The sequence below is a fragment of the Exiguobacterium sp. LL15 genome (assembly GCF_024436095.1).
Taxonomy (GTDB): domain Bacteria; phylum Bacillota; class Bacilli; order Exiguobacteriales; family Exiguobacteriaceae; genus Exiguobacterium_A; species Exiguobacterium_A indicum.
In genome coordinates this window covers 1,345,335-1,401,201 of record NZ_JANFNX010000001.1, presented here as the reverse complement: position 1 = coordinate 1,401,201, position 55,867 = coordinate 1,345,335, and the positions used below count along the sequence as shown (strand labels likewise).

Here is a 55,867-nt window from a genome sequence, read left to right as displayed (position 1 = left end):
TTTTTGAATAAAGCTAGTATCAATGATTAATATGTAATATATTACTCGTATGAAACCTACAGATGATTTAGCCATTGCACGACTTCCTCTCAGTGAGGAAGTATATCGACGTTTACAGCATCACATCATCACTTTACGCCTCGCCCCAGGCGAGAAGGTGAACGATCAAGCGCTCGCGGAAATGTTCGGAGTCAGCCGGACACCGGTCCGCGAAGCCTTGAAACGACTCGAGGAGGAGGGATTGATTTTTGCGAAACGGGGCTCGCGGACGATCGTGACGGAGCTTGATGCTGAACAAGCACAGCAAACCTATCCAATCATCGCGACGCTGCACGGGCTGGCAGCGCGTCTAGCCGGACCGCAATTGACGGAAGACGACTTGATGGAACTTCAGACGATCCATCAACAGTTCACGACGGCAATCGATCAACAGGAGACGGAGACAGCACTGACGTTAGACGATGCCTTTCACGATGTCTTCGTGTTGCGCAGTCAGAACGCTCAGCTACGAGAAACGATTCGCCGATTAACACCGCTGATCCGCCGGCTTGAATACGCCCAGTTCGATCGACTCGGACGCCAATCGATTGCCGATCATGCGGCGATTTTGATCGCGTGCCAACAACGGGATATCGAACAGCTCGTCCAAGCGACGGAACACAACTGGAACGGGCTCGGTCGTCTACTCGTCTCGACCCTAAAGGAGGAGCGCTGATGCGACCTATCATGTATGGCATCCTAGCGGCGATGTTCTTTGCCGTCACCTTCATCTTGAATCAATCGATGCAAGGAGCAGGGGGGCACTGGATCTACAGTGCGTCGCTTCGCTTCTTCTTGATGTTGCCGTTCTTTATCGTCATCGTCTTGATGCGCCGAGGCATCGGGCGCGTCATACAAGCACTGCGAGCAGATATCGGCTTTTGGTTACTGTACGGAACGATTGGTTTCGGACTGTTTTACGGTAGCATCTGTCTTGCTGCCGATCATGCGCCAGGCTGGTTGATTGCCGGAACGTGGCAATTGACGATCCTAGCCGGACCGCTGCTTGCTCCCTTGTTCAAGCAACGGATTCCGTGGTCGGCCCTTAAGTATTCCGTCTTGATCGTCCTTGGGGTCGTCGTCATGCAGTTATCCGTCGCAGGAAGTCTATCGCTACAATCCTTCCTGTTCGGTGCCTTGCCGGTGCTCGTCGCTGCGATTGCCTATCCGCTCGGTAACCGGAAGATGATGGAACGGTATGGGGATGAGCTCGACGTCTTTGAACGGATCCTCGGGATGACGATCGCGAGTTTACCGTTTTGGATCGTGCTCTCCGTAATTGCTTACATACAAGTCGGATTACCAAGTGTCAGTCAAGTGACTCAGTCCGGCTTCGTCGCCTTATTCTCGGGCGTCATCGCGACATCGCTCTTCTTCTACGCGACGTCGCTCGTCCGGACGGAACCGGTCCGGTTAGCTGCGATCGAAGCGACGCAGTCGTTTGAGATCGTCTTCACCGTTCTCGGCGAGATTCTGTTTCTCCATGCGGGACTGCCGACGGGACTCGCGACATTCGGGATCATCCTCGTCATGCTCGGGATGACGTTGCATAGCTTGAATCAGGCGGAGCGGACGGTCGTCCGTCCTGCGAAACGAAAAATCAATTGAGAAAGTAGGCTGTCAGATGGTTTTAACAGGTACACTCGTCAATACCGTCCTGATCATCATCGGGACGTTGCTCGGATTGATGTTCCACCGGATTCCGGAACGGATGAAGGAGACGGTCTTGCAAGCGATTGGTCTAGCCGTCGTCGTGCTCGGGATCCAGATGGGGATGAAGAGCACGAACTTTTTGATCGTCATCGGTAGTCTCGTTCTCGGAGGTGCGATCGGGGAATGGTTCCGCCTCGATGAGAAGCTCGACCGGATGGGGGCGTGGCTCGAACGTAAGATCAGTCGCGGTCGTCCATCAAATATCGCGGAAGGCTTCGTCACCGCGACGTTGATTTTCGTCATCGGAGCGATGGGTGTCCTCGGTGCGCTCGACGGTGGACTGCGTCAGGATCACGACGTCCTCTATACGAAGGGGTTGATTGACGGTTTCACGGCGCTCGTCCTCAGTTCAACGCTCGGGATCGGCGTCATGTTCTCAGCGATTCCCGTCTTCCTCTATCAAGGGGCGATTGCACTGAGTGCCGTTGCGATCACGAAGTTCATTCCTGACGCCGCGCTGCAAGAATTCATCTTGGAGATGACGGCGACCGGTGGAGTGATGATTGCAGCAATCGGTCTCAATCTCGCTGGAATCACGAAAATCCGTGTCGCGAACTTGTTACCGGGCATCGTCATCGTCGCTGTCATCGTGACGGGCTTACATCTATTCTAACGAGACATCCCCGCCTGTCCGAAAGGACGAGCGGGGATGTTGTGTTATGACTCGATCAATTCATGTGTCTCGTATGCCGTGATTGTATGTCCATCGTAATGGAAGTCATGCAGTAATGGATGCTCGGTCGACAGAACAATCGGTAGGTAGTGCCGGAGGTTGCTGATGATGCCAATGTTATCGTCGTCTAGAATCCAGTCGAGTGATTTCCAATCGAGGATTCCTTCAACTGTCATGACCGGTGTTGGAAACGGACGCTCTTCTATATCAGCTAGGTAGAGGTACATACCAGATGTCTCTTCCCCGTGTAAGCGGACGATGCCTTTTGATGTCACTTTATTGAGCATGATACCCGTCTCTTCGAACGTCTCGCGGATGACGGCGGCTTCCGGTGTTTCGCCCGGTTCGATCTTACCACCGACACCGTTCCACATGCCCATCGCTGGACGTTTTTGCCGATTGACGAGTAAAAAGTGGTCTACGTGGCGGATTAAACAAAGCGTATAACGATCCATGATTTACGACTCCCGTCCTAAAAAGTGTGTATTGTACAGCATGTCGAATTGGGCGGGACCTGCGACCGGTAACTCGGTCGTCGTCGTTTCTTCAATCCGTAACGTCCGCTCAGTCAACGTCTTTTGTCCGCGCGGCGTCCGCATCGCGACGAGGTGACCTTTATTGAACGGCGAAGCGTCGCTCTGCTGGATGATCTGTTCCATCTTCGATAAGTCATCTGTTGTAATGGATGTCTCGCGGTCGAACCGGTAGCCAGTCACAAACTCCGCTTGTCCCGTTCGCTTCATCACAAGTGTGTCATTATTGATGATCCGGTAACTGCCGCTAGCGGAATGAACGGTCTCCCCATTCAACGGAACAGGAACGAGCGGTAAATTGACGCCGAAGCCGGTATCGAGCAAGTGCGTTTCATTCCAAATGATCGCAACATGGGTCGGTCCGGTCGCTGACCAGGCGTCCGACTTCGTATCGTAAACAGTCGCTTGAACGAGTCGAACGGGACAATTCAGTTCCTGCAGGACCCGGTGCAGCAGTCCGTTCAGGTCGTAACAGACACCACCGCGTCGCTCTGTCAGAAATGTCTCGATGAAGCGCTCGTCGCTAAACGGCCGGATTCGCTTCTCAAGGACGGTCGTATTCTCGAACGGTAACTGGTAGGCGAAGGCTTCGAGTAAGTCAGGTAATTGATCAAACGTGATTGCATCGAGCGGAAACTCAATTCGCTGTCCTAAGTCTTTCATCCAATCCATCTCTGATCCCTCCTTTATTCACTACCTGATTATCCCATATTGCTTCAGAAAATGTGGATTTCAGTCTATATTATCTGAAAATAAGGATTTCCCTTTTGTTCGATGGAAATCTTTGATATGCTGAGACAGGATTAATTAAGAATGATTCTCAATGTCGAATCACGAATCAAAGGAGGTCTCACCATGAGACGGAAAACTTGGATGACAGCGTTGACGCTCCTCGTGTTGAGCAGTTTGATGCTTGCGGCTTGTTCTAGTCAAGCAGAGCAATCGAACGAAAAGACGCGGACGATCACGCACGAAGCAGGAAAAACGAAAGTACCGGAAAAGCCGAAGAAGGTCGTCGCGCTCGAATTCTCGTTCGTTGATGCGTTAGATGAACTCGGCATCACACCAGTCGGGATTGCACAAGAAAACAAGACCGATGTCTCCGGATTACTCGGAAAAGACATCTCGTTCACGGAAGTCGGTACACGCCAACAACCGAATCTTGAAGTGATCAGTTCCTTGCAACCGGACTTGATCATCGGCGACTTCAATCGTCATAAAGGGATTTACAAGCAATTACAAGAAATTGCACCGACGATCATCTTGAAGAGTCGCAATGCAACGTATGAAGAGAACATCGATTCGTTCAAGACGATTGCGGAAGCGGTCGGCAAAACGAAACAGATGGACGATCGCCTTGCGCTTCATGAAGAGCGCTTGCAGGCAGCGAAGAAGAAGGTTGATCCAAAAGATGACCGGAAAGTCATGGTCGGTGTCTTCCGCGCCGATTCACTGACAGCACACGGTGAGACGTCGTTTGACGGTGAGTTGCTCGAGAAGATTGGTATCGAGAATGCCGTTACGAAAACAGCGGAACCGACCGTGACGATCACGTTAGAGCAGATGGTCAAGTGGGATCCGGATGTCATCTTCATGGCGGAAGCCGATCCGAAGTTACTGAAAGAGTGGAAGGATAATCCGCTCTGGAATCAGATCACAGCGGTCAAAAACGGAGAAGTCTATGAAGTCAATCGTGACCTCTGGACACGTTACCGTGGTCTGGACGCTGCTGAACAAATCGTTGACGAAGCAATTCAATTGCTCAAACAGAAATAACGAACGACAAAAAGCCGGAGCAATCTGGCTTTTCGTCTTGATGAAAGGGGAAAGATCCGGTGCAGCGGAAACGTCTGATTTTCGTACTTATCTTACTCAGTGGCTTGGCCGTTTATAGTAGCTTGTTCTTTGGTATCACACAGATGAATCCGGTCCACTTAGTGCAGGAGTGGATCAGTGGCACGACCTCTAAAGCGGGACTCGTCCTGACGAATCTGCGCCTGCCGCGTCTCTTACTCGGGTTGTTGCTCGGAGCAAACCTTGCTGTCGCTGGAGCGATCATGCAAGCTGTGACACGGAATCCGCTCGCTTCACCACAAGTCTTTGGGGTCAATGCTGGTGCGTCGTTTCTCGTCGTCTTAAGCCTACTCATCTTTCCGTCACTCGGAACGGCGAACTTGCTTTACTTCGCTTTTGCCGGTGCCTTACTCGGTGGCGTGCTCGTCTTTTCATTCGCTTCGATTCGCGGAATGACGGCGTTAAAACTTGCCCTCGTTGGGATGGCGATCCATCTCTTATTGACGTCGCTAACGAAAGGCTTGATCTTGTTCAACGATCGAATTACGAACGTGTTGTATTGGTTGTCCGGTTCGCTCAGTGACGCAAGCTGGCTCGAACTCCGGATCGTCTTACCGTGGTCGCTCGCCGGTTTGATTCTTGCGGCAAGTCTTGCGAAGTCGCTCGCCGTTTTCCAACTCGGGCAAGACGTCGCGGTCGGACTCGGACAAAAAGTGACGCGGATCCGTCTGCTTGCCGGCATCAGTGTCGTGTTACTCGCAGGGGTGACGGTTGCCGTCGCCGGAGCAATCGGCTTCATCGGTTTGATGGTGCCGCATATTACGCGTCGCCTCGTTGGTGAGGACTACCGGATCGTCTTACCCGTCTCTGCCGTCATCGGTGGTCTGTTGTTGACGTACGCCGATGTCCTCGCGCGCTTCATTGCCTATCCGTATGAATCACCGGTCGGCATCGTGACGTCATTACTCGGAGCACCCTTCTTCCTTCTGCTGGCACGCCGTCAGATGAAAGGGGGATTACGATGAGAGAGATGCGTCGGATTCTACTTGTCGCAGTAATCGTTTTCGTCACAAGCTTCGCCTTACTGTCGGTCGGTTCGATTCAGTTGTCGGTAACGGAACTCTGGCAGTCGTTCTTCGGTGGAAAGGATGCCTTCATCGTCCAAAATTACCGCTTGCCGCGAACGGTCCTTGCCTTTTTAGCAGGTGCGAGTTTCGCTCTTGCTGGAGTCATCTTACAAAGTGTCATCCGCAATCCATTGATCTCACCGGACGTGATTGGGGTGACGAATGGAGCGTCTCTGTTCGCTGTTTTGACGATTGCCCTCGTGCCGGACGGTCCGCTCTTGTTGACACCGCTCGCCGCCTTTATCGGAGCAGCACTCGTCATGTTAGCGTTGATGATGCTTGAGCGGGGTGGAAACGTCTCACGCAGTTCGTTTGCGTTACTTGGTATCGCCGTTAGTGCGATCTGTGCTTCAGGAACAGAATACCTGTTGATTAAATTTCCACTCCAGACGAACGATTCACTCGTCTGGCTTGCTGGAAGTCTGTTCGGGAAAGGGTGGCAGGAAGTGTTGATCTTAGCGCCGGTGCTCGTCGTGATTGGTGCGATCCTCTTCTATCGCCATCGTCAACTCGATGTCTTATCACTTAGTGAGGAAGTCAGCATTGGTCTCGGGTTACCGATTCAGCGGACGCGGCACGTCTTCTTAGCGCTCGCTGTTGTTCTAGCGGGTGTTGCCGTCGCGACGGTCGGTGCAATCGGCTTCATCGGTCTGATTGCTCCACATATGGCACGGCGTCTCGTCGGACATAAACATCTCGCCGTTTTACCGATGGCGCTGTTACTCGGCGGTGGGCTGCTCGTCGTCGCCGATGCGCTCGGTCGCGGGATTCATCCGCCGCTTGAAGTACCAGCCGGATTGATCACAGCAATCATCGGTGTACCGTACTTCCTGTATCTCTTACGAAGAGAGCGGGCGGCATGATATTCGATATACTAAAAATGGAGTCTTTGACGCAAAAAGTTAGGCGAGGCAATCTTAAGTTTTCGACACAATATAAAAGCATCTTCGTATTGTATACTTTTAAAAAATACTAGCTTCAATGGTATTTTTGTCTGTGTAAAAATGAATAACTAAGCGAATTAAAGCAGACACTAATAAATAATAAGATGAGTGGCGAATTAACAACAAAGAAAGAAATCATCTAACCAGTAGCCGTTTCTTATAGGAAACTGTTTGGAAGGTATAGTGATTGAATCTTTATACTCCGATTTGCTCGGATTTGACATTTGATGAGTTTTATTGCATCAGACTCCTTCTTTTAAGAGACCATGATGTATATTAAAGCACCCCAAAATATTTAAATTACTATAGAGAAGAAGAGATAAACCAAAAATTATGCTACCAGTACACCCTATACTTTCGGTGTACTGGTAGCATAATCAAAGTGTTTTATATGTGTCTCATACTGAAAAGTCAGTCTAGTCTAATACGAGGTCTTTTCTGTAGAAGTGTTACGCTTAATTTGGCAAATTGTCCAATTAAAAAGTTATTTGAAGATTATTGTAGTTCATAATATATTTCTCCTAATATTATAAAAATATTATTTACTTTTTTAATTAATTTATAAAAATTTATTTTTTGAAATAAATGCAAAAAACGTAATAAAATTTTAATACAAATATATACATTTGTGATAAAGTGTTTTTTGTACTCAAAAGAAAGGAGTGGAAACTATTTATATTGAGTATATTTTTTGAAATGAATTAAAATTTATTCTAAAGGGAGAGTATAATATAATGAATCAATTATTAAAATCTTCTGTAATAGCATCTATGGTATTTAGTCTCGCTATTGGTATTGCAGCTCCTGTAGGTGCAAATGCAGGTGTAAGAAACGAGTTAGAAAAAAACGTGTCCGAGTCTATTGAGATACTGGATACACTTGAAAAAGAAGGAACTATTGAAACTGCGCTTGGTAGTAATCCTACTGTGGCTACAGGGGAAGGCAATTCAGAGCTTCAAAATGGAACTGTGGGATTAAAAACCGATTCTGGGAATGCTTCGATAATTGCAGGGAAAATTGCAACTATTGCTGACAATCACAGCATTGTGTATGAATCTTTAGAAAGTGGAGATGCACGAGCGGTCATTAAAATTGATTCCCCTGAATCTCCGAAGGAATACTCTTTTGAAATGACAGGAGAGTACGACTCACTAGTCAAACGAGAAGATGGGGGCATCGATGCTCTTGATGATCGTAAGAATATCGTTGCTTCTATTGATTCTCCATGGGCTTATGATGCTAAAGGTGAAGCTGTTCCGACACACTTCACTATCTCGGGTAAAACGATTACTCAAGTCGTTGAGCATAATGAAAGTTTTGAATACGGAATTGTAGCTGACCCAACTTTACGAAAACATATTAAAAAAGTTATTGCTGGTTGCTTAGGTGTCCAAGCAGATACTTTTACTGTATGGGGAGTTTTAGAGTCTACTTTTACAAGTTGGAATAAAGCAATTAAATTTTTAGTTCGGCGGATTGGATTACTAGGTGCAGTAAGTTGCTTGGGTGGTATTGTTTACGAATATCTATAAATGACGGGGGTGCTTAGAGTGTTATCATGGCTAGGTATAAGTAAAGTCGAGAAAAAAGAAGGTCAATTTTTTGGTAATATCAAAAAGAGAGCTATAGCTATAGTGTTACTCTCATCTTTGTTAGTATTATATGGAGTAAAAATTTTGTTTACTTACTTAATTCCTAATGTGTATCTGAATGATTCAATCATTTCTGTTATGCCAGGTACACTAGGGGTGCTGGTTGCATTAGTATACATCTTGGTTTTAGAAAGAATACTTCAAGATAAAATTCGTAAAAGATAAGTCAGATGAATCTAACGTAAAGTCGGTTATGAACTGCTCCCTGTTAAGTAGACAGGACAAATAATAAAAAAAATTTAAACGGCTTGCGCTCTGTATTCTAACGGACCAAGCCGTTTTAAGCGTTGTTGCTATCGTTCTTCATTATTGAAGTGAATATATTGCTGAATCGCGAGTAGAGTTAGTCGAACTCCGCAAACTTATGTAGATAATAACTTTCGCACTTCAACGCTCTCTAAAAGGACTCAATATGGGACTGTTATCAACACATCTTCAAACGCGAGACCTGCTTTGTGTGATGCATGACACGCGTGTCATGTGACGAACCGTTTTCGAAAGATAGCGGAAAATCGAGTCAAAGTAAAGTTCGCATCGACGTTCGATTTCTCAAAGAAAGAATCCACATCTAAATCAAAAACGATTCATGCGAAGGGGACAACATTTGCCATTTCGATCACTGGTACATTTGATACCGCACTTCGTGATGAGGCAGAAAGGCAAGTCTTTAAAACTATTACGTCTATGTCGTCAACCGCTTCATCGAGTAAGGGGACATGGAGACAGCTTGGATATACCACTACTTTGATGGATGGCGGAAGAACATACGATGTGACAGTCGGTGGAGAATTCATTCAACATGGTATTTCATCCACACACAACATTCCTCTGGAGTTTTATTGTAGTGCAGAAGGTGTGATCAATTAGTTCAAAGTAGCAGGGGAAGAGACATTGATCTGTATCCTATAAAGCAGTAAAACAGAAGCTTACATGATGTGTAAATGTCTTTTTTACTGCTTTTGTACATGGAGGAGGAGATTTAATCGACACGTGACTTCGACATTTTTTCACAAAAATCATACGTATGATATACTAATTTATGTAAAATTGTAAAAGAGGTGAATGACATGGATGATAAAACACAAAAGATCTTACGTATCTGGCTGAGTATTCCTAGATGGATGCGTACTTTCGTTCCGGTTCTCCTATCTTTACTTGTTGTACTCGGTGCCATTTTTAAAGGGATAGAGATGCTGATTCATCCTACTTCACTCTCGATCTCACTCTCGGATCTACTGATTTGTTTCATCCCATCCCTTGTTTTAACTGTAGTGATTATTAAAAATACGAAGTAATCGACAGAACACTCATATGTATAAAGGAGATGAGACGATGGATCCACGTAAGAAAAAAGTATATTTTGTTGGACATATTCTCTTTTTAATCGTGCTATTGATAGATTATTTGTTCGTTCCGAATACAGCATTTTATTCTGTCTTGTGGGTCCTGCTTGGTCTTTTTTTGGTATTTAACATTTTTCTGTTCTTCCTTAAACCCAAAACGGATTGAGAACGAGCTGAAGTCATTTTTAGCAATTCGCTGCTCTAAAAAATAGCTATATTCGAATAGATAGGATGTATACAAAGAGGGTGATCCATTTCAATAACGGAATGGATCACCCTCTTTGCTTTGATTAAATAAGGTAAGTGATGTGTTGCTTACTCTACTTCATCTAGAGCAGCAGCTCCGATGACGCCTGCCTGTCCTTTCAATTCGGCAAGACGGATATCGACCTTTGAACGAAGGGACGGATATACGAGTTCGCGAACACGTTCCTGTAACGCTTCCCAGTATAAATCAGCAGATCCCGTAACACCTCCTCCAACGACGATAATTTCTGGATCAATCGTGTGAATGATGTTTGCAAGTCCAGTTGCTAAATGATTAGTAAAACGATCCCTCTCTTGCGGATGGGCGAGTAATCGCTCGATGGACGAGGCGTGTCGTTCGTTAGCTCGTGACTGTAGTGCTGTACCACTGGCATATCCTTCGAGAGAACCTTTGTTCAACACAGGATGCAGTGGACCCGAGGAGTCGATAATCGTATTGCCAATCTCACCAGCGTATCCATTTGCTCCACGGATTAGTTGTTTCATATAGACATAACCTCCACCGATTCCTGTACTGACGGTCACATAGTAGACAGATGATGAGTGACGTCCCGCGCCGTATAACGCTTCACCGAGAGCCGCGGCATTGGCATCGTTCTCGAGAAAGACGGGTAAGTCGAATGCGGAGGAAAGTGGGGTAACCAAGTCGACTTCATCCCATCCTGGTAAATTTGGTGGAGATAACAGAAGTCCAGTCTTCGTATCGAGTGGACCAGGCGCGGCAATTCCGATGTTCGACAGGTGAAATTCCTCTGAAAAAACTTGAATGGCGTACTCGATATTTGAAAGCGTCTGGGATGGACCTGCTTTAGGATTGGTCGGAAACGACAATTGTTTAACGATTTTATGTTGATCGATCACAGCGACACGTGTTTGCGTTCCACCGAGGTCGATACCGATTCGATGAGGCGTTGTCATTTTAAGAGAAGGACCAGTGATCAAGACGAGACCGTTTCCTTTGATGAGAAAGGTGCTATTTGCCGGAAGAATCGCAGTCGCTCCGACAGACAGGAGGACGTGGTCCAATTCAATCGTACCTTCGATGACCGTGATGACGCGAAACAGACGGCTTACCTCTAAGATATGTGTCTGCCTGATCGACCACTCTTCGACAAAGAAGTCGGGTGTTTGTGTCAATCTTTTACGAAAAGGAGTGAGCATGACGGCAGGTTCCGTGTACTGGAAATGAGGAAAACGAATGATACGACGGGCTTGTTCAAGATGAAGCGGGCGTACCTTTCCCGTCACCGGATCAGACCGGTCGTAATCAAATAGTCGATAGGTCGTATCTGAATTTTGTTGAATTTCAAGGACGACACATCCTTTTGTTAACGCGTGCACTGTGCCAGCAGGTACATAGATAAAATCACCTTTAGCGATTGGCACATGCTGAAGAGACTGCAATAAAGTACCCTGATGAATGGTCTCATCAAAGTTGTTTAAGGAGGTTAACGAATGACCATAGATAAGGACGGCGTCTTCTGGACAATCTAAGATGTACCAGCATTCATTTTTACCAAATGGCTGCTTTTCAAAACGATTGGCATCCTTGTCGTTTGGATGGACTTGAACGGATAAATCCTCCGAGGCATCGATCCATTTTACCAATAGTGGAAAATCAGAGTCGGTCTCCATACCAAAAATTTCAGGGTGATTTGACCATAGTTTTTCTAAGGTGAGTCCCGTCATTGGTCCAGTCTGGACGCGTGACATGCCGTTTGGATGACTTGCTACTGTCCAGACTTCTCCCGTCCGTTGTTCTTTAGGTATCGAAAATCCATACTCTTGAAGCTTCTGTCCGCCCCAAATTCGTTCTTTTGAAAGGGGAGTAAGATAAATCGGTTTTGTCATACAAATTCCTCCTTCATCTTATTTTCAATAACAACTCTACACTTTTATAAAATAAAAATAAACAAATTAATTATCAAGTATAGACATGAATGAATTAATCCGTATAATCAAATGTGTAAGCGATTACAAATGAGGAGGGAATTGTAGATGAGAAAAATCATGTTGGCGTGTAGTTCAGGAATGTCGACGAGCATTTTGGTGTCGAAGATGCAAGAACATGCGAAGGGACTCGGAGAAGAAGCTAAAATTTGGGCAGTCGGACAAGATCAGGCGATGAAGGAGATGTCTGGTGCAGATGTCATCTTGATTGGACCACAAATGCGATTTCTATTATCAAAATTTCAGCAAGCGACAGACAAACCGGTCGAAGTCATCGATATGATGGCGTATGGAATGGCAGACGGAAAAGCAGCTTACGAACAAGCTGTGAAGTTGATGGGGTGATCGATATGCAGACGAATGAACAGACGATGGAGCAAATCGCTTTCACGATGATCTTACACAGTGGAAATGCGAGAAGTACGATTCGTGAAGCGATCGAAGTGTATAAAGATGGCACGTTTGAAGACTTCGACCAATTATTATCAAATGCAAGATCGCAATTACAAGAAGCGCATCAAGTTCACTTTAGCCAGGTCCAAAAGGAAGCAAACGGTGAGCCAACGACGCTCTCCTTATTGTTATTACATGCAGAAGATCACCTGATGTCGACGCAGACGATGCTTGATTTAACGACCGGACTCATCGAACTCATGGAACATAAGTTTTCCCAAAAATGATAAGGAGTGTTTAAGATGACTGAGAATAGTAAGTGGTTTGATTTGCTAAGTCGTTTTTTGATGCCGATGGCGGCATTTTTAAACAATAGTCGATATTTGCAGACATTACGTGATGCATTCATGCTTGCTTTTCCGATTACGATGTTTGGTTCCTTAATTGTCGTCGTCGCGAATTTACCGTTCCTTGATAAGTTCATGTCTCCGGGTGTACTAGATGCCTTTAAGACATCACTTGGAAACGCTCCATCCGCCACAATGGGCATCATGTCATTGTTCGTCGTATTCGGTATCGGTTATTATCTGTCTAAAAGTTATGAGGTCGAAGCTGTTTTCGGTGGCGTCATCGCACTTGTTTCGTTTTTATTACTTACTCCTTTCTTTGTTTCAGTCGAAAATGTCGCCGATCCAGTCGGCAATGTCATTCCACTCGACCGTCTCGGCGCAAAAGGCATGTTCCTAGCCATGATCACGGGATTCCTAGCAGGAGAGATCTATCGCTTCATCGTTCAAAAAAACTGGACGATCAAAATGCCTGCCGGTGTGCCGACAGCTGTCGCCAAATCATTCTCAGCACTCGTCCCGGCATTACTTACGCTCACCGTATTCCTTGGCATTAACATTGCTGTCACTTCACTGTTAGATACGAACTTACACGATCTCATCTTCAATCTTGTTCAAAAACCACTTGTTAATCTAGGGAACGGACTCTTCCCGACGTTAATCTCCATCTTCTTCGTGCAACTGTTCTGGTTTTTCGGACTGCACGGACAAGTCATCGTCAACTCGGTTATGGACCCGATTTGGAACACACTCTCCCTTGAAAACTTGAATGCGTACACGTCGAACGGAGAAATCCCGAACATCATCAGTAAACAATTCATTGAAATCTATACGGTTGGAATCGGGGGTTCCGGTTCAACACTCGCTGTCGTTGTTGCCATCTTGTTATTCATGCGATCGAAACAAATGAAACAAATCGGAAAACTGTCAATTGGACCTGGTATTTTCAACGTTAATGAACCCATGATCTTTGGACTTCCTATCGTCATGAACCCATTGATCATGATTCCATGGATCGTCGCACCGCTGATTACGGTGACGGTGACGTACTTCGCGATGTCAACAGGGATCGTCCCACCTCCGACCGGTGTTGCGGTACCGTGGACTGTCCCGATGTTTATCAGTGGAATGATGGCAACCAATTCGTTAGCAGGTGGATTGCTACAATTAGTCAACTTTGCAATCATCATGGCAGTCTGGTTCCCGTTCCTCGTCTTCATTGACCGTTTGAATTTGAAAAAAGAACGGGAGGAAGCGAATACTACACAAGAGAAAAATCAACAGATCGGATAACGCTTACCGGATGAGTGAAAAATGAGAGATAGGATGTGCTAATGATGAATCAGATAGAGAACAAGACGACTACGATTAAAAAGTATGATTTTCCGACGGATTTCTGGTGGGGAACAGCTGCCTCTGCGACACAAATGGAAGGAGCCGCCTATGAAGGTGGAAAAGGTCCGAACATTTGGGATTACTGGTACGAGGTCGAACCGAACCGCTTCTTTGATGGTGTCAGTGCTTCAGTAGCATCTGACTTTTACTATCAATACAAACAAGACATCGCCTTGATGAAGGAGCTCGGGCACAATTCGTTTCGACTATCGATTTCTTGGTCGCGTCTATTTCCAACGGGAGAAGGAACCATCAATCCGGAAGCGGTCGATTTCTACAATCGTGTCATTGACGAGTTGATTGAAGCAGGGATCGAACCGTTCGTTAATTTATATCATTTTGATATGCCGCTTGCCTTACAAGAAAAGGGAGGATGGGAGAGCAGGGAAGTCGTGATGCATTATGTTGCGTATGCCAAAACCTGCTTTAAACTGTTCGGTGACCGTGTCGGAAAATGGTTCACCCATAACGAACCAATCGTCCCGGTCGAGGGGGGCTACTTGTACGATTTTCATTATCCGAACGTCGTAGATTTTAAACGAGCGGTCCAGGTCGCCTATCATTCGATTCTATCAAGTGCCCTTGCAATCGAAGCATACAGAGATACACGACAAACAGGAAAAATCGGGATTATTCTCAACCTGACTCCCTCTTATCCGAGAAGTCAAAATGAAGCGGATCGACAAGCAGCGTATCTAGCGGACATCTTGTTCAATCGTTCTTTCCTCGATCCGTCCGTTTTAGGTACTTTCCCTGCTGAATTAATCGAACTGTTAAAAGAGCAGGATGCCCTCCCGGCGATGGGTGAAACGGACCGAAAAAAAATCGAGACGTACACTGTTGATATCCTCGGCATCAACTACTATCAGCCGAGACGTATCAAAGTAAAAGAACATCTTCCGAATCCGAAAGCACCGTTCATGCCAGAGCATCTTTTCGATTATTATGAGATGCCGGGACGCAAGATGAATCGACATCGTGGTTGGGAAATTTACGAAAAAGGTGTGTATGACATCCTGACGAACTTACGTGAGAATTATGGAAACATCGAGTGCTTCATTTCAGAAAACGGGATGGGAGTGGAAGGAGAAGAACGCTACCGAGACACGGACGGTAGGATCCAGGATGATTACCGGATTGATTTCATCGCGGAACATTTGAAATGGGTGCATCACGCATTAGAGGAGGGATCGAACGTCAAAGGATATCACCTTTGGACGTTCATGGACAATTGGTCGTGGAGTAATGCCTATAAGAACCGATATGGTTTCGTCGGTGTCGATTTGACGAATCAAACGCGTACAGTAAAAAAGAGTGGTTACTGGTTCAAGCATCTCATCGAAGAAAATGGATTCGAAGGATAAGAAGAAAGGATCGGGGTATATCTAGCCCTGATCCTTATTTTTTGTTATATTATATGTATATGTCTATACATGGGGTGTTGTCATGTCTAATAAAAAGAAACCAAAGTATGAAAAAATTGCAGATGAATTACGAGAACGGATTCTTCATGGCGGATACAATGTGGAAGAAGCGATGCCAGACGAGATTCAACTAGCAGAAGAGTTTGAGGTCAGCCGGATGACCATGAAACGTGCTCTAGAAATCCTCGTACTCGAGGGGATCATCTATCGACAACGAGGACAAGGGACGTTCATTTTACCGTCAAGCTTTTCCCAAGGAAGAATCAATGTATTAAACAAAGAGTCACAAGGGTTGACAAAGCTGCTCGGAGAGCGGGCTGTCAGAAGTGAAGTTCTTCAGTTCGAGGTTCGTTTTCCGGAAGCCGAGGTCGCACGCCATCTGATGATCGAGAAGACCGATCCCGTTTATGAGATACGGCGTGTTCGATATGTTGACGACGAACCATACGTGATCGAACACACGTTTATGCCGTCTTCATTAATTACCGGAGTGACGCGAGAAGTTCTTGATAGTTCGATTTACCGGTATATCCAAGAAGAACTCGGTTATACGATTACGAGCTCGCATAAGATGATTCGGGCAGACAAGCCGAATCAATGGGATCATGAATATCTCGGGAACGAGGAGACCGATCCTGTCATCGAAGTAGAGCAAGTCGTATTCCTTGGTAACGGAAAACCGTTCGAGTATTCGTTTTCACGCCATCGTTATGATAAGTTCGTCTTTACGTCTGTCCATATCGGCAGATGATAAGATTTAATCTGTTTGAGATTAAAGCGATACGTGATCATGTCAATCATTTAAAAGATATGTTACTTTTTCATCAGGAACAAAATGGTTTATATCGATTTGATGATCAGCTAACGTTAATGGATTATGAACTGAAACAAGTGCTCAATCGTGACGGTCATTCACGGGAGATCATCCAATTTGTTCTTGGATCAGCTACGATTATGAAGCATGGTCAGTTCGAGTCGGAACGTCATTTGAAGAGTAGTGTAATAATTGAAGATTCGCTTGAAAATTTAAAAATATGGCTCTTTAAGATACGTCGACAAGAGATGAGTCGATTTCAAGTCAAACAAATAAAGGTCAAAAAACGATCAGAAGCGATTAAAGTATATGCATGAAAGAGAGCGGCAGGAATATGCGAAGTATATGGACGATCTGAACTATTTGAAGCGAGTTCCAGATCATCACTTGAAGTGCGTCACATGTATAAAATTTCGGATGGTGACCAACATGTCGCAGCAATTAGTCCGAACTGTCATGCTCGCATTCATCGCGGAATAGATGGTAGTACGTATAATTAGGAATTAATAGATAAAAATTGATGCAAAAGGAAATTTCTTTTCGATTCAGACGAATTTATTAAGATAATTTTATACGAAAGGAATAAACTGATGGGCATCTAAATTTCATCAAAAAAGTCTGCATCTGTACAAGATGTAGACTTTTTTGATGAACGTTATATTAGTTTTCAATACGTAACACGTGTTTAAGTGTATGCCATGTTTCTTCTAACTCAGGTTTTTCAAGAATATAAATAATTGATCCATCTCGATCTCTCGTCAAATTGATACGATAGGCATCATTTGGAATGGAATGCTGTAAGGCTTGCGAAAACTGATGTTGATCGATCTGTAAAAAATCTTGAATCGTACCACTCCATCCAACTGACATGTTTAACACTCCAAACGATGAGAATTTTAGAAAAACAAATGTATACGTAGATAACGTTATAGGTTCTTAAAAATGGTCTATGAACAAACTGAAACTTACTTTTTTATGGATAGATGGAAAATAAATCTATATAATTATTTTATAAGCATTATACGATACAATCATTTCAACAATAAGGTGGTAAATAATTTTGAAAATACGTCTAGCGTTCTTTTTATCAATACTCATTTGTTGTGTATCAGGATGTACATCCCAACCGACGCAGTCGACTGAGAAACCCAAGTCCACTATTCGAGAAGTTGAACTAGCAAAAGACCAGCATGCAAAAATCATTACATTGTACCCAGCCTATATCGACTACTTCACAAAAGTTCAGAAAAAGATGAAGGACACAAACGTCACGGACGAGGACCTACAGCGAATCTTCGATAAAACCGTCCGTCGGGAATTGGATCACATTCAGAAAGAGCAGGATATCTTTCTTGATTTCAAGGGGTTCAATGACTTGTTTTCCGCCACTTCCTATTTGAACGATTTAAAAAGATTGACGAAACGTTTGATGCATGAAGAGAAAGAAAATATGAAAGCTGTTCATGAGGCACTCCGAAAATCAGCTGACCACCTTCCTGGTAAAGATAAGATTATCCTGATGCTACCCTTATCGGAAGAGCATCGATACGCCGCAAAGGCGACGAGCGGGCTGATTGGTTTTACGATGAGCGATGGTAGTATGGTGATTATGTTAGGTGAAGAGTATACGCATGAGATACTGGAGTACGTTGTTGCGCATGAGTATAATCATTCCGTAGTGAACGAACATCCTGAAATCAGACAACCAAGTTCCATCGACTATCTCATATTCGAAGGTAAAGCGGAGGTGTTTGCAAAGGAACTTTATCCTAAAGCGCCCCCTATAGAAACAGAAAAGATGGCTTTCAACGATAAAAAGAAGATACTCGAACAGGTTAAGAACAACTCCTTAAGCTACGAAGAACTTAGCACTGGAAGTGAAGCGAAGGATGTCCCTCGATTAACTGTTTACAGTTTAGGAACGGAGTTAATGTCAGATTTCCGACAAAAAAAATCTGAGCAGACACTGCAAGAGTTTTCATTAACACCAGTTTCAGATGTCATTCATGAAGGAAAGTTTAAATTGATTCTTGAGTAAAGAGGAGAAGGTGCATAAAAAACACTGACGTTTGAAGCGAAAAAGTAAATACTTTCAATCTAGAAGGTCAAAACGCCAAAAGCAACCGAAGATATAATAGAGAATGTGAAGAGCATACTCTCAGATAAAGTTATGCTGAAGTGACAGCGTGACGATCTATTGGATATAAGAATGTTTTCTCTCTTACATATACTCTGAGGGAGCGTTCTTTTTAGACAGTCACATCTTTGTAAGAGCTTAGACATTCGTTATCCAATTCGAACGATCCGATTTTATGCGAAAATCCCTAAAAATTTCAAGACAGATAGTACAAATAAAATTAAAAGAACTATCATTAAAATAAAAGCTAACATTTTGCCTATACCTCGATTACTAAAGATAGCAGCTAATAAAGCAAGGACCAGACCACCAATGAGGATGGCGTCGCCCCAAAATCCATTAATCGGGAATGTAAAAAGTACCAAGAAAGTAAGAACCATTAATCCGATAGAAATCCAGCCAAGTTTTGCTCTCAAGAGAAGACCCCCTTTTATTTGTATAAATTCCATTATCAGTATACAAAAAATGGGATGTTATTCAAACAATTAAAGGTGTACGTCTCTCTTCTAAACGTCTGTCATCCTATCTCACATACTTAATGATAACTATGAATCATCCTCTTATACGTATCGTAAATTTTGATTAGGTTAGTTTTTTTATATTGATAAGCATTTTTGGTGAAAATCATTAAAGTAAACTTACTTTTTAATACAAATAGAAGGTCGTATGGTAGAGTGATGATTGTCAACTATTAGCTATGAATAAAGGAGATTTGAAGATGTTATCTTGGCTCGGTATACATAAAGTAGAGAAACAAAGACATCAATTTTTTGGGAATATCGAAAAGCGGACTATAACTTTAGTTTTACTGACGTCCGTGTTGGTTTCATATGGGATCAAGATGTTGTTGACGTATGTAATTCCATTCGCATATTTAAAGGATCCCATCGTTGCTGTTTTGCCAGGAATAATTGGAGTATTGGTTGCTGTAATATACGTATTCGTTCTAGAGAGACGACTTCAAGAGAAACACGATGAAAACATTAAGCAAGTCTGACGAATTAACAACATAAATTGATAGATTCATGCTTGGAGGTACTTATCATGTTTACAGTCGAAAACTATATTGATTCAATTAAGATCCATCTTGAAAAGCAGTCAGGTTTAGTGGAGGACCAACTCCAGAAAATCTTTTCTTATCCATTCTCTAAGGACATCGAAGTACTAGATTTCACAGCATTCATTGAACCGACTAGATTCGAACTTTCGGTCATCATGTTCTCAATGGATAAAGAAGCAAATGAAGTATTTAACGAAGGAAACGATTCAACTGTTTTTGCTGGGAGCGAAGATGTATTACAAGAAGTCGAATATCATCAAATGAACGACAGTCAACTCGATGTTTTTTTTGAATTTCATGAGCAAAATGAAGAAAAGTTAATTCCACAAGAACAAAGCGTTTTTGCACAATGGTTCAGATTGTGCTGGGAAAAAGCTGGTGGAGCGTCACTAAATCTTCCATCGTACTTTACGATACACGATAGTGATGATTCTCTTGATTTAAAAAACAATTGTTGGATGGATGCTGAAGAAAAATGGTCTTGATGAAATAAGAATGGTAAGCTCCCTAAAAAAGTAGACAGCTTTGATATTTCAACTGTCTACTTTTTGGGGGAGCTTTTACTATAGCTACATCTAGATTTTGATAGGTCAAAAACAATACATCATTTTCGTCACGATGGGTGAGGATGGAACAGACTCGATTAAGTCAATCGCCTCGCTCTTCGAGTTTTCAGTCACGCCCTTGAATAGTTGAAGGACAAAATATCGCATGGGAGTATTCTCTACATTTGATAATCGAACAAAGTGGACACGCTAACCAGAAGAACTAAGGATGAAAGCTTTACATGCGGTTCTGACTCAAAAGGAATCGCTCTCTAGCGCTAAAGTATTTTTGGTAGGAATCATATAGTAGAACGATGTTCAGCTCACTATCTTGGTTGATCACTGCGGTCTTTGCTCTTACTTGATCACTTGAGTGTTATTCCTTACACGCAGATAGAATCAATAAAGGGATACAGATAATGGGTACGATTAAGAGTTTCAACATACGATTGTTCTTTCGGTCATTTACTAAATCAACATATTACTGTGGTAGTGCACTTATGATATTTTATGAAACGCAGACTGCTTATAGAACGTAAATGGATAAATAACATGATATCTATTAAAACAGGAGAAAGGAGCGAACGACTTTGAACGATTCCATCGTGTATGTCGTGATTTTAATCCCCATGCTAGTGTTTGCGATCGTTTTATCAAGAGGAAAGGGTGCCTCATTGCTTGCAGGATATAATACGATGTCAGAAAGTAAAAAGGAAACATATGACGAAGTCGCCCTGTGTAAATTCATGGGGAAGATCATGTATGGGATTAGCTTTAGCCTATTATTGATCGCATTCAGTGAGATATCTGGATATTCGTTTTTATTCGTAGTAGGTTTCGTTCTACTCGTGTTTTTTATAATTTTTGCAGGCGTCTATACGAATACGAAGAATCGATTTAAAAAAGGACTGTAAGTTCGTCTAAGTCAGTATGTCCTTAGTCGTTTAAATCATAATGTAATTTAGAGAAAGGGCGACTAATCTTAAAATCGAAGTCAATCAACGTCTGTATATCATTTTTTTGACGATAAAGTTCTCTCATGAATTGTAAGAAGATGTAGCGACATGTGTATAAATCGTCTCCTGTATCTTCTCGCATCGCTGCGTAATTAATCTCCTCACCAAGCGAATCATACACGATCGTCTCAAACTCCAGATTCGTATGCCACATGAAATCTAAAAACCCATGCAGGACTGCTTTTTTATAGGTCTCTAGTGAAAAAGTAGCCAAGAGTTGATTTTGATAATAAAATTCTACTCGTTTTTTTCGATAGAAAAATCGAATAATGAACTGGTTAGAAATTTCTTCATTTTCATATGGAAGTGACCAATCGAACTTTTCGATGTCATGCAAATCATTCGTGGTCACACTTTTTATTAACGCATGCCAAAATTGGAATAGCTCGCTCACGTGTGCGTTAAAAGGGAGAGGCATTCCCTCTATACAAAAGACGACTTTTCCAGCAGGATAGCCGCCAGCTCGACCAAAAGCATAGTTAAAGATATCGTTGTCGATCGTATGGGTCATCTCTACGAATCCTGGATAAGTGTGATTCACATCATGCTCTTCTTTTTCAGGGGGAATTTCAAGATAGCTTTTAATTTCGAGATTCATAAAAACGTCCTTTCTGTTATCTCATAAGAGTAAAGCTTTAATAGTTGCTGTTGTCGCTCACTAGAACGAATGAAGCGTCATCAATATTATAAGCGAAAATATACATGGGTGAATTCGTCGTCTCAATCGCCTCAACTAAAGTCCATCCTAATTTTTTATAATATGCTGAAGCGTTTTCTGTTTTTAAATAGATTATTGTGATCTGTCGAGACTTCGCGTAAACGATTAATTGATTGATGAGTTGCTGCGCGATCCCTTGATTCCGATAGACTTTTTCAACGAATAAAGAAGCGAGCCAAGGCGTATAGTCTGGTCGTTCCTTCAAGTCATTTTCAAATAGGGAAACGGTTCCGATACACGTGACATCATCTAAGGCAATCAACGTCACAGGATACGACTCATCTGATTTTTTGTCTAAAAAGGCTTTTATTTGTTCATAGGGTGTCGTCCCTTTTTTCTTTTGAACGAATTCGGTATGAATCATCGTGGCAACTACTTCTAGTTGTTCAGGATGATTCGATAATGTATCAATGATCATCTTTTCATCCTCCATTCTAGACTGGTTGTATCGATCGTTAAATCAATCTGTCCTCATCAGAATAAAGGAGCTTTGGAATGAACTTCGAACAATACTTGCAACACTATTTTGGGAAGGTAAACTTATTTGATCGTTCCTTTGTCGAGAAGGATTTAGTATTCCACGTAGACTTAGTAAAGGACCTGTATCAGTTAAAGAAAAATTCAGATGAAATCAACGACGAATACTTCAAACAGGCATATCAAAAATCGAACGAACTGTTTGAAGATCTATTCCGAGAAGAGGAGTCCCTTTACTTCATCGTGCATGTGAGAAGTGAGCGCGGTAAGTATCAAAAGTCAGCGACGAAAGTATTCCGTCACTTAAAAAGAAGAGAAGATCAATACAACATAAAGTTCGTAGAGAAAATGATGGATGAAGAAGAGCAGGTATCCGAATATGCCGTGTTATTACCGAACAAAAACGCATTAGATTATAAGCGTTTAATCAAAGCGATCTGCCATCAGGATTTCCCGACGCTGCAACCAAGATTTCGTCAAACATATACAGACTATCCGGAAGTCTTTTTCGTGAACGTGAATCAAAAGATCGTCATGAATATCTATGATGATCGCGGTTGTTTCCTACTGTTCGGTGATTCAGCAACGTATGACGTGTTCAAGAAGAAATATCGTAATGATATCAGCTAATCGAATGTAATCGCTTCTAGAAATACTTAAGCTAGTGCCAAGAAGCCGATCACTGAAAAAATAAAAAGCACCAATAGAGAAGTGAGCAATGTTAACGCAAGGATTTTCCCCGTATTTCTTAGACTTATGATGGCGCACACTAGCGCAAGCACTAGTCCAGCTAACATATAGTTCGTTCCCCAAAAGCCATTGAAAGGCAAGAACTTGAACGTTATAAAAGTAAAGACTACGATGCCGATCGAGATCCATCCTAGATGTTTTCGCATAAACTGCCTCCTCTTAAAATGAATACGTATAGTCATAATTTGGTTCTTTTTTAGCATATCATTACAAATGTTTACAGCGAAAGAGTTTTGTAATCGTCGCCTAAAGATAGTCTGAATGAAATGCGTGTCATACACCTACTCGTCACGAGATATACCAACAAGCAGCAAACGATGGAACAGCTATCAATCGACAAACAATCCCTCACTCTAAATAGAATGAGGGATTGTTTCGTTTCAATATTAGACCGTCAACTCGATCACATTACCTTCCGGGTCTGCGATCGTACTTTCATAATACCCGTCACCCGTCGTCCGGGGACCGTCAAGGTGTTGTATACCGGCGTCCCGTAACCGAGCCGTCCAGTCGTCGACCGCTTGTTTGCTGCCAAGCGAGAAGGCGAGGTGGGCATACCCGAGCGCATTCATCGTCCGTTCCGTGATATCCGTCCGTTGCATCAACTCAAGACGCGCACCACTCGAGAACGTCAGGAAATACGACGTGAACCCTTTCGTCGGATTATGATACCGCTCGCCTGCCGTAGCATCAAAATGTGTTTCGTAGAATTGACGCATCCCGTCCAGGTCTGCCACCCAGAGGGCGATATGTTCAATCTTCATCTCCATTCCTCCTTTTTTCAAGACGCTTTTGCCAATCGCTGTCTGAATAACATCCGGTTCAAGCCTTCCGTAGCGACCAGCATCAAGAAGATGAGACTGATCGTAAACCAATGGAACAATGATAAGGAGTAGGACGTCGCCAGCCATCCGAACAATGGTGGCATGAAGGTACTACCGGTATAGGCGAATGCCATTTGTACCCCCATCAGCCGTTGCGCCGCAGCTTCTCCGAACCGTACCGGCGTCTCATGGAGCATTGCCGGGTAAATCGGTGCGAGACCAAGCCCGACAAGTACGAAACCAAGCGGCATCCAGGCAGCGGGTGCGAGGATGAAACAGGCAGCTCCGACGAATGCCGTCCATTGACCGACACGAATCAATCGACGATTCGACCAGCGTAGCGACAGAAAACCACTGATGAAACGCCCCGCGGTGATGCTTCCGTAGTAGACGGAAATCCACGTCGCTGCTGATGTTACGGAAAAGGAACGGACTTGGACGAGATAACTACTGCCCCACAGCCCGACGACCGCCTCGGCTCCACAATAAAAACAGAACGCTGCGAGTGCGGCAATCAATCCGCGTGGTTTTCCGGACGACGTACTCACGGTTTGAACCTGTTCAGACACCTGTTTCGGAGCCCGTTTCCAGAGCGGTAAACTGACGATCAAGATAATCATCAAGACAAGTTGCAATGCACCGACGACGAGGTAACCTAAACGCCAGCCGGAATCGAGCAATACACCAGCCATGATGAGCGGACCAGCCGTCGCACCGATGCCCCAAAAGCAATGGAGCCAGTTCATATGATGCGCTTGATAATGGGTGGCAACGAAGTGGTTTAACGCCGCGTCGACGACTCCAGCACCGAGTCCAAGCGGGATCGCAAGGACGAAGAGCCAAATCAAGGACGGAGCAACGTAAAAACCAATCAATGCCAGTGCCGTCAAACCGGCAGAAGCTGCCGTGATCGGACCCGTTGAATAACGTTCGATCAAGCGACCGCTAAACAGACTCGAGACGATCGTTCCGGCAGCGATCGTCATGAAGAGCCACCCTGCCATGTCGAGCGGTGCGTCGAGATCGAGCCGCATCACGGGCCACGCTGTACCGAGTAACGCATCCGGAAGACCAAGACTGATGAAAGCGAGATAAATCAAAGGTAATAGTAAACGGGTCATCGGGCGAGTCCTCCTAACGGAATTTGTTCAATGAATGACTGGATGCTCAGTTGCATCAGACCATCTAAATAATCGGTTTCCCAGTCGCCTTGCCGCAACTGAGGTAATTTGTCGAGCGGAAAGCGCTTGGCGCATCGTTCCGTCAGCCGAGCTAATCCGTCATCTGAGACATCGGACGACGTAAATAAGATGGCATCCGGATTCAAGGTGACGCTAAACGAGAGGATGATTCGACTTAACGCTTCATACCAGTCGTCAGAGTGTGGTGTAGTCGTCGCGAGGACTTGTCCGACATTTCGCTTGTCGTCAAACGGGATGAACGAGATCTCTCCAGCGAAGTGATGCGCTCCGCGGATGACATGACCGGAAACGGCGACGCCGGCTCCCGGTCCGTTCGTTCCGAGATACACATAGACAGTCGTCTCGTTATCAGAAGCTTGGGCACGGACCGCAGCGTTCATATCATTTTCGATGACGACGGGTCGCCCGAACCGTTCCGTCAGTTCTTGTTGCAAGGGGCGACCGTCTAGCGTCGGATAATCTGGGGCGAATAGGATCGTGCCGGTTGTATCAACGGCACCAGCGACACCAATTGCAAGCGTTTGAACATCTGGATGATCGTCGAGTAATGTTGATAGCGTTTTCAATAAATGAGATCCATGATCTGTCGAATCGAAGTTCAGGCGATCCGTTGCGATCAGATGTCCACCGACGTCGTGGATGCGATACTGCAGATACGTGCGTTCGAGATAAAGAGCGAGTCCGTGGAAGTGATCCGCGCGATAGCGATACCGTTTTGCCGGACGCCCTCCGCGAACCAATTCAAGTGGTGTCTCTTCAATTTCCTGTGCAGCGATCATCTGATCGATCTGTTTGCTCGCAGTCGGAAAACTGACATCCAAAACGTGACGAATCGCAGGGATCGTATCGAGATGGTCAACTAAAAAAGCGTGACGTGTACGTGAAATGAGTTCAGTCAAACAAAGACCTCCAAACTAGTTTACTTATTAAAAAAGTTTAATAAGTTTTGATTTGAGTATATCAGGTTGGGAACAAAAGACAAGTTTAAAAAAGAGGTGTAGGATATGAATATTTAGAAAAATCACGTTTCATTCCATCGCTGTCTGGCTATATGTAAAGAAGATAAAAAAATTTTAGTCATATATCTTTAATTCATACTATTCCGATTTGTAATATCTTGGATAGCCTGCAACGGGAGGTAGATGACGAGAGGAGTTTGTAATCATGACCACCCAACTTTCAACCAACCTAGGATCCCAAGATATTTTAGCCTCCCTGCAAGATAATGTCGCAATGATTCGATTCGACCGGCAACGTCGTGTCGTCGACGTCAATGGTTTATTCGCAAAGACGATGAAATATAAACGAGAAGAGATGATCGGGATGCAACATCACCTCTTCTGCACGACGGAGTTTGCAATGAGTGACAGTTACCAAGCATTTTGGCAGAAGCTGTTTAGTGGCTTCAGTACGGCAGATAAAATTGAACGCATCGATGCGCATGGTCAATCGATTTGGCTAGAAGCAACCTATATGCCGATTTACGATGGAACGGAAGTGACCGGTGTCTTGAAGATTGCTTCCGATATTACTGATCGTCAGCAGACGATTCAAAAGTTCGCGACTTCGTTTGACACGATTGCTAGTGATTTGAATACTCGGTCGACGCATGGCGAGCAGGAAAGCGAAGCGTTACGGCGAACGATCGAACAGATGGCCGAGACGACTCGTGATAACCATCAGACGATTGAACGGCTGCAACGCCAGGCGCAGGACATCGCTCAAGTGACGGAGACGATCAAAACAATTGCGTCACAGACGAATCTCTTGTCACTCAATGCATCGATCGAGGCAGCGCGAGCCGGAGAACACGGCAAAGGATTCAATGTCGTCGCGACTGAAGTCCGAAATCTCTCAAAGCTCGTCGAACAAGCCGTCGTCGACGTCCGACAGACGACGCAGCGAATGAATGATGAACTGCAGCGGATTGCCCGTGCTATGACGCAAGCAACGTCGGATGCACAAGCAAGCGTCACGGTTGTCGCAGAAACGGTCGATCGCTTCCATGACGTTCAAAGTGCGGCATCGACGTTAACGGAGACAGCGCGAGACTTTACAAAAGCAATTTAAGTGAGAGACGGCATTCCGGTAAACGGAGTGCCTTTTTGTATAAAAGTACCCCTATACTTTGGAATAATATGTTAATATACTACAAAACGGAAAGGGAGCGAACTTCTGATGAATATCCGCACTGCTCGTCCTGACGATTTTCAGGCCTTGATACCATTGTTCCAGCAAATCCACGATCAACACGTCGCTTTACGACCCGATCATTACCGTCCGCACGAGATGCCGGTTCCGGAAGACTTATTTCTGTCGCAACTCGAGAATCCGGATTTTGCATTACTCGTTGCGGAACAAGACGGGCTTGCCGGTGTGATCGTCCTAAAGGAAGACATCGTCGAAGGAAGCGGCTTCGTCTTCGATAAGCATTACTTACGCATCATCAGTCTCGTCGTTGCGGATACGCATCAAAAACAAGGCGTCGGGAAACGATTGATGCAAGCCGCTTACGCACATGCGGAAACGATCGGCTGTGACAAAATCGAACTCGGCGTCGATGACGCCAATCAGGAAGCGATCGCCTTTTACGAGGCACTCGGAATGGCTGTCCGCTCGAGACGAATGGAATGGAACGTGACGTCAAGCAGGGAAACGTCGACGTGACGTCAAACAACAGGTACTAGAAAGGAGAGAGGTCATGTTCAGATTACAAGTATCCGATCACGTATCGCTTCAATTGTTTGAACGGCACCATGCGGAAGGATTATTCGCCCTCGTCGATGCCAATCGCGCACATCTTCGCGAATGGCTCGGTTGGGTCGATGGTACAACAGAGACAAGTACATATCAGGAGAGCGTCATTCCAGCATGGCTGCAACAATTCGCCGATGGTAACGGCTTTACATGTGGCATTTATCTTGAGGACGAGCTCGTTGGAACGATCGGTTTGCATGAGATTAATCAACACCTCGGACAAACGTCGCTCGGCTATTATTTAGGAGAAAAGGATCTTCGAAAAGGCGTCATGACGGATGTCGTCCGGTTCGTCACGAACTATTGTTTCGAGACGCTCGGCTTGAACCGGGTCGTCATCGAGTGTGCGACCGGAAACGTCCGGAGCCGACGAATCCCGGAACGACTCGGGTTCACGGAAGAAGGTATCTTACGGGACGCTGAGAAATTATACGGGACGTATCACGACATCCAGGTCTATGCGATGTTACGACGGGACTGGACGAAAACGCAGGAGGTGGCAGCATGCGCATCGAGCCAATGAATCAAGCGACCTATGAGTCGTATCTACCCGTAGCAATCGAGGAATATGCGGCAGATAAGTGTCGCGCTGGTACGTGGTCAGAGAACGAGGCGCTCGAGAAGGCGACAGAAGAGTTCGCAACATTGTTGCCAGAAGGTCTGAAGACGAAGGATCACTACTTATTTACGTTTCGTGACGAGACAGGGAACGATCTTGGAATGGTCTGGGTCCATGTGACAGAAGAATCACGCGGACGTTGCGCTTTCATCTTCGACGTCAAGATTACGTCTGAAAAGCAAAACCAAGGATACGGCAAGGAAGCGCTCCGCTTACTGGAAGTGATGTTGAAACGGATGAACGTCAAGAAGATTTCCTTACACGTCTTTGCGCATAACGAACGGGCGATTCATGTGTATGAATCGCTTGGGTACGAGAAGACAGATTATCATATGTCGAAGTCCTTATTGGATGAATAATTAGAAAACCCGCCTGAAGTGAGGGCGGGTTTTGTCATAGAATGGGTGACAAGAGCCTAGAAATACTCTCCTTGAAACGAATCATCCGCGAGCGAGCAGCATATTTTTCAATGGTCAGCTTTTCGCTATCTGCGACGTCAGACAAAAAGAGTAATTCCAATTCTTCTGCAACGGCTTGGTGATATAGAATCGCATTCATTTCAAAATTCAATCGAAAACTTCGCGCATCGATGTTCGTCGTACCGACCGAAGCGATCTTTCCATCGACGACGATCGTCTTCGCATGCATGAATCCAAGTTCATACGTATATACGTCAGCACCATGTTGAATCAATTCACCGACAGAGGCATAGGTTGCCCAGTAAACGAACGGATGATCCGGTTGATTTGGGATCATGATTTTTAGTGTCACGCCTGAGGCAAGAGCGATTTTGCAGGCATCCATGAAACTTGTATCGGGGATGAAGTAAGGCGACTGGATATAGATGGACTTTTCTGCTGTAAGGATCATTTGAATCAGCATGTTCTTTAAGTATTCCGATTCAGATGTCGGTCCGGATGTAACGATTTGAACCGGCACGGTGTCGTTCGTTCGGTCATGTGCTGGCATCGGGGTCGTCGACCAATCCGTTCGTTCTTTACTTGCCGCATCCCAATCTTGTTCAAAATGATATTCGAGCTCTTCGACTACAGGGCCGAGGACGCGCAGGTGTGTATCTCGCCAATAGCCGAATTGTTCATCTTCCCCGAGATACTCGGAACCGACGTTAAATCCTCCAATGTAGCCGATTCGTCGGTCGATCGTACATAATTTCCGATGATTGCGGTTATTGATTCGTAGATTCAAGATACCAAGCGGTGATGAAAAGAACGATCGAACCTCACCACCATCGTTTTTGAACGCATCAAAGTCCTTCGCTTTTAATTTCCAAGATCCGACGGCATCATACAGAATCCGAACTTTGACACCGCGCTTGGCTTGTTCGAACAAGGCAGTAAGAAGTTGATCGCCGAGCGGATCGCGTTTCAGGATGAAATATTGGATGTTGATTTCGAGTTGTGCCTTTTGAATATCTGACAGTAATGTATCGAACTTCTGATGACCATCGAAGAGTGTCCGTACATCTGTCGCTTCCGTTAAGAGGGCACCTGACGCCCGATTGGCTTGAATCAGCTTTCGATAAGGGGAAAGAGGAGTGTTGGGTGCGATTTCGGTCTTATCTTGAGATACGAATTGTTGTTCACGTACTCGGCGGCGCTCCTCGGGCACATGGTAAAAAGTGTCCTGTTTTAATGAGCGACCGAGTACTAAGTAAATCAAAAACCCGATGATCGGTAGGAAGAAAAGAATCATTAGCCAAGCCCAGGTCGCGCTGATATCGCGTCGCTCGAAGAATAGGATGGCGATGGCTGCGGCTACGTTAGCGATGAAGATGGCGTAGAACAAAAACGATAGAATTAGGGTATAGTCCATCAATACGAACACCTCGTTTTCAAAAGAATGACTTCGACAGGAGGAAGAAACGATGGTCTTGGAGTGGGTACGCTTCATCTCACGCATCATTTTCATTCCGATTTCGGATGATTTATTGGTCATCCGTCAAATTTCGAATTGGCTCCAGCAAGGTCAAGTGCCGTTCGCCATTTTTTTGTTGGTCTGGTCAGCGTGTTTCGTTTGTTTTATTCTCTTCTACGGTATTCCGCGGTTGTTCCGTGAGCTCCCGATCATTCAAAAGCTATTGACCACAAAACATCTCGCAAAAGCTGAAGCGATTTTACAGGAGAAAGGTGCTTTTGCGATCGCGATATCATTTTTCCTACCTGGTATCTGGCGACCGATTCATTATATGGCTGGTCTGCTCGCCTATCCATTTCGACCGTACGTTCTCGTGACGTTAGCCGGTACGGGTGTCTATGCGTTGAGTTGGACGATTTTGATCGATCGTCTCGGTGTTTACGGGTTGTTGAACCGATTCTCGGCTTGGTGGGCAACGCATAGTCATGTCCTCTTAGTTCCCGGAATCATAGTGGCGTGTGGTATCTTATGTTGGATTTTCCGGGATATGATCCGGAACTGGTTCGTCCGATCGTAATGCGGTATGTCGAAGCTTAGCAAGTTTGATGACATTAAGGACGGTGACTTTAGCAACGGCGTAAAACGGAACCGCGAGTAACATTCCGAGGATGCCTGCTAGTTGCCCAGCAACGAGTAAGACGACCGTGATCGTGATCGGATGGACTCTTAATGATTTTCCTTGAACGAGTGGGGAAATGACGTTAGCATCAAGCTGTTGCACGATCGTAATGCCAATGATGGCGTATAGTCCTTTGATCGGTTCATCAAGAAACCCGATCACGACCGCGGGTGCTGCTCCAAGGAACGGACCGAGATAAGGGATGATGTTCGTCGCGAAGATGAATAGTCCGAGTGGTAAGAAGTACGGAATATCGAGCCACCAAAGGATGAGTGTCGCGAGGCTCCCGACGAAAGTACAGACGATCAATTGAGCTCGGACGTATGACCGGATCGTTCCATTCATGTCTTTTATTATGAATAGGGCTTCTTTTCGATAACTGGCAGGAATGAACTGGACCAAGGCGTTCGGTAATTTTTTTCCGTCTACTAACATGAAAACATATAAAAAGAGGGCAATGAACAATGTAAAGACAGTCGAAGCGATGAATCGAATCAACCAAACGACTGACCCTGCAATGGATGAAAAAACATTACCAAGAAAAGACGTCGCACTTTTCATCGAGTTTTCGAACGATGCGAAGTTATCTTCAATGGATGGGATGGAAGTGCCGTATTTTGCATACAATGACAAAGATTGCGCATACAATCGTTCAGCGAATCCAGGTACGGCAGCGACGAATGCAACTAATTGTTTCGTGATCAAAGGAAATAACGTCAAAAAGAAGAGGAGAACAAGACTGAATAAACCGATCAAGACGATGACGATAGCTAGTTTGCGTGAGCGGAGTTGGCGTTCGAGTGAATCGACGAAGCCAACCGACAGATAGAATAAAATACCAGCGATGATGAAAGGTGTGAAAATCGTCGTGAAGAGTACGAACAGCGGGTAGAAAAGAAAATCGACGAGTCGTGCCATGTAGATGATGCTAAGCACGAGCAAGATGAACAATCCGATGCGAAAGGAACGATTGGAAATCAAGCGAGACAAAACGGTCACCCCCTCTAGAAATCATGGACATGTTGTATCCTTTCCCGAAAACGTTTAAAATAATTTGAAAATTTTGAACAAACTATTCTTTTCTTACATATAATTGTTATTTTCTAAATAGAATGGGTAATCATAAGTTAACTTGATCGCATCGTTCGGATATGTGAAATAGCTCCATTATTCTACTGCGCACACTCCCTTCACTCCTTTTCGTATGAACATCACATCGACAATCGCAGTACGCCTTCCTGATTGTTCTCATCATCTCTCTTTGATTTTACCGATTACTTCATCCATTCGACTATACCGACTAGACAGTTGTCGAACATGCCCAAATCATTTCATGATCCATTTCATCAAGCACTTAGGTGGAGGAGGAATCAAGATGTCAACGTCGCGACTCTTACAAGAATTCATGGAGTTGGTTCAAATCGATTCTGTATCTTACGCAGAAGGGGAGTTTCAGCATGCTTTAATTCAGCGTTTTCAAGCACTTGGTTTGACGATTTTAGAGGATGATACAAAAGGGCAGACGGGACTAGGTGCCAATAACTTCGTTGCCCGTCTTAAGGGTGTTGAAGGAATTGAACCGATCTTCTTCTCCTCACACATGGATACCGTTTCCCCCGGTCAAGGCATTCGTCCGCGAGAAAAAGACGATCGGATCGAGTCGGATCAGACGACGATACTTGCTGCGGATGATAAGGCAGGGATCGCAATCATGCTCGAATTGATTAAACGGATTCAAGAACAACGAATTCAGCACGGTCCGATCGAATTCATCCTGACGGCAGGGGAAGAGGTTGGTTTGCTAGGGGCGAAGGCCGTCGACATGGCGATGTTAGAAGCGACCTATGGATATGTCCTTGATAATGGAGGTCCCGTCGGTGGGATCATCACGACGAGCCCCTCGATGTATCGGTTGGATGTAAGCGTGACTGGTCGCGCCGCTCACGCCGGTCTCGAACCAGAAAAAGGGATATCGGCAATTGAAGTTGTTGCTCAGGCAATCAGTCGGATGAAGCTAGGACGGATTGACCATGAAACGACAGCAAATATCGGTCAGATAACTGGTGGAACGGCGATGAACGTCGTCATGGAACGGTTAGAATTCGTCGCAGAAGTTCGATCGTTTGATCATCACAAGTGTTTAGAACACGTCAAGATGATGGAGACGTTATTAAACGAAGAGGTCACGAAGTATGGAGCAAAACTGGACTTTCAGGCGACGCCCCTGATCACCGGATATCATTTTGAAGAGACGCATCCACTAGTGGTCCATGCCAAAACGTGTCTTGAGGTAGTCGGGCGTCATGCTCGTTTTGAGCGGAGTGGTGGAGGAACCGATGCTAACGTTTTTAATGAAAAAGGGAAGGATGTCGTCAACGTATCGATCGGTTATGAAGAAATTCATACGGTGAATGAATATATTCTAATCGAAGAATTCGAACAAGCCGTCAACTTCGCACTTGAACTCGTTCGACAGATGCCTTCTTTCCCATCGTCAAATTAAGTCGTCAAATTAAGGTGTTCTTGGTCATGGATAAGCTGCCGCCTGGTCGTCTAAAAGGGAGGAAACCGCATGCAACCCATCATCGCCTTTACGATCATTATGCTCATCTGGACTGTCAGCGATTATGTTTCGAAAAAAACGAAGGCCTTATTATCTTCCCTATTTGTTGCCTCGATCATCTTCCTGATTGGATTCAAGACGAATCTCTTTCCAGAAGATTTGTTACCGACGTCCTCATTACTGCCACTTGGTCAAACGGTCGTCGGTATGATCATCGTCCACCTCGGAACTTTGATCAGTCTTGATGAATTCAAGCGACAGTGGAAAACGTTCTTGATCGGGGTATCAGCAGTGTTAGGTATCAGTGTCCTATTGTTTACGATCGGACGATTACTGCTTGATACCAATTACGTCTTAAGTGCGATTGCTGCCATCAGTGGTGGAACGATTTCCGTCATCATCGTGCAGGAGGAAGCATTAAATGCTGGACTAATCTCTGTAGCTGTTTTTCCAGTCTTGATTGCCGCCTTACAAGGATTGATCGGTTTTCCGCTGACATCGATCATTCTTCGGAAAGAAGCACTCCGGATTCGGGACGGTGTTCGGGATGGTAGTATCACGAAACGTACGGAGCTTAATCCAGAACAAACGTCTGACAAGCAAACGATTCTTCCGGAACCGTTTCAAACGACAGCAGGTACATTGTTCGTCGTCGGAGTCGTCGTAATCATCTCGACGTTTCTCAGCGGTTTGACGAATGGGTGGCTTAATACGTTCGTCATTGCCTTGTTGCTAGGTATTGCCTTACGGGCAACTGGCGTATTAAAACCAAACGTCTTGAACGGGATCGATGCCTATGGTTTGATGATGCTGGCAATTTTATTGATCATCTTCGGTCCACTTGCGACGACTTCATTTGCGGACCTCGTCGAACTACTCGTACCACTCTTGATCGCCTTTTCTCTTGGCGTACTAGGCATCGTGTTGTTCGCGATGCTTGCTGGGAAACTACTCGGATATTCCTATTCGATGGCGATCGCGATTGGTTTGACGTCCTTATATGGCTTTCCAGGTACATTGATTCTCAGTCAAGAAGCAGCTAAAAATATCGGGGAGACGGAAGATGAGGTCCAAATCATTGAAAACGAAATTTTACCCAAGATGGTCGTTGCCGGTTTTTCGACGGTGACGATCACATCCGTCTTCATCACCGGTATTTTAGCGTCGTTCATTTATTGAATGGAGGGATGGAAAATGGGATTACAAGAGGATATTAGTCGTCTGAAAAATTATTCGGGCAAGCCAGTCTTATCGGTCTATTTGAGCACAGCACCGGACAAACGGAATCAATGGCAAACGATCTTACGCAATGAGCGAAAACGCATCCTGTCTGAACACGACGATCAATCAGCGATCGAAGGTTGTTTTGATGCTGTTGAGCGAGCGATTCAAGAACATCGGACGCAACTATTACGTAGTGTCGTTGCTTTCTTTACAGACGATGGTCTATTAAAGGAAATTCATCTGTTACAAGTAGATGTGACCGATGAGGTCAGCTACGGTCCAAAAGCGAACGTCAATCAATTGGAGGTGCTCGATCATCAGTTTCCGAGAACGGGTATCGTCTTGACGCATCTCGACTCGGCATCGATTCTTGATGTCCGGGTCGGTGAAGTCGAATCAAGACGGGACTATGAACTTGATTTGGATACGGGACAATGGCGCCGTTATCAAGGACGAAGTGCACGGCAAGGAGCATCGAGCAGTAGTCAGTCAGACGATTTCCAAGCACGCGTCAATCAGCAAGCGGAACGCTTCTATCGTGAACTAGCGTCTGAAATCGATACATTACGACGGACACAAGACTGGGAACGGCTGATTTTAATTGGTGAGCGGAGCCAGGCGAGCTATTTGGAACAAGCGTTAAAGACAGAACCGGATCAAGTCATTCACAAAAACTTATCGCAAGCTAGTGATCAACAGTTACTGCAACATGTATTTTGAACAAAAACTCACTTAGTGAATCGTTCACTAAGGGAGTTCGTGTATTAACGCCACGTCTGTAATGTATTCGCGAACTGAATGTTTGTCTCTAGTTCTCCTGTGATCTCGCTTGCTGTGAAGTCATTGCCAGCGAGCCAGTCGGCAAAGTCGAACGTGACCGGTTCCTGATCACCACCAAGCGCGAACCAGACCTTCAATTCTTCCGGGAAGTAGGCAGACGTATGGATCGTTCCCGCCCACTGTGCATATAAATCAGCGAAGACGCCTTTATCGGTATCGTTGAGTAGTCGAAAAGCGGACTCCGCATCCTGAATCATATGTTGATGCGTCTTTAGCTCCATCATCCGACGTTTCGAGTCATCGAGGTGATAGCGGTTTTCATGCTGTAGCAAATCGAAGTGATTGGTGCACATGTTCGATTCCCGTACTTGGACGTCGCGTGCTGTCGCCTCGATGACGAACGAACGCGCGGATTTATCATGGACGACGTACGTGAACGATCCGCGATGCGGAATCTCCTTGACGAGTGAGATCGCATCGTCGACCGACGTGCACATCTCGAGGATGATCCGCCCGATCATGAAGCTGACGAACCCATCGCCCGGACGGCGACGATTAATGAAATTATAGCCCATCGCAAGCCCATGTTCATTCATCCCGTCCATCCGACCGGTCACCCGCGATGCGGGACCGATGATTGCTGAGCCACCATCATTCGGTTGAAAGACGGAAAATCGACCATCATATGTCATCGGATGGTAATCATAGTTACGGACGAGGAAATTATCACCGGTCATGATTGAACAACCACTTTTCGGTCCTTCGACCCGGTAATGCCCGAAATGGAGTAACGTATCCGGAAGCGACAGTTCAAGTTCGTCCTGGAGTCCAAGTAACTCGTCCCAAATATGCGGGGCGTACCGGAGAAACATCTCCTTCGTCTCGACCGGATCGACTTGAAAGCGCGGAACACGGATCTTCCAGTTGTCCTCCCGATTATGGAGCAACTGGTTTCGTTTGACGTAACGCCCTTGTTCGCGACCGAACTCATAATGACTGCCGCGGAATTGTGTGATCTCATTGGCTACACGTTGCATGGAATCCATCCTTTCTTCACCTGCTGTATGCTGATTATATCGAACACGAGAGAGAAAGTCGTACGGCAGGGCTTTGCTTGAGCACATCAAAATATAGGAATATTGAAAAATCAATCAACTATTTTAATCCTGAACCGATAAAAAAACGGGAGGGGATGGAATGAAACACATGTCAGTCAGACGAAAGATTCAAGTATTGATTGCGACAGCAATCATCTCAATGCTCTTAATCGCAGGAGCAGGACTCTATTTCTTGAATCAGATGTCGAATGCTTCACGCACGATGTATCAAGAAAATCTGATACCGATTCAAGAGGTGGCACAGATTCGAATCGATACACGGGCACTCGATTCCTTTTTAGTCGAGATGATTTTAACAAAGGATGAAACTCGAATTGGTGAACTGCAGGCGGATATCGATACACGGCAAGCGCAAATCCGTTCATCGCTCAATAAGGTAGAAGATACAGGACGATTTACCGCACAGTCAGAAAAACAATTAGAAGACTTAAAGGATAACGTCCTAGCCTATGATAACGGGATGAGTCTTGTCCAAGATGCCGCGACACGAAATGAGAACGAAGAGGCCTATAAAGCCTACTCGGAGAGTTTGGAGCAAGTCCGGGACAATGTTGCCAGTTCAGCGAAGTCGTTGATGGCTTCGATGACGAGACAGGCGAAGGATCTGAACGCTCAAAATCAGTCAGAAAAACAGACCGCCTTTTACTTAATGCTCGGGATTATCTTATTAGGTGTCGTCCTATTCGTGGGACTTGCTTTATACATCACGCGTCTGATTACCCGTCCGATTCGTCGATTACAAGGCTGGATGGACCAATCGGGTAACGGTGATTTGACGGTTCGTGGCGATTATGATTCTAAAGACGAACTCGGTCAATTGACGACGTCCTTTAATGAGATGATCGCGTCACAACAACAAGTCGTTTTAGAATTGACGGGAACAGCAGAGCGTGTCGCTGTTGCTTCAGATGAACTCAGCGTCAACGCAGAGTCGACGACGAAAGCAACCGAGATGGTCGCTGTGACGATGGAAGAGATGGCAAGTGGTGCGAGTCAGCAGCTGCATCAAGTGTCCGATGCTTCACGGACGATCGAAGAATTAACGACATCTGTCCGTTATGTCGCCGGAAATGCGCAGCAGATGACGGAACGTACGGCAGATGCAATGGAAAAAGTCGCACTCGGTGGTCAGGTCGTCGGAACACTCGGGACACAGATGGGACGGATTCAAGAAGACGTCTCGCGTCTCAGCCACGTCATCGATGGTCTCGGTAACCGATCGCAGGAAATCGGACAAATTACGGATTCAATCAAGGGTGTCGCAGCGCAGACGAACTTACTCGCGTTAAACGCAGCAATCGAAGCAGCGCGCGCCGGCGAACAAGGACGCGGATTCGCTGTTGTCGCAGCGGAAGTCAAAACGCTCGCTGAGCAGTCGGCAGTCTCGGCAAAACAGATCGAGTCGTTGATTCGTGTCATCCAACAAGAGACGGAAGCATCGGTTGTCTCGATGGAAAAAGTCTCAACCGAGATGACGAGTGGAATCTCTGTCGTCGATCGGGCAGGTGCCTCATTCTCAGAAATTGAGACAGCCATCACCGACGTGACAGGGCACGTCGAGGAGGTATCCGGTGCCGTTCAGGAAATGGCGGCGGCGAGTGAACAAATCGCATCTGTCATGCGGACGATTCAAGCAGTGACAGAAGGAACTGCTGCCGGAACGCAAAACATCTCCGCTTCAACCGAGGAACAGATGGCGTCGATGGAAGAGATTGCATCCGCGTCCCAATCACTCGCAACGATGGCGGATGATTTGAAACACGTTACCGGACGATTTACCGTATAAGATTAAAAACGACCTCGATGGAGACATGATCGAGGTCGTTTTTATGTAGGAATAAATGGGAAAAGAAGGTGATTCATGGAGACGCGTCGTATGTATCTGAATACTATATTTTAGGAGGCATACATATGAACTTTCAATCGTTATCGACAAATAGGCTGGATTTGATTCGCGTTACGGAAAGTCACGTCAATGATTTCTATACGATCTTATCTGATTCACGCGTGACTCAATATTATGGCATTGATCCGCTCACGTCTCTTGAGGAAGCAAGTCAGATCATCCATTCATTTGATCAAACGTTTTCTATGAAACGGGGAATCCGATGGGGCATGATCGACCGTTCGACAGGGCGGTTCATTGGAACGGTCGGACTCAATAACTGGAGTCCATATGCGAAAAAAGCCGAACTTGGATTCGAATTACATCCAGATTTTTGGCGACGAGGCTATGTATCGGAAGCTGTTCAAGAAGTCATCCGGTTTTCGTTCAAAGAATTGGCGCTTCATCGGTTAGGTGCGGTGACATTTCTTGAGAACGAAGCATCCTATCGCTTACTCGAAAAACTCGGATTTACGTTTGAAGGCGTCTTACGCGGCTATCTCTATCAAGGCGAAAGGTCGCATGATGCACGGATGTACGGTCGGTTACGAACGGACGTTATCACGCCTCAGGTAATGATTGAAGAAACTGTTTGACAGCACGACGGGACGTCAAATGAATGATTTGTTTATCGGACGTCGCTTTAAGCGTTGAGAGGATACTCGGTCGTTTATCGATCGGGAACCGCCAAATCCATTTCAAAAAATCAAACGATAGTTTCTCCGGACAGTCTGCTGCCATATCCGGTCGACCGGTCTTGCGGTAGCGCCACGTCCGTTTCAGTGCTCGGTACAGACAAATCGTCCGCGGTAGATCAAGGAAGATGATTGTATCTGCGGCTTTGATTCGTAAATCAAGCGTTCCACCGTAGTTGCCGTCGATGATCCACGTGTCGCGCGACGTGAGCATGTGTTGAATCTGGCGTTGCTCCTCACGCGAAACCGCCTCCCAGTTCGGACGCCATAATAAGGTGTCGAGATGATCGACGGGATAACCGAGTTTTTTGCCCATCGCACGAGCAAGCGTCGATTTACCGGATCCACCAGAACCAATCAAGATGATTTTTTGCATCATAGACCTCCTATTTTTTGTCATAGGAATTGATCATACCACGGTTTTCTAGTCGAGGATAGAACGAAAGGAGTGGATGAGATGGTACCAAATTTCATAATCGAAGGGATGGCAATCGTTTTTACACTACTTGTAATCGGTTGCGGCGTGTTATTCCTGCCGCAGCGATGGAAGCGCTATGGCTTGATTTTACTTGGTTTGGTGGCGATCGGGTGCAGTTCCTTTTGGTACATCCGACCGACGCTCGTCAATCAACAGATTGCTGAGAATGAGAAATTGCTTAAGATGGAACTAGCACGTCAATTCCCTGATGAAGTCTACACTACAAAAACACAAAAATTTTCGTATGAGTCTTCGGCGAATCCGGCTTCAATTGAAGTTGAATTTGCAAATGAACCTAACGTAACTTATTTTCTAGATATGGATGGGAAAAGGATTAGGCTGTCAAGTTTTATCTTTAAAAACGGAGGATTTCCACAGGATTTACAGCATGAATTCAAATAAAGACCGGATGCTCAAAACATCCGGTCTTTTGATTAAGTCGATTTTAAATTTTTCGTAGCAGACATCGTTTTGACAGCGAAGAAGGCAATCAGACCGAATCCAACCTTGTTGATCAAGTCAGCGAAGTTATAGATCAATTCGCGGACGAGTTGCACCTCGATACCGGGTGCAAACAAGGTGACCGCGTAACCGACCGGATAGATCGCCCATCCAATCAAGATGAACAAGCGCATCTGCAGCAAGGCTTTACGAATCGGGGCAGGCTTATCTTCAGCGGCTTTCGTGACGTTCGTGAACAGCAGATAAATGATATAAAACCATGCGACACAACCAACGACGTATGCCCAAAGACCGAGTTGTGTGAAGCCACCCGCTAGATTGATCGACGACTCGCCGATATACCCACCGATGATCATGATGATGTCGGCGATAACGAGTTTCGTCAGAAGGGAACGCCCTTTCCCCCCCTTTAAACCGAGTAACAGCGGAAACTTAATCAGCAAGAGAGGCGTCGTCACAAGCCAATCGATGTAGCGGATTTCAGTTGGAAAGCCATCTATCTCCGACAACAAACCTGATTCCCCGACAGCTTGCTTCATGAAATAGTAATGAATCGCAGCGACGAACGTGACGAGAGCAGCGACTGTTGCGGTCGAGCGGTATTCCGGGGCGAGGGAATTTCGTTCGACGAGAAAATAGAGCGTACCGGCGGCCATTCCGACGAATCCGACCCAGAACATGTACTGGGTCGCAAGAACGAGAAGGTTGACGTCTTCCATGTTGTTTCGACTCCTTTTCGTAAGTGGACACGACCTTTCATACTTTTATTTTACTGACGATACAGTCTTCAGACACCACGTCGAAACGCTCTTGATGTGCGGTCTATCAACGGTTTGACAACATTTCGACACACTTGAGGAGGAGTGACGGATGCCGAGTAAACGAATGGATCATATCAGTCTGAACGTCGTGAACCTAGAAGAAGCGATTCACTTTTTTTCGCTTTGTGGCCTCGAAGTACGCGGACGATGGGAGATGAAAGGAGAGTTACTCGATCGTTTATTAAATTTAGAGGGAGCGGAGACGGAGTGTGTTGCACTCGGATTACCAGGTGAAGCAATCTGGCTTGAACTCGTTCGATTTAAACACCCGCGTGACACGCCTTCCGTGATTCAATCCGTCCACGCAGGTGGATTGCGTCATCTCTGTTTTGAAGTAACGGCACTCGCCGCGCTCGTCGAACGTTTAGCGGACAATGGATATCAGTCGATTGGCGACGTCGCGAATTACGAAAATGAATATCGCCTATGTTACGTAAGAGGACCAGAAGGCGTGATCATTGAGTTGGCAGAAAAAATCGGACCTGTCTAAGACTGGTCCGATGTATATTGTTAAGAACAACAGGAAGTCGATGATTGTGGCAGGGAAACGTTGCACACACCCGTCTCTGGTAATGATAACTTGACCTGCTTCGCACGTGCCTCGTCTCCGACAAGAAAAGCAACGATTGATCGAACTTGTTCATAACCGGTCGCAAGCAGGAAGGTCGGAGCACGACCGTAACTTTTTGCACCGACCAGATAAAGTCCGAGATCTGGATGACGTAACTCCGCTTCTCCATGTGGACGGACAGTTCCGCAGCTATGAAGGTTCGGATCAATCAGAGGAGCAAGTATTCGACTACTCTCGGTGACAGGGTCGATATCAAGCCGTACTTCCTCGAGGAACGAAAAGTCGGGTCGACTTCCTGCATTGACGATCAGCTGATCGATCTGATGAAGGGACCGACCATCTTGAGCAGTGATGTCAAACGACTTTCCTTCCGATTCAATGGATTGGGTCTTGAAGCTGGAGTGAACCCTAATCTGATCTCGTTCAACGAGCTGACGGATACGCGAACCGAGTGCTCCGCGACCTTCCAGTGCATCCTTTTCTTCTCCGCCGTAGGCTTGAACCGGGTCCGATTTGCGAAGGATCCAATGAATCTCCGTTTCAGGGTGGTGCGCTTTAATAGAAACGAGTTCAAGGAGCGAGTTCAAAGCCGAGTGCCCGCTACCGATGACAGCGACGGATTGATTCGCGAAAACAACAGTATCACGTTTCGCATCTACGATCGAATACCGGACAGGTAAGTTCTGCTCGATTTCGACTCGATGACCAGAACTGATTGCAGGATTTGGTCGCCCGAGGACGCCAGACGCATCGATGACCGCGCGAGCGAGCATATGTTTACGTCCGTTCGGCGTGTCTATGACTAATTCGAACGGTGTTACATCACGTGAGGTATTCGTCATTTTGTCTAGACCTGCCCGTGAGATCGAGAGAATCTCATGTTGGAAATATAGAGAGGGAGCAATTTCCGGTAATGCAGCAAGTGGGGCAAGGTATTGCTTAATCAATTCAGTTCCGGTCGGCACAGCATCGTTTGCTGGTGCGATCCAGTCCGTCAGCTCGAGCAAGTGACGTGCTGCGTCACTGATATTGTATTGCCACGTCGAAAACATCCGGACGTGCTCCCATTGTTTGATATGGTGGGCAATCGAAGGACCTTTCTCAAATAATAAAAACGATTGACCTTCCACTACAAGTTGAGCTGCAGCTGCAAGACCGATCGGACCGGCACCGATGATGACGATGGGGTGGGAAGAACCGTAAGACATGCATAAAACCTCCTTTTTATTTGTAAATTGCAAGTATTAGAGACATGGTTTACAGCAGACGTCACTCTCGCCCATCTTCGTGTTCAGCAAGTCGATTGCCTGGAGGACATGTGCTTTTTCGAAGGAAGTCATCGATGAGAAGATGGAATCAAGATACGTGTTCATCTCTTCGTCAATGGCTTGAGCAACACGTAATCCTTTCTCGGACAGGCGAAGTAGGTGAATTCGCCGATCGTTGATCGCGGGACGCTTTACGAGTAGATCCCGCTTAATCAATGTTTGTACTTGTCTGCTGAACGTAGTGATATCAAGAGCGAGTTGGTCCGCAATTTCTTGCATTGCGGAGTCAGGATGTTTGGCAACCTGATACAGCAGATGACTTTGAACGAGAGATATCTCTTCATCTAGGACGGCACAACAATTCTTATTCAATAATCCGAAGCGCCGGGTGAACGTTTGAAATAATTCACGAGTTTCATTCATGTATAGCTCTCCTTTCTCTATTTTGCTTATGAATCAGTTATACGATATAAACTTGCAAATTGCAAATAATAAATATATGATTTTCTCATATTCAATTGTAAATAAGGAAAGGGGGAGATTGGATGCTTGTTCGTTCGATGGAAGAGAAAGATCGTAGCACTGTGTTAGCCATCTATCGTCAAGGAGTAGAAGAAGGGAACGCGACGTTCGAGACGATGATTCATGAGCAAGAGTGGTGGAGAACGCTGACGCAATCTGAACGATTCGTTCTAGCGCAAGGTGGAAAAGTGATTGGCTGGGCTAAACTGGGACGTATTTCTGAACGACATGTCTATCGTGGCGTTCGAGAAATCAGTATATATCTAGAGCGTTCCGCTCGAGGACTCGGCGGTGGACGATTCTTAATGGAGGCATTGATCACCTATGCGGATGCCAATGGGATATGGACGCTTCAATCACACATGTTCCCAGAAAACATCGCAAGCAGACGGCTGCATGAGCGACTTGGATTCGAACTAGTCGGTCGACGACGTGCCATCGCACAGCATCATGGTGTCTGGCGAGACACGTTGTTATTTGAGCGACGAAATGACATTAGGTAACGAAGTGATATTTCCGCGTTTGATTTTTCAATTCAATTCTTCTACCATGATCTGCCTTCGCTGAAGCGAAGGTTTTTTAGTTTATCCGTCGATGGAAGAAGGGAAGTATTAAAGACGAATGATACTACCTAAAATGACAGAGGAGGATGGACGGATGTTGCATGCCTTATTCTTGAACTGCACCTTAAAAGCATCACGTGAACCATCGAATACGGAGGCGCTGATCCGTGACGTGATCGCATATTGGAAACAGGAGGACGTCACTTCAGAAATTGTCCGGATCGTCGATCACCAAGTGGCGTTCGGCGTCACGGAAGACGAAGGCAACGGGGATGAATGGCCCGTGATTTTCGAAAAGGTGAAACGAGCCGACATCGTTGTCATCGGGACACCGCTCTGGCTTGGTGAAAAAAGTAGTGTCGCGACGCAAGTCATTGAACGATTATACGGAGGGAGCGGCTTGACGAACGATCTCGGACAAGCAATCTACTACAACAAGGTCGGTGGCGTCATCGTCACGGGGAATGAAGATGGAGCTAAACATGCGTCCGCTTCCATCTTGTACGGTCTGTCGCATATTGGCTTTACGATTCCGCCGAACGTCGATGCTTATTGGGTCGGTGAAGCGGGACCAGGACCATCGTACATCGAAGCAGGACGGAACAACGATTTTACGAAGCGACACGCACAGTTTTTAGCTGCCAACCTATACCATTTTGCGAAGATGTTAAATGAGCATCCGATTCCAGCAGAAGGGAATGTGATGGAATGAAGAGACAACGTTTAACAGGATACGGTGTCGCAACGTTATTCGCGATGAGTTTAATGCTGGCGGGTTGCGGAAATGACGAAGCGTCGACGGACAAGGTCGAAGAAGGATCAACGAATTCGAACACGACCGACGACACGATGCAAGACAAAGATACGGTGACAAAAAATGCCGACACGGATTATGGCTTCAACAGTCTGTCGATTGAAGCGGACGTTGAAGGGGATAACGATGCCATTGATATTAGTTATGACCGGGATAATGACGGAACGGAAGCGGAATATCGCTATAAAGGGGAGCAAAAGCAAGGAGACGACGCGATGGCGGAACTCGACGCGAAGTTCAAGAACTTAAAGATTGATGCGGAGACATCTGAAAAAGAGGTCATCAGTGAGGTTGAGCGTGTGTTTGCGATTCAAGATGCTTCCCGCTTAGAGGTTGAAATCGAATTCTCAGACGGAACCGAAAAAGAATATAAAAAATAAACAATAGGTCTGCGCCCGTAACGGGTGTAGACCTATTGTCTTAGTGTAGCGTCACATGAGCGAGGACACCGTAATGATCGCTCGGTATAAGGTGATGCGGCAGTCGATGTTCTCCGATCAGCTGGACGTGCTGTAAGGTCACAGGTAGAGGCGAACGCTGACAGAGTAACCAATCGTACCGGGAAGGTGTCGTGACGCCGTCATTCTTTTTGGCATAAGGGTTTGTCACGGGATTTAAAGTCGTTGCAGCGAGTTGACCGGTTCGCGTCGCGTAACTGTCAGCAAGATCGACCCACTCGTGTAACGCGACCCGATGCAGGGGAGACTCCGGAAAGTCATTAAAGTCACCGCCTAAGAACTCGATCGTCGTGTCATCCGTCTGTGAGGCAATCCATTCGTTGACGAATCGAAGTTGATCGAGTCGAATGTCTGAAGCACGCCAATTGAAATGAATGTTCGTCACGGCAAAACGAATACCGTCAATCGAAAACGGGATCCGAATCGCACAGTGGTGGTTGATGTTTGCTGTCGCAGCGGCACTCGAATCCGTTCGTTCAAACGGCAATTTCGTCAGGATAGCAAGTCCTTCATCTGGTGAATCCATGTAAGGATCCATCATCATATACGGATAACCGGTCGCCTCTGCGAGGTGCTCAGCGATCGAGACGAATGGTTCATCCGGATGAAACGTGGACATGACTTCTTGCAGGAGGAGAATGTCCGGTTGGTGTTGCTTGATCTCCGCGCATAACGCCTCGAACCGTTCTTGTCGTTTGTGCGGGTGATGCCAGATGTTATATGTCGCAATCGATAATGAAAGACTCATAGCTGTAAGCCCATCAACACCGTATCGTAAAAGCAACCGTCCGATAATAACCGGTCATGACGCAGTCGTCCTTCTTCTTGAAATCCATGTCGCTGATAGAGGCGAATGGCGCCGAGGTTCGTCTCGACGACTTCGAGCTGAATTTTTTGCAGGGATTGCGCTTTTGCCCAAGCAATCATTCGTTCCAGCAGTTGGGTACCGATTCCTTGCCCCCAGTCGGATTGAAGTACACCGAGTCCAAATGATGCCTTGTGCGCGAAACGTTTTAAATGAAAACCACGACATCGGGCGTAGGCGATGAGTCGTCCATCGCGCTCGACGACGAGGATACGATCCGGAACCGAGGAATCGCGCAACTGATCTGCGAAATCCGTCGCGGTCATCACGTCCTCACCAGGCATTCGGTCGAAGTATTCCGTTTCCGCATCGAGTGTTTGGCGGAGTTCAGCGAGGGCTTCAGCGTCACTGAGTCGAGCCGGTCGAATCTGGTACCGTTGTGTATCGAACGAGTGGTGCATCGTCTGCATATGTAATCCTCCGTTCTAGATGGAATATGCTATCATTATGGCAGGGATGGTATCATTTGTAAATTTAAGGAGAGAAGAAATGAAAATTCAAACTGGAACGAAGGAAGATAGGACATTCATCCGCGAGCAATTGATTGCCTACAATCGGCAACATGTTCCTAAAGCCTTATATGAACAATCGGAAGAACTTTGTTTTACAGCATCTAACGAGAAGGGCGAATGCATCGGAGGAATTACCGCGTCTTACGGTTGGCAACATATTCATGTCCAGTTCCTTTGGGTGAGCGATACAGCACGACAGGCAGGTGTCGGAACCCGCCTGCTGCAAGCTATCGAAGGATATGCGAAGGAAGCAAGGTGTACGAAAGTCCTTTTGGACACGTTTGATTTTCAAGCACCAGACTTTTACCGCAAGCATGGTTATGAAGAGTATGGACGACTGACCGATCATCCATCGATTGGACAATCTCAATACTTCTTCGTCAAGCGACTTTAACGCCGGACGTGCACAATCCAAGCTGACATGTACGTAAGTGTTCCGATCGATAAGACAAGAGCAATCGCATAGAACGGAAACGCTGGATACAGTTGAAGTAACGGTTGCTCGAACAAAAAGGCAATCATTAGGACGGGAAGGCTGATCATGAAAGCAACATACGCTGCACGAGTTGCTTTACCGGTGATCAGTGCCTCACGTTCGTCGGAGTCGGAAAATTCTGCTGTTGCAAACGAACTTGTACGGTCTTCTCGTAAGAAATAGCTGACGATCGAAAGGACAATCGCAATCACTAGCACTGGAAGGACACTCATTAGATTCAATTCCAGCGACAATCCCGTACCGGATACCGGATCATCTTGAAATAGTTGTAGGTTCGCATGAATGGCACTAATGAGATAAGCAGCTAAAAAGTAGAGACAACAATTAAGTAAAGATTGAGTGACGACACGTTTCATCAGGATTCCTCCTCTAATTGAAATAGTTCCTCGATCGGGCAATCAAAGACGCGGGCAATCTGCATCGCGAGTAAGAGCGACGGCGTATAGCTTCCTTTTTCAAGTGAGATGACAGTTTGTCGTGTCACACCGATTCGTTCAGCGAACTGCTCTTGTGTCCACTTGTGCTGTTGACGATAGAGGCGGACATGGTTCGTCAGTTTCATCTGACGACCTCCTTTCCAGTTGTTTACATTGTAAAGTTGGGTTTACATTTTGTAAAGTAGACTTTACGTCATATATGTAAAAAATGGAGCTGACTCAAAAGTCAACTCCTCAGACTGAAGACAAAGCGTAATTTTTCTTTTAACAAAAAGGATTGCGCTTTTTTTTGTTCATCTCGAATCGTTTTCCTGGGAAAAGCATCGAGCCGCTTCGCTTCGCTGCAGGGTCGCTCCTGCTTGTTTTTCCCTAGGAAGCGATGTCGAGTGAACAAAACGCTTCTCTGATCCTTCTTCCGGATATAAAAAAATGACGCATTACACGCCACTCCTACAGGAAAAAGCGCGATTTTGCGCTGTCAGAGACAAACAAGACCCGTTTTCCTGCTCGAACGGAGCGGGAAAACTGAATTGTGTCTCGCCTGAGGAAAGGGCGTGAAAAGACGCGTCATTTTTTGGGATCAGTCATTTGAAGCCTACGTGAACATTAAAATACGTAAGGTGTCAAAATGACAGCCATGAGACAGACGAACGTCGTCCATCCCTGATGATGACGTAAGGATAAGAAAAGCGTGACCAGCCCAGTGATCATCATACCGGATAAAATCCATCCTAGCCAAAAATCCGTGCTATTCGAAGCAATCGGGATGCTTAATATGTAAGCTGTCGTGTGCGGAAAGAAGCCGATGGCATCTAAAATGATACCGCCAAAGACACCAGTTAGCAACAAGCCGATCGACAGACGAAATAGTGCGTTATGTTTAATCATATGCATACTCCTATTCTGTTTGGTTGACGCAAGAAATCCTATTGTTGCACCTATTCAATATGTTTCTACAAAAAGCGATGAATTCCTTTCTGTTATCTATCCCTGAACTTTATCAAAAATCCTCGCTTCTGCACATCAATCGGAATATTCAGATAGTTATGGGGTATTCTGTTGAAAACGCCATCGCCGATTCAGTGGAAAGGAGAAGAGAAGATGATGCCTGAACTGATACCGGATGACCGGGAGCTCGAACGAAGGATTCGGATCGTCCATCTGTTGCGAAAACTGGGGAAGACGGACGAAGCGATTGCCCGATCCTTGTATGTTCCGATCGAATGGGTTCAATCAATTGGTGAAGAAGACGACTGGCAGCAAATGCAATCATCCTAAGGCAAGGACGTCACGTCCTTGTTTTTTCGCGTGTTCCGGTATACTAAAACAAGCATCTCAAATCGAGAGGATGAAGTAAAATGAACGTTGCCATCATTGGAGCAGGAATCAGTGGTTTATATCTCGCGACGCGTATGCAGGAGCTTGGACACGACGTGACGATCTATGAAGCACGCGACCGAATCGGTGGGAGAATTGAGACGGTCGATTTCGACCTAGCTGGACAAGCATATGCGTTTGATCTTGGACCGACTTGGTTTTGGCCGGACAGTGAACCACTGATGGTTGATTTGATCCATCGATTCGATTTACCGACACTGGAACAATACACGACGGGTGCGCTTCGACTCGAACGGGCTGACGGAATCGAGTCGCATGTGGTTGCGAATCAACCGACGGCGCTTCGCCTTCGTGACGGAATCCGCTCCGTTGCTACGGCACTTGCTGCACGACTCAGACCGGGAACGATTCGACTCAAGTCTCCGATCAGTCAGATTGATGTCACGAACCGGAGGGTCATCAGTTCAGGAAGGAAGAGTCAACCGTTCGATGAGATCGTTCTCGCACTCCCACCACGTTTAGCGGCAAGACTATCGTATGTGCCAGCTTTACCTGAAGCAGTCCTGGATGAACTCGAAGCATTACCGACCTGGATGGCGCAGCAAGCAAAATGTCTTGTTCTTTACGAAAGACCGTTTTGGCGTGATTCGGGCTGGTCCGGTCAGGCAATCAGCTGGACTGGGATGGTGCAGGAGATTCATGACGCTTCCCCACAAGATGGATCAGGAGCGTTGTTCGGTTTTTTCCGGACGCCGGCACGTGAACGACAGTTATTGACCGAGGCGGAAATCAAGGAAACGGTACTCGCGCAGCTGGTTCGTCTGTTCGGTGAACAAGCGCGTCAGTCGATTGGTTGGGCGTATAAAGACTGGTCGACGGATAGTTGGACAGCAACACGAGCTGATGCAGCACCGCTCGTGGATTTCCCGGCATATCATGCTATCAATCTCGGAGTGGAGCATGCAGCGATTTCACTGATTGGGACAGAGACCAATCCGAGTCATGGTGGACACTTAGAAGGGGCCATACGATCCGTTGAACGCTATTTAGAAAAGAGAGGAGTAAAAAAATGATCGAGACGCTACATTATGATGTGTTCACGACGACGCCAGGAAGCGGTAATCCAGCTGGGGTCGTCTTAGACGCCGATCAATTGACTGAGTCGGAAATGCAACGAATCGCGCGTACGAATGGCTTTACCGAGACGACGTTCGTCTTGTCATCCGAGCAAGCGGACTACCGCATGCGCTACTTTGCACCGGAACGGGAAATGGACTTATGCGGACATGGTACGATTGCCGCATTGACGGCACTTGATTCAAAGATCCGTTTATCTACGGCATGTCAGATCGAGACAAAGTCAGGCATCTTGCCCGTGATGCGTTTAGCGAACGGAATGTTTCGCTTGCAACAGGGACGACCACAATTACATCAGTTTGACGGTGACATAAAGCACGTTCTAGCCGCGATTGGTCTCGAATTGACACATCTCGATGACCGATGGCCAATCGTATACGGCAGTACTGGGAACTGGACACTGCTCCTCCCGATTCGTCGACTTGAGGACTTTCACCGGATGGTGCCGGATAACCAACGCTTTACCACCGTGTTGACCGATCTCCCACAAGCCTCGATTCATCCGATTTGTCTCGATACATATGACCGACAAGCGACGATGCACGGACGTCACTTCTCAGCAACGGGAGCAGGAAGCATCGAAGATCCGGTTACGGGAACGGCGAGTGGTGTGATGGGCGTCTACTACCGAAAATTCATCCAGCCACTTGAAACGGAAACTGCGATCATCGTCGAACAAGGACACGAGATGGGTCGACCCGGTCAGGTCGGAATCCGTATTTCTGGCGAAGGTCTTGATCACAGCAAATGGAAAGTCGAGATGGACGGGCAAGCCGTCTTTGACAGAGTAAATCGCATGGGAGAGGAAGAGACAGATGTTGAAACACTTCATTTGGGATTTTGATGGCACCTTGTTTGATACATATCCGGTGTTAGTCGATGTGTTCGTGGAATTACTCGAGCGTGAGGGACGAACGGTCGAACGCGAGCAAGTCGCAGAGCTGATGGCGATCTCGGCAAAAACGACGTATGAGACGTTTGATGTGTCCGAAGCATTCATTCTGAACTACAAGCAACAAAAGATGATGATTGAACAAGAACAGTCTGAACCGTTTCTCGGAATCCGTGAACTGCTAGAGGCGTTATCGACGAGAGGTGCGACGCATCATATCGTCACTCATCGCGGAACATCGATTCATGCGTTGCTTGCAAAACATGGGATGACGCATCATTTTCAAGACGTATTGACGGCACCGGATGGATTCGCCCGAAAACCGGATCCGGAAGCTGTCACGTACTTGATCGATCGGCACCAGATGGCACGAGACGAGACGATCATGATTGGAGACCGGGAACTCGACGTCTTAGCCGGACATCGTGCCGGTATCAAGACGTGTTTAATAAGCGAACATACGAGTCAGACCGTTGCGACGTATACCATAACGTCGCCCGGTCGATTAAAGGAATTGTTACTGACATAAAAACAGCCCCGCTTCCAGTGATGGAAACGGGGCTGTATTTTTAAGAAGACAATCGATCTGCTTCGGTGGCTTCAGCGCGTGGTGCACGCCAGAAATACGTCAGGAAAATACCGACTGCGAGCATGGCTGTCGCAAAATAGAACGGATAGTTCAAATTGACGTCAAAGAGTAGTCCACCAACGATCGGTCCGAGAATGTTGCCGATGCTCGTAAACATCGAGTTCATTCCGCCGACGAATCCCTGTTCATTTCCAGCAATCTTCGAAAGATAGGTCGTGACAGCGGGGCGCATCAAGTCGAAACCGACGAAGACGACCATCGTCACGAGAATGATCGAGAGATAGTTCGTCACGAACGTCATCAAGACGACGAGCAGTGTCGAACCGATCAAGCTGTACCGGATCAAGCGAATCTCACCGAACCAGCGTGTCAAACGATCGAACAGTCCGACTTGGACGATGACGCCGACGATCGCACCGAGAGAAATCGCAAGCGCAATGTCCTTCGCTGTGAAGCCGAACTTCCGGTCGACGAACAAGGCGAACAACGACTCGAATGAGGCGAGACCGAACGATGAGATCAATAGGACAAGAAAAGCGATGAAATAGAGCGGACTGAAGACTTTCCGGAAACCGGTCTGTTGTTTGACCGTCGTTGTCTCGTAGTGACGTTCCGGTTCCTTAAGCGTAAAGACGGATAACACCATCGCTGTTAAACCGAACGCAGCAGCAAAAAAGAACGGTGTCCGCGAGCCGAGGTCAGCGAGGAACCCACCAATCCCCGGTCCGATGATGAAACCGGTCGAGATGGCAGCAGACATATATCCGAGCGCTTTCGGACGAGTTTCGTTCGTCGTGATATCAGCGATGAATGCCGTGACGGCTGGCATGATGAAAGCAGCGCTGACACCACCGAGAATCCGTGACGCGAACAGGACTTCGACGCTTTGACCGAGACCGAATAAGAGCTCGGACATGCTGAAGATGAATAAACCGATGATGATCATCGGTTTACGTCCGTACTTGTCGACGGCACGTCCCGCGAGTGGTGAAAGAATCAGTTGCGCAAAGGCGAAGGCGGAAACCATGTAACCGACCGTCGCCCCCGAGATGTTCAACTCGTTCATGATCGTCGGTGTGACGGGAATGACGAGTCCGATGCCTAAAAAGGCAATGAATAAGTTGAGCAGGAGTGTACTTAAAATCAATGTATTGTTTTGCATAGTTCACCTCAATAGAATTAAATCGTTTTTGACATACCGCGCCAGACGATCGGCCAGACAGCTTGCTGTCGAGCGTGAAACGCGTCGACACCGTTGTAGACGAGTTCCGTCAGCGTACCTTCCGCAACCGTCAGATAGGCGAGAGCGGCACTTTTGTAATCCGTCGAATAGAGAATCTGTTCCGTTCGGTCTCGTTCGCGTAGTAATCGCGTTAATAGATCGTGCAGTGAATCGAAAAACGGATTAAAGCGGTCCGTCATTTCTTGTTCGAGCTTCTCCGGTGGAAAATAGGCAGCCCGAAGGATGAATCGCATCAGGATATCGTCTTGCTGTTCCGAAATGAACCAATCGAAGAAGCCGTGCAGCGATTGCTCGAGCGGCTGCTGCCGCGTACTCGTGAAATACGTCGCAAAGCGGCGCTTTTGTTCTTGCAAGGCATACGTCGTCGCTTGCAGGAACAGGTCGTCCTTCCCTTTATAGTGCGCATAGATCGATGGCTTTTTAATACCGACCTCTGTCGCGATCTCTTGCAGCGATGCCCCTTCATAGCCATGCGCAGCAAAATGATGGATGCTCGTCTGTAACAATTGTTGGGCTTTCAGATGAATCACCTTCCTAACGGTCGTTAGGTAACACTGTAACAGCAAATTTCAAATGTAGTCAATCAGATTGTCTTACCGCACAAAAAACTGACTCCGCGAAGGCGGAATCAGTTAAGGAAGAATCATTATTTATTCATGACACGACCGCGTGTTGCGACGCGTGAGCCGACTATTCCTGCGAATGACGTGAAGATAAGAGTCAGAAGCAGTCCGACGAACGCCCAGATCGAAACTTTTGACGCTGTTTGTGTCGCTTGTTCCGTTTGCTCGCGGACATCTTGAACCGTTTTCTTGAGGTCAGAGGATGTTTCATCAAGCGTTTGTTTAGCAGTTTCAATTTGTTGCGTCGTTTCTTTTGTTGCCGTGTTGAGACCATCAACGATGTTTTGCGTCGCTTCTTCCGCTTCAGCACCTGTCAAATCGGTGTTTTTCGCTACAGCATCAGCGATTTTATCTTCATCGACTGATTTCTCGATTTTTTCAGCTCGTGCTGTCAACGAATCACCGAGATCCTGGACGATCGTATCGAAGTTCTCTGGTTTCGTGATCGCTTCCTTACCAGCAGCCGTGACGTCTTCTTGAACAGCGTCAAGTTCGTTCTGCAAGTAACCTGGTTGCAATTCTTTGATGTCCGTATCTTTTAAGATTTCGTCAACGTTCCCTTCAAGTTCTTTCGTATCAACTTGTGAAACGTTTTTCGTAATCGAATCGAATCCTTTCGTCGCAGCGTCTTGAGCGGTTGAAGCAACGGATCCGATGCCGCTACCTGCCGCACCACCAACTGTTCCGAGTAATGAACCAACGGATTGTAACGTATTGACCGTCGTGAACGTCAAGAGAGCGAACAGTAAGATGACGCTTGTCGACCATGTCAAGAAACCGTGGACGAGACCGGCACGTGCCGACGTCACACCGGAGACGAATCCGGCAACGAACAGCGAGATGAGCAATGAAAGGATTGCCCAGATGATCAAGCCGGTTCCGACACCGTCAAACGGGTTATTCGACGTGACGTCCGTGACGCCGAGTCCGATTGCTGAACCGATTAAACTAAATAAGATCAATAAAGATAGAAATGATACCACACCTGCAAAAATAGAGCTCCATGAGATATTACGACCTGCTCCGTCCGCTTCCGCTCGGAAATGCGACGAAAAGCCTCTGTTTGTTTTTTCCATAATAAGCACTACCTCTCCCCAAATTGGTCTTTCAAGTTCAAGATGTTCATGAATATAAAAGCTTCATCTCAAGTTTCTTACGCGCATAGCTCTTATATAACCGGTAACTAAATAAGAGAAACCTAGTATTACAGGTACATGATTAATGGTCGTCTGAACTTCAACAAAGTGATATTGGTTGCGTTTGAAGAAAAAGCATCGTACACTCTTATCAAGTGTCACGTTATACTGTACAGTTTAAAATCAAAAGGAGGTGATCCCCCGCTTCTAGGGGGATACAAGTTGGACATCGTCTTAACACTGAATTTGTTGTTGCTCGTCGTATTGATTGGTTTGACTGCGTTTTTCGTCGGATCGGAGTTTGCTGTCGTCAAAGTCCGGATGTCACGTCTCGACCAGATGGTGCAAGAAGGAAAAAAGGGAGCGGTACTTGCGAAGAAGGTCGCAGGTGACCTGGATTATTACTTGTCGGCCTGTCAGCTCGGTATTACGATTACTGCACTTGGTCTTGGTGCACTTGGGAAACCGACCGTCGAGAAATTGTTGACACCGGTCTTTGATGAACTCGGTGTCGCGGTTGCGCTGTCAACGATTCTCTCATACAGTATCGCTTTCATCTTCGTGACGTTTCTCCACGTCGTCATCGGAGAGCTCGCACCGAAGACGCTTGCGATCCAGTATGCGGAACGGATGACGTTACTGCTAGCTCCTTCACTCTATGTATTCGGTAAGATCATGTATCCGTTCATCTGGATCATGAACGGTTCGGCCCGTGTCCTCTTGCGGATGTTCGGTGTGAAACCAGCCGGTCACGAACAAGCCCATTCCGAAGAAGAGTTGAAGATCATCATGGCTCAAAGTTTTCAAAGTGGTGAGATCAATCAATCGGAACTCGCCTTGATGCAAAACGTCTTTGCGTTTGATGAGCGTGTCACGCGCGACATCATGGTGCCACGGATGAACATGATGGTCATTTCGGACGAGATGAGTTGGGAAAATCTATTACAGACGATGTCTGACAATCCGTATACACGTTACCCGGTCAGTGAGGGAACGGATAAGGACCGGATCAGTGGTTATATCAACGTCAAGGAAGTGCTCGCCCATCACGCGGTACAAGACGAACGAGAACTTGCATCGTTCCTTAAACCGTTGCCGGTCGTCTCGGAATTGACACCGCTGCAAGAAACACTCTTGAAGATGAAGCAGACACGGTCACACATCGCTCTCGTCATCGACGAGTATGGTGGGACATCCGGTTTGATCACGATGGAGGATATTTTGGAGGAAATCGTCGGTGATATCCGTGATGAATTCGATGAAGCGGAGCAAGCCGAAATCGAACAGTTACCGGACGGCTCGTACCGCTT

Annotated in this window: 64 protein-coding genes (1 of these 64 running past the window's edge); 39 read left to right on the top strand and 25 right to left on the bottom strand. The window is 46.2% G+C overall.

Going from position 1 to position 55,867, the window contains the following annotated elements; all coding sequences use genetic code 11:
• Positions 1–49: 49 nt before the first annotated feature.
• From NOM72_RS07155 to NOM72_RS07145, 3 genes are read left to right on the top strand one after another with little or no spacing between them, the layout of a single operon-like run.
• On the top strand, positions 50–715 hold the full coding sequence (locus tag NOM72_RS07155) for a GntR family transcriptional regulator (protein ID WP_035397508.1): 666 nt from the start codon (positions 50–52) through the stop codon (positions 713–715).
• Entirely contained in the window at positions 715–1,647 is a 933-nt protein-coding gene (locus tag NOM72_RS07150) for a DMT family transporter (protein WP_255998431.1), read from the top strand. The genes NOM72_RS07155 and NOM72_RS07150 overlap by 1 nt, the downstream gene beginning before the upstream one ends.
• Positions 1,648–1,663: 16 nt before the next feature.
• Complete coding sequence (locus NOM72_RS07145) at positions 1,664–2,365, top strand: DUF554 domain-containing protein (RefSeq protein WP_047395308.1); 702 nt, start codon at positions 1,664–1,666, stop codon at positions 2,363–2,365.
• A gap of 44 nt (positions 2,366–2,409) precedes the next feature.
• Here the strand turns inward: NOM72_RS07145 and NOM72_RS07140 are convergent, their stop codons facing one another.
• Both NOM72_RS07140 and NOM72_RS07135 read right to left on the bottom strand, forming a co-directional pair.
• A complete protein-coding gene (locus NOM72_RS07140) occupies positions 2,410–2,880 on the bottom strand; it encodes an NUDIX hydrolase (RefSeq protein ID WP_055967933.1) in 471 nt (156 codons plus the stop codon).
• Between the two features lie 3 nt (positions 2,881–2,883).
• On the bottom strand, positions 2,884–3,630 hold the full coding sequence (locus NOM72_RS07135; RefSeq protein ID WP_255998428.1) for an arylamine N-acetyltransferase family protein: 747 nt from the start codon (positions 3,628–3,630) through the stop codon (positions 2,884–2,886).
• A gap of 237 nt (positions 3,631–3,867) precedes the next feature.
• Between NOM72_RS07135 and NOM72_RS07130 the strand changes: the two genes are divergently transcribed.
• The 5 genes from NOM72_RS07130 to NOM72_RS07110 all read left to right on the top strand — a co-directional run bounded on the left by NOM72_RS07130 (position 3,868) and on the right by NOM72_RS07110 (position 8,640).
• On the top strand, positions 3,868–4,734 hold the full coding sequence (locus NOM72_RS07130) for an ABC transporter substrate-binding protein (RefSeq protein ID WP_369792085.1): 867 nt from the start codon (positions 3,868–3,870) through the stop codon (positions 4,732–4,734).
• Positions 4,735–4,793: 59 nt separating this feature from the next.
• Complete coding sequence (locus NOM72_RS07125; RefSeq protein WP_255998426.1) at positions 4,794–5,777, top strand: FecCD family ABC transporter permease; 984 nt, start codon at positions 4,794–4,796, stop codon at positions 5,775–5,777.
• Complete coding sequence (locus NOM72_RS07120; RefSeq protein WP_370688674.1) at positions 5,774–6,742, top strand: FecCD family ABC transporter permease; 969 nt, start codon at positions 5,774–5,776, stop codon at positions 6,740–6,742. The genes NOM72_RS07125 and NOM72_RS07120 overlap by 4 nt, the downstream gene beginning before the upstream one ends.
• A gap of 815 nt (positions 6,743–7,557) precedes the next feature.
• Positions 7,558–8,355, top strand: a complete 798-nt coding sequence (locus tag NOM72_RS07115; RefSeq protein ID WP_174316282.1) for a hypothetical protein — start codon at positions 7,558–7,560, stop codon at positions 8,353–8,355.
• An 18-nt stretch (positions 8,356–8,373) separates the two neighbouring features.
• Positions 8,374–8,640, top strand: coding sequence for a hypothetical protein (locus NOM72_RS07110; protein WP_174316283.1), 267 nt, complete (start codon positions 8,374–8,376; stop codon positions 8,638–8,640).
• 1,493 nt (positions 8,641–10,133) lie between these two features.
• On the opposite strand, the gene NOM72_RS07105 is transcribed toward NOM72_RS07110, so the two are convergent.
• Entirely contained in the window at positions 10,134–11,936 is a 1,803-nt protein-coding gene (locus NOM72_RS07105) for a type I phosphomannose isomerase catalytic subunit (protein ID WP_255998423.1), read from the bottom strand.
• A gap of 147 nt (positions 11,937–12,083) precedes the next feature.
• Between NOM72_RS07105 and NOM72_RS07100 the strand changes: the two genes are divergently transcribed.
• From NOM72_RS07100 to NOM72_RS07075, 6 genes are all read left to right on the top strand, one after another.
• A complete protein-coding gene (locus NOM72_RS07100) occupies positions 12,084–12,380 on the top strand; it encodes a PTS sugar transporter subunit IIB (protein ID WP_023468230.1) in 297 nt (98 codons plus the stop codon).
• A gap of 5 nt (positions 12,381–12,385) precedes the next feature.
• A complete protein-coding gene (locus NOM72_RS07095) occupies positions 12,386–12,715 on the top strand; it encodes a PTS sugar transporter subunit IIA (protein WP_041255102.1) in 330 nt (109 codons plus the stop codon).
• Between the two features lie 15 nt (positions 12,716–12,730).
• Positions 12,731–14,068 (top strand): PTS cellobiose transporter subunit IIC, encoded by a 1,338-nt coding sequence (gene celB / locus NOM72_RS07090; RefSeq protein WP_255998420.1) that lies wholly within the window; start codon positions 12,731–12,733, stop codon positions 14,066–14,068.
• 41 nt (positions 14,069–14,109) lie between these two features.
• Positions 14,110–15,534 carry a glycoside hydrolase family 1 protein gene (locus tag NOM72_RS07085; protein WP_370688672.1) on the top strand — a complete coding sequence of 475 codons (1,425 nt, stop codon included), beginning with the start codon at positions 14,110–14,112 and terminating at the stop codon, positions 15,532–15,534.
• Positions 15,535–15,616: 82 nt separating this feature from the next.
• Positions 15,617–16,345 (top strand): GntR family transcriptional regulator, encoded by a 729-nt coding sequence (locus tag NOM72_RS07080; RefSeq protein ID WP_023468234.1) that lies wholly within the window; start codon positions 15,617–15,619, stop codon positions 16,343–16,345.
• A 59-nt stretch (positions 16,346–16,404) separates the two neighbouring features.
• Complete coding sequence (locus tag NOM72_RS07075; protein WP_255998416.1) at positions 16,405–16,725, top strand: hypothetical protein; 321 nt, start codon at positions 16,405–16,407, stop codon at positions 16,723–16,725.
• A gap of 343 nt (positions 16,726–17,068) precedes the next feature.
• On the opposite strand, the gene NOM72_RS07070 is transcribed toward NOM72_RS07075, so the two are convergent.
• Positions 17,069–17,278 carry a hypothetical protein gene (locus tag NOM72_RS07070; protein WP_255998414.1) on the bottom strand — a complete coding sequence of 70 codons (210 nt, stop codon included), beginning with the start codon at positions 17,276–17,278 and terminating at the stop codon, positions 17,069–17,071.
• 190 nt (positions 17,279–17,468) lie between these two features.
• On the opposite strand from NOM72_RS07070, the gene NOM72_RS07065 reads away from it, so the two are divergent.
• The gene (locus NOM72_RS07065; RefSeq protein WP_255998412.1) at positions 17,469–18,446 is read left to right on the top strand and encodes a DUF2268 domain-containing putative Zn-dependent protease; all 978 of its coding nucleotides are present in this window, start codon (positions 17,469–17,471) and stop codon (positions 18,444–18,446) included.
• Positions 18,447–18,718: 272 nt separating this feature from the next.
• Here the strand turns inward: NOM72_RS07065 and NOM72_RS07060 are convergent, their stop codons facing one another.
• Positions 18,719–18,961: a hypothetical protein gene (locus NOM72_RS07060; RefSeq protein ID WP_255998411.1), complete on the bottom strand. Its 243-nt coding sequence runs from the start codon at positions 18,959–18,961 to the stop codon at positions 18,719–18,721.
• 628 nt (positions 18,962–19,589) lie between these two features.
• Between NOM72_RS07060 and NOM72_RS07055 the strand changes: the two genes are divergently transcribed.
• Together NOM72_RS07055 and NOM72_RS07050 are read left to right on the top strand one after the other, a co-directional pair.
• Positions 19,590–20,090 (top strand): hypothetical protein, encoded by a 501-nt coding sequence (locus NOM72_RS07055; protein ID WP_174316286.1) that lies wholly within the window; start codon positions 19,590–19,592, stop codon positions 20,088–20,090.
• Positions 20,091–20,779: 689 nt separating this feature from the next.
• Positions 20,780–21,064 carry a DUF3784 domain-containing protein gene (locus NOM72_RS07050; RefSeq protein ID WP_051353626.1) on the top strand — a complete coding sequence of 95 codons (285 nt, stop codon included), beginning with the start codon at positions 20,780–20,782 and terminating at the stop codon, positions 21,062–21,064.
• A 22-nt stretch (positions 21,065–21,086) separates the two neighbouring features.
• Here the strand turns inward: NOM72_RS07050 and NOM72_RS07045 are convergent, their stop codons facing one another.
• Complete coding sequence (locus tag NOM72_RS07045) at positions 21,087–21,764, bottom strand: hypothetical protein (RefSeq protein ID WP_255998409.1); 678 nt, start codon at positions 21,762–21,764, stop codon at positions 21,087–21,089.
• A gap of 37 nt (positions 21,765–21,801) precedes the next feature.
• On the bottom strand, positions 21,802–22,302 hold the full coding sequence (locus NOM72_RS07040) for a GNAT family N-acetyltransferase (RefSeq protein WP_255998408.1): 501 nt from the start codon (positions 22,300–22,302) through the stop codon (positions 21,802–21,804).
• Between the two features lie 77 nt (positions 22,303–22,379).
• Here NOM72_RS07040 and NOM72_RS07035 point away from each other — a divergent pair, with 77 nt between their 5' ends.
• Positions 22,380–22,991 carry a DUF3885 domain-containing protein gene (locus NOM72_RS07035; protein ID WP_255998406.1) on the top strand — a complete coding sequence of 204 codons (612 nt, stop codon included), beginning with the start codon at positions 22,380–22,382 and terminating at the stop codon, positions 22,989–22,991.
• A gap of 506 nt (positions 22,992–23,497) precedes the next feature.
• Here the strand turns inward: NOM72_RS07035 and NOM72_RS07030 are convergent.
• From NOM72_RS07030 to NOM72_RS07020, 3 genes are read right to left on the bottom strand one after another with little or no spacing between them, the layout of a single operon-like run.
• Positions 23,498–23,875: a VOC family protein gene (locus NOM72_RS07030; RefSeq protein ID WP_035397476.1), complete on the bottom strand. Its 378-nt coding sequence runs from the start codon at positions 23,873–23,875 to the stop codon at positions 23,498–23,500.
• 17 nt (positions 23,876–23,892) lie between these two features.
• The gene (locus NOM72_RS07025) at positions 23,893–25,056 is read right to left on the bottom strand and encodes an MFS transporter (RefSeq protein ID WP_255998404.1); all 1,164 of its coding nucleotides are present in this window, start codon (positions 25,054–25,056) and stop codon (positions 23,893–23,895) included.
• The gene (locus tag NOM72_RS07020) at positions 25,053–26,036 is read right to left on the bottom strand and encodes an ROK family protein (RefSeq protein ID WP_023468250.1); all 984 of its coding nucleotides are present in this window, start codon (positions 26,034–26,036) and stop codon (positions 25,053–25,055) included. Before NOM72_RS07020 ends, NOM72_RS07025 begins: the two co-directional genes overlap by 4 nt.
• 265 nt (positions 26,037–26,301) lie before the next feature.
• Between NOM72_RS07020 and NOM72_RS07015 the strand changes: the two genes are divergently transcribed.
• The 4 genes from NOM72_RS07015 (at position 26,302) to NOM72_RS07000 (ending at position 28,872) form a co-directional block, all read left to right on the top strand.
• Positions 26,302–27,207, top strand: coding sequence for a methyl-accepting chemotaxis protein (locus NOM72_RS07015; RefSeq protein WP_023468251.1), 906 nt, complete (start codon positions 26,302–26,304; stop codon positions 27,205–27,207).
• A gap of 108 nt (positions 27,208–27,315) precedes the next feature.
• Positions 27,316–27,804 (top strand): GNAT family N-acetyltransferase, encoded by a 489-nt coding sequence (locus NOM72_RS07010; RefSeq protein WP_149427329.1) that lies wholly within the window; start codon positions 27,316–27,318, stop codon positions 27,802–27,804.
• Between the two features lie 34 nt (positions 27,805–27,838).
• The gene (locus NOM72_RS07005) at positions 27,839–28,417 is read left to right on the top strand and encodes a GNAT family N-acetyltransferase (protein ID WP_255998401.1); all 579 of its coding nucleotides are present in this window, start codon (positions 27,839–27,841) and stop codon (positions 28,415–28,417) included.
• The gene (locus NOM72_RS07000; protein ID WP_255998399.1) at positions 28,399–28,872 is read left to right on the top strand and encodes a GNAT family N-acetyltransferase; all 474 of its coding nucleotides are present in this window, start codon (positions 28,399–28,401) and stop codon (positions 28,870–28,872) included. The genes NOM72_RS07005 and NOM72_RS07000 overlap by 19 nt, the downstream gene beginning before the upstream one ends.
• A 34-nt stretch (positions 28,873–28,906) precedes the next feature.
• On the opposite strand, the gene cls is transcribed toward NOM72_RS07000, so the two are convergent.
• Positions 28,907–30,346: a cardiolipin synthase gene (gene cls / locus NOM72_RS06995; protein WP_255998397.1), complete on the bottom strand. Its 1,440-nt coding sequence runs from the start codon at positions 30,344–30,346 to the stop codon at positions 28,907–28,909.
• Positions 30,347–30,398: 52 nt separating this feature from the next.
• Here cls and NOM72_RS06990 point away from each other — a divergent pair, with 52 nt between their 5' ends.
• Complete coding sequence (locus tag NOM72_RS06990) at positions 30,399–30,965, top strand: DedA family protein (protein ID WP_255998395.1); 567 nt, start codon at positions 30,399–30,401, stop codon at positions 30,963–30,965.
• Here the strand turns inward: NOM72_RS06990 and NOM72_RS06985 are convergent.
• The gene (locus tag NOM72_RS06985; protein ID WP_255998392.1) at positions 30,915–32,057 is read right to left on the bottom strand and encodes an AI-2E family transporter; all 1,143 of its coding nucleotides are present in this window, start codon (positions 32,055–32,057) and stop codon (positions 30,915–30,917) included. The genes NOM72_RS06990 and NOM72_RS06985 overlap by 51 nt on opposite strands.
• A 385-nt stretch (positions 32,058–32,442) precedes the next feature.
• Between NOM72_RS06985 and NOM72_RS06980 the strand changes: the two genes are divergently transcribed.
• From NOM72_RS06980 to NOM72_RS06970, 3 genes are all read left to right on the top strand, one after another.
• Positions 32,443–33,570 carry a M20/M25/M40 family metallo-hydrolase gene (locus NOM72_RS06980; RefSeq protein ID WP_035397460.1) on the top strand — a complete coding sequence of 376 codons (1,128 nt, stop codon included), beginning with the start codon at positions 32,443–32,445 and terminating at the stop codon, positions 33,568–33,570.
• Positions 33,571–33,639: 69 nt separating this feature from the next.
• A complete protein-coding gene (locus tag NOM72_RS06975) occupies positions 33,640–34,809 on the top strand; it encodes a hypothetical protein (RefSeq protein WP_255998383.1) in 1,170 nt (389 codons plus the stop codon).
• A 15-nt stretch (positions 34,810–34,824) separates the two neighbouring features.
• Positions 34,825–35,574 (top strand): VLRF1 family aeRF1-type release factor, encoded by a 750-nt coding sequence (locus tag NOM72_RS06970; RefSeq protein ID WP_255998381.1) that lies wholly within the window; start codon positions 34,825–34,827, stop codon positions 35,572–35,574.
• Between the two features lie 44 nt (positions 35,575–35,618).
• On the opposite strand, the gene NOM72_RS06965 is transcribed toward NOM72_RS06970, so the two are convergent.
• Positions 35,619–36,671 (bottom strand): C45 family autoproteolytic acyltransferase/hydrolase, encoded by a 1,053-nt coding sequence (locus tag NOM72_RS06965; RefSeq protein WP_023468255.1) that lies wholly within the window; start codon positions 36,669–36,671, stop codon positions 35,619–35,621.
• Positions 36,672–36,831: 160 nt separating this feature from the next.
• Here NOM72_RS06965 and NOM72_RS06960 point away from each other — a divergent pair, with 160 nt between their 5' ends.
• Together NOM72_RS06960 and NOM72_RS06955 are read left to right on the top strand one after the other, a co-directional pair.
• Complete coding sequence (locus NOM72_RS06960; RefSeq protein WP_255998378.1) at positions 36,832–38,538, top strand: methyl-accepting chemotaxis protein; 1,707 nt, start codon at positions 36,832–36,834, stop codon at positions 38,536–38,538.
• 125 nt (positions 38,539–38,663) lie between these two features.
• Positions 38,664–39,233, top strand: coding sequence for a GNAT family N-acetyltransferase (locus NOM72_RS06955; protein ID WP_255998376.1), 570 nt, complete (start codon positions 38,664–38,666; stop codon positions 39,231–39,233).
• On the opposite strand, the gene NOM72_RS06950 is transcribed toward NOM72_RS06955, so the two are convergent.
• A complete protein-coding gene (locus NOM72_RS06950; protein WP_255998374.1) occupies positions 39,199–39,708 on the bottom strand; it encodes a DNA topology modulation protein in 510 nt (169 codons plus the stop codon). The two genes, NOM72_RS06955 and NOM72_RS06950, sit on opposite strands and share 35 nt — an antisense overlap.
• A gap of 81 nt (positions 39,709–39,789) precedes the next feature.
• On the opposite strand from NOM72_RS06950, the gene NOM72_RS06945 reads away from it, so the two are divergent.
• Complete coding sequence (locus tag NOM72_RS06945; protein ID WP_058265915.1) at positions 39,790–40,212, top strand: hypothetical protein; 423 nt, start codon at positions 39,790–39,792, stop codon at positions 40,210–40,212.
• A gap of 32 nt (positions 40,213–40,244) precedes the next feature.
• Here NOM72_RS06945 and NOM72_RS06940 read toward each other — a convergent pair whose 3' ends face one another.
• Entirely contained in the window at positions 40,245–40,991 is a 747-nt protein-coding gene (locus tag NOM72_RS06940) for a bacteriorhodopsin (protein ID WP_023468260.1), read from the bottom strand.
• A 151-nt stretch (positions 40,992–41,142) separates the two neighbouring features.
• Here NOM72_RS06940 and NOM72_RS06935 point away from each other — a divergent pair, with 151 nt between their 5' ends.
• Complete coding sequence (locus tag NOM72_RS06935; protein ID WP_035397446.1) at positions 41,143–41,583, top strand: VOC family protein; 441 nt, start codon at positions 41,143–41,145, stop codon at positions 41,581–41,583.
• A gap of 20 nt (positions 41,584–41,603) precedes the next feature.
• Here the strand turns inward: NOM72_RS06935 and NOM72_RS06930 are convergent, their stop codons facing one another.
• Positions 41,604–42,872 carry an NAD(P)-binding domain-containing protein gene (locus tag NOM72_RS06930; protein ID WP_255998370.1) on the bottom strand — a complete coding sequence of 423 codons (1,269 nt, stop codon included), beginning with the start codon at positions 42,870–42,872 and terminating at the stop codon, positions 41,604–41,606.
• 36 nt (positions 42,873–42,908) lie between these two features.
• Positions 42,909–43,355, bottom strand: a complete 447-nt coding sequence (locus NOM72_RS06925; RefSeq protein ID WP_023468262.1) for a MarR family winged helix-turn-helix transcriptional regulator — start codon at positions 43,353–43,355, stop codon at positions 42,909–42,911.
• A gap of 122 nt (positions 43,356–43,477) precedes the next feature.
• On the opposite strand from NOM72_RS06925, the gene NOM72_RS06920 reads away from it, so the two are divergent.
• The 3 genes from NOM72_RS06920 to NOM72_RS06910 all read left to right on the top strand — a co-directional run bounded on the left by NOM72_RS06920 (position 43,478) and on the right by NOM72_RS06910 (position 45,211).
• Positions 43,478–43,957 (top strand): GNAT family N-acetyltransferase, encoded by a 480-nt coding sequence (locus tag NOM72_RS06920; protein WP_255998368.1) that lies wholly within the window; start codon positions 43,478–43,480, stop codon positions 43,955–43,957.
• Positions 43,958–44,075: 118 nt separating this feature from the next.
• On the top strand, positions 44,076–44,729 hold the full coding sequence (locus tag NOM72_RS06915; RefSeq protein ID WP_305120360.1) for a flavodoxin family protein: 654 nt from the start codon (positions 44,076–44,078) through the stop codon (positions 44,727–44,729).
• Positions 44,726–45,211 carry a YusW family protein gene (locus NOM72_RS06910; RefSeq protein ID WP_255998366.1) on the top strand — a complete coding sequence of 162 codons (486 nt, stop codon included), beginning with the start codon at positions 44,726–44,728 and terminating at the stop codon, positions 45,209–45,211. The genes NOM72_RS06915 and NOM72_RS06910 overlap by 4 nt, the downstream gene beginning before the upstream one ends.
• 40 nt (positions 45,212–45,251) lie before the next feature.
• Here the strand turns inward: NOM72_RS06910 and NOM72_RS06905 are convergent, their stop codons facing one another.
• Positions 45,252–46,037, bottom strand: a complete 786-nt coding sequence (locus NOM72_RS06905) for an endonuclease/exonuclease/phosphatase family protein (protein ID WP_255998364.1) — start codon at positions 46,035–46,037, stop codon at positions 45,252–45,254.
• Positions 46,034–46,564, bottom strand: a complete 531-nt coding sequence (locus NOM72_RS06900) for a GNAT family N-acetyltransferase (protein ID WP_058713066.1) — start codon at positions 46,562–46,564, stop codon at positions 46,034–46,036. The genes NOM72_RS06905 and NOM72_RS06900 overlap by 4 nt, the downstream gene beginning before the upstream one ends.
• Before the next feature lie 79 nt (positions 46,565–46,643).
• On the opposite strand from NOM72_RS06900, the gene NOM72_RS06895 reads away from it, so the two are divergent.
• A complete protein-coding gene (locus tag NOM72_RS06895) occupies positions 46,644–47,060 on the top strand; it encodes a GNAT family N-acetyltransferase (RefSeq protein WP_023468268.1) in 417 nt (138 codons plus the stop codon).
• Here the strand turns inward: NOM72_RS06895 and NOM72_RS06890 are convergent.
• The 3 genes from NOM72_RS06890 to NOM72_RS06880 all read right to left on the bottom strand — a co-directional run bounded on the left by NOM72_RS06890 (position 47,057) and on the right by NOM72_RS06880 (position 48,487).
• Positions 47,057–47,518 carry a DUF2178 domain-containing protein gene (locus tag NOM72_RS06890; RefSeq protein ID WP_058713068.1) on the bottom strand — a complete coding sequence of 154 codons (462 nt, stop codon included), beginning with the start codon at positions 47,516–47,518 and terminating at the stop codon, positions 47,057–47,059. The genes NOM72_RS06895 and NOM72_RS06890 overlap by 4 nt on opposite strands.
• Complete coding sequence (locus NOM72_RS06885) at positions 47,518–47,724, bottom strand: helix-turn-helix transcriptional regulator (protein WP_023468270.1); 207 nt, start codon at positions 47,722–47,724, stop codon at positions 47,518–47,520. The genes NOM72_RS06890 and NOM72_RS06885 overlap by 1 nt, the downstream gene beginning before the upstream one ends.
• 481 nt (positions 47,725–48,205) lie before the next feature.
• Complete coding sequence (locus tag NOM72_RS06880) at positions 48,206–48,487, bottom strand: hypothetical protein (RefSeq protein ID WP_023468271.1); 282 nt, start codon at positions 48,485–48,487, stop codon at positions 48,206–48,208.
• 171 nt (positions 48,488–48,658) lie between these two features.
• On the opposite strand from NOM72_RS06880, the gene NOM72_RS06875 reads away from it, so the two are divergent.
• From NOM72_RS06875 to NOM72_RS06855, 4 genes are all read left to right on the top strand, one after another.
• Positions 48,659–48,877 carry a hypothetical protein gene (locus NOM72_RS06875; protein WP_143013646.1) on the top strand — a complete coding sequence of 73 codons (219 nt, stop codon included), beginning with the start codon at positions 48,659–48,661 and terminating at the stop codon, positions 48,875–48,877.
• Positions 48,878–48,957: 80 nt separating this feature from the next.
• Entirely contained in the window at positions 48,958–50,010 is a 1,053-nt protein-coding gene (locus NOM72_RS06865) for a flavin monoamine oxidase family protein (protein ID WP_305120359.1), read from the top strand.
• The gene (locus tag NOM72_RS06860; RefSeq protein WP_255998360.1) at positions 50,007–50,918 is read left to right on the top strand and encodes a PhzF family phenazine biosynthesis protein; all 912 of its coding nucleotides are present in this window, start codon (positions 50,007–50,009) and stop codon (positions 50,916–50,918) included. The genes NOM72_RS06865 and NOM72_RS06860 overlap by 4 nt, the downstream gene beginning before the upstream one ends.
• Positions 50,890–51,495, top strand: coding sequence for an HAD-IA family hydrolase (locus NOM72_RS06855; RefSeq protein ID WP_255998358.1), 606 nt, complete (start codon positions 50,890–50,892; stop codon positions 51,493–51,495). The genes NOM72_RS06860 and NOM72_RS06855 overlap by 29 nt, the downstream gene beginning before the upstream one ends.
• A 40-nt stretch (positions 51,496–51,535) precedes the next feature.
• On the opposite strand, the gene NOM72_RS06850 is transcribed toward NOM72_RS06855, so the two are convergent.
• From NOM72_RS06850 to NOM72_RS06840, 3 genes are all read right to left on the bottom strand, one after another.
• Positions 51,536–52,717 carry an MFS transporter gene (locus NOM72_RS06850; protein WP_023468276.1) on the bottom strand — a complete coding sequence of 394 codons (1,182 nt, stop codon included), beginning with the start codon at positions 52,715–52,717 and terminating at the stop codon, positions 51,536–51,538.
• Between the two features lie 17 nt (positions 52,718–52,734).
• Positions 52,735–53,328, bottom strand: a complete 594-nt coding sequence (locus NOM72_RS06845; protein WP_023468277.1) for a TetR/AcrR family transcriptional regulator — start codon at positions 53,326–53,328, stop codon at positions 52,735–52,737.
• A 116-nt stretch (positions 53,329–53,444) separates the two neighbouring features.
• Positions 53,445–54,497, bottom strand: a complete 1,053-nt coding sequence (locus NOM72_RS06840; protein WP_255998356.1) for a hypothetical protein — start codon at positions 54,495–54,497, stop codon at positions 53,445–53,447.
• A 282-nt stretch (positions 54,498–54,779) separates the two neighbouring features.
• On the opposite strand from NOM72_RS06840, the gene NOM72_RS06835 reads away from it, so the two are divergent.
• Positions 54,780–55,867, top strand: the 5' portion of a protein-coding gene (locus NOM72_RS06835) for a hemolysin family protein (protein ID WP_255998354.1). Its footprint extends 214 nt past the window's final position; only the first 1,088 of its 1,302 coding nucleotides appear in the window; its start codon is at positions 54,780–54,782; its stop codon lies beyond the right edge, outside the window.

Bases quoted from the DNA above. Each gene is read 5' to 3' on its own strand.
- NOM72_RS07155 (WP_035397508.1), top strand. From the start codon at position 50: ATGAAACCTACAGATGATTTAGCCATTGCACGACTTCCTCTCAGTGAG.
- NOM72_RS07150 (WP_255998431.1), top strand. From the start codon at position 715: ATGCGACCTATCATGTATGGCATCCTAGCGGCGATGTTCTTTGCCGTC.
- NOM72_RS07145 (WP_047395308.1), top strand. From the start codon at position 1,664: ATGGTTTTAACAGGTACACTCGTCAATACCGTCCTGATCATCATCGGG.
- NOM72_RS07140 (WP_055967933.1), bottom strand. From the start codon at position 2,880: ATGGATCGTTATACGCTTTGTTTAATCCGCCACGTAGACCACTTTTTA.
- NOM72_RS07135 (WP_255998428.1), bottom strand. From the start codon at position 3,630: ATGGATTGGATGAAAGACTTAGGACAGCGAATTGAGTTTCCGCTCGAT.
- NOM72_RS07130 (WP_369792085.1), top strand. From the start codon at position 3,868: ATGCTTGCGGCTTGTTCTAGTCAAGCAGAGCAATCGAACGAAAAGACG.
- NOM72_RS07120 (WP_370688674.1), top strand. From the start codon at position 5,774: ATGAGAGAGATGCGTCGGATTCTACTTGTCGCAGTAATCGTTTTCGTC.
- NOM72_RS07115 (WP_174316282.1), top strand. From the start codon at position 7,558: ATGAATCAATTATTAAAATCTTCTGTAATAGCATCTATGGTATTTAGT.
- NOM72_RS07105 (WP_255998423.1), bottom strand. From the start codon at position 11,936: ATGACAAAACCGATTTATCTTACTCCCCTTTCAAAAGAACGAATTTGG.
- NOM72_RS07100 (WP_023468230.1), top strand. From the start codon at position 12,084: ATGAGAAAAATCATGTTGGCGTGTAGTTCAGGAATGTCGACGAGCATT.
- NOM72_RS07095 (WP_041255102.1), top strand. From the start codon at position 12,386: ATGCAGACGAATGAACAGACGATGGAGCAAATCGCTTTCACGATGATC.
- celB (WP_255998420.1), top strand. From the start codon at position 12,731: ATGACTGAGAATAGTAAGTGGTTTGATTTGCTAAGTCGTTTTTTGATG.
- NOM72_RS07085 (WP_370688672.1), top strand. From the start codon at position 14,110: ATGATGAATCAGATAGAGAACAAGACGACTACGATTAAAAAGTATGAT.
- NOM72_RS07080 (WP_023468234.1), top strand. From the start codon at position 15,617: ATGTCTAATAAAAAGAAACCAAAGTATGAAAAAATTGCAGATGAATTA.
- NOM72_RS07075 (WP_255998416.1), top strand. From the start codon at position 16,405: ATGTTACTTTTTCATCAGGAACAAAATGGTTTATATCGATTTGATGAT.
- NOM72_RS07070 (WP_255998414.1), bottom strand. From the start codon at position 17,278: ATGTCAGTTGGATGGAGTGGTACGATTCAAGATTTTTTACAGATCGAT.
- NOM72_RS07055 (WP_174316286.1), top strand. From the start codon at position 19,590: ATGTTTACAGTCGAAAACTATATTGATTCAATTAAGATCCATCTTGAA.
- NOM72_RS07050 (WP_051353626.1), top strand. From the start codon at position 20,780: ATGCTAGTGTTTGCGATCGTTTTATCAAGAGGAAAGGGTGCCTCATTG.
- NOM72_RS07045 (WP_255998409.1), bottom strand. From the start codon at position 21,764: ATGAATCTCGAAATTAAAAGCTATCTTGAAATTCCCCCTGAAAAAGAA.
- NOM72_RS07040 (WP_255998408.1), bottom strand. From the start codon at position 22,302: ATGATCATTGATACATTATCGAATCATCCTGAACAACTAGAAGTAGTT.
- NOM72_RS07035 (WP_255998406.1), top strand. From the start codon at position 22,380: ATGAACTTCGAACAATACTTGCAACACTATTTTGGGAAGGTAAACTTA.
- NOM72_RS07030 (WP_035397476.1), bottom strand. From the start codon at position 23,875: ATGAAGATTGAACATATCGCCCTCTGGGTGGCAGACCTGGACGGGATG.
- NOM72_RS07025 (WP_255998404.1), bottom strand. From the start codon at position 25,056: ATGACCCGTTTACTATTACCTTTGATTTATCTCGCTTTCATCAGTCTT.
- NOM72_RS07015 (WP_023468251.1), top strand. From the start codon at position 26,302: ATGACCACCCAACTTTCAACCAACCTAGGATCCCAAGATATTTTAGCC.
- NOM72_RS07010 (WP_149427329.1), top strand. From the start codon at position 27,316: ATGAATATCCGCACTGCTCGTCCTGACGATTTTCAGGCCTTGATACCA.
- NOM72_RS07005 (WP_255998401.1), top strand. From the start codon at position 27,839: ATGTTCAGATTACAAGTATCCGATCACGTATCGCTTCAATTGTTTGAA.
- NOM72_RS07000 (WP_255998399.1), top strand. From the start codon at position 28,399: ATGCGCATCGAGCCAATGAATCAAGCGACCTATGAGTCGTATCTACCC.
- cls (WP_255998397.1), bottom strand. From the start codon at position 30,346: ATGGACTATACCCTAATTCTATCGTTTTTGTTCTACGCCATCTTCATC.
- NOM72_RS06990 (WP_255998395.1), top strand. From the start codon at position 30,399: ATGGTCTTGGAGTGGGTACGCTTCATCTCACGCATCATTTTCATTCCG.
- NOM72_RS06980 (WP_035397460.1), top strand. From the start codon at position 32,443: ATGTCAACGTCGCGACTCTTACAAGAATTCATGGAGTTGGTTCAAATC.
- NOM72_RS06975 (WP_255998383.1), top strand. From the start codon at position 33,640: ATGCAACCCATCATCGCCTTTACGATCATTATGCTCATCTGGACTGTC.
- NOM72_RS06970 (WP_255998381.1), top strand. From the start codon at position 34,825: ATGGGATTACAAGAGGATATTAGTCGTCTGAAAAATTATTCGGGCAAG.
- NOM72_RS06965 (WP_023468255.1), bottom strand. From the start codon at position 36,671: ATGCAACGTGTAGCCAATGAGATCACACAATTCCGCGGCAGTCATTAT.
- NOM72_RS06960 (WP_255998378.1), top strand. From the start codon at position 36,832: ATGAAACACATGTCAGTCAGACGAAAGATTCAAGTATTGATTGCGACA.
- NOM72_RS06955 (WP_255998376.1), top strand. From the start codon at position 38,664: ATGAACTTTCAATCGTTATCGACAAATAGGCTGGATTTGATTCGCGTT.
- NOM72_RS06950 (WP_255998374.1), bottom strand. From the start codon at position 39,708: ATGCAAAAAATCATCTTGATTGGTTCTGGTGGATCCGGTAAATCGACG.
- NOM72_RS06945 (WP_058265915.1), top strand. From the start codon at position 39,790: ATGGTACCAAATTTCATAATCGAAGGGATGGCAATCGTTTTTACACTA.
- NOM72_RS06940 (WP_023468260.1), bottom strand. From the start codon at position 40,991: ATGGAAGACGTCAACCTTCTCGTTCTTGCGACCCAGTACATGTTCTGG.
- NOM72_RS06935 (WP_035397446.1), top strand. From the start codon at position 41,143: ATGCCGAGTAAACGAATGGATCATATCAGTCTGAACGTCGTGAACCTA.
- NOM72_RS06930 (WP_255998370.1), bottom strand. From the start codon at position 42,872: ATGTCTTACGGTTCTTCCCACCCCATCGTCATCATCGGTGCCGGTCCG.
- NOM72_RS06925 (WP_023468262.1), bottom strand. From the start codon at position 43,355: ATGAATGAAACTCGTGAATTATTTCAAACGTTCACCCGGCGCTTCGGA.
- NOM72_RS06920 (WP_255998368.1), top strand. From the start codon at position 43,478: ATGCTTGTTCGTTCGATGGAAGAGAAAGATCGTAGCACTGTGTTAGCC.
- NOM72_RS06915 (WP_305120360.1), top strand. From the start codon at position 44,076: ATGATACTACCTAAAATGACAGAGGAGGATGGACGGATGTTGCATGCC.
- NOM72_RS06910 (WP_255998366.1), top strand. From the start codon at position 44,726: ATGAAGAGACAACGTTTAACAGGATACGGTGTCGCAACGTTATTCGCG.
- NOM72_RS06905 (WP_255998364.1), bottom strand. From the start codon at position 46,037: ATGAGTCTTTCATTATCGATTGCGACATATAACATCTGGCATCACCCG.
- NOM72_RS06900 (WP_058713066.1), bottom strand. From the start codon at position 46,564: ATGCAGACGATGCACCACTCGTTCGATACACAACGGTACCAGATTCGA.
- NOM72_RS06895 (WP_023468268.1), top strand. From the start codon at position 46,644: ATGAAAATTCAAACTGGAACGAAGGAAGATAGGACATTCATCCGCGAG.
- NOM72_RS06890 (WP_058713068.1), bottom strand. From the start codon at position 47,518: ATGAAACGTGTCGTCACTCAATCTTTACTTAATTGTTGTCTCTACTTT.
- NOM72_RS06885 (WP_023468270.1), bottom strand. From the start codon at position 47,724: ATGAAACTGACGAACCATGTCCGCCTCTATCGTCAACAGCACAAGTGG.
- NOM72_RS06880 (WP_023468271.1), bottom strand. From the start codon at position 48,487: ATGATTAAACATAACGCACTATTTCGTCTGTCGATCGGCTTGTTGCTA.
- NOM72_RS06865 (WP_305120359.1), top strand. From the start codon at position 48,958: ATGAACGTTGCCATCATTGGAGCAGGAATCAGTGGTTTATATCTCGCG.
- NOM72_RS06860 (WP_255998360.1), top strand. From the start codon at position 50,007: ATGATCGAGACGCTACATTATGATGTGTTCACGACGACGCCAGGAAGC.
- NOM72_RS06855 (WP_255998358.1), top strand. From the start codon at position 50,890: ATGTTGAAACACTTCATTTGGGATTTTGATGGCACCTTGTTTGATACA.
- NOM72_RS06850 (WP_023468276.1), bottom strand. From the start codon at position 52,717: ATGCAAAACAATACATTGATTTTAAGTACACTCCTGCTCAACTTATTC.
- NOM72_RS06840 (WP_255998356.1), bottom strand. From the start codon at position 54,497: ATGGAAAAAACAAACAGAGGCTTTTCGTCGCATTTCCGAGCGGAAGCG.